The organism is Sporomusaceae bacterium (assembly GCA_031460455.1).
Lineage (GTDB): Bacteria > Bacillota > Negativicutes > Sporomusales > UBA7701 > Anaeroselena.
Genome location: JAVKTQ010000021.1, coordinates 1 through 49,497, shown reverse-complemented (window position 1 = coordinate 49,497; position 49,497 = coordinate 1). Strand labels below are relative to the sequence as shown.

Annotated in this window: 55 protein-coding genes, 1 tRNA gene and 1 pseudogene; 5 read left to right on the top strand and 52 right to left on the bottom strand. The window is 62.7% G+C overall.

From position 1 onward, the window contains the following. Positions 1-42: 42 nt before the first annotated feature. The 33 genes and pseudogenes from RIN56_19380 to RIN56_19220 all read right to left on the bottom strand — a co-directional run bounded on the left by RIN56_19380 (position 43) and on the right by RIN56_19220 (position 28,372). A tRNA-Ala gene (locus RIN56_19380) sits at positions 43-118 on the bottom strand. A 125-nt stretch (positions 119-243) separates the two neighbouring features. Continuing rightward, positions 244-855 carry a Fe-Mn family superoxide dismutase gene (locus tag RIN56_19375; GenBank protein ID MDR7868962.1) on the bottom strand — a complete coding sequence of 204 codons (612 nt, stop codon included), beginning with the start codon at positions 853-855 and terminating at the stop codon, positions 244-246. Further along, positions 812-1,747 (bottom strand): S1-like domain-containing RNA-binding protein, encoded by a 936-nt coding sequence (locus RIN56_19370; GenBank protein MDR7868961.1) that lies wholly within the window; start codon positions 1,745-1,747, stop codon positions 812-814. The genes RIN56_19375 and RIN56_19370 overlap by 44 nt, the downstream gene beginning before the upstream one ends. Before the next feature lie 4 nt (positions 1,748-1,751). Then, positions 1,752-2,096, bottom strand: a complete 345-nt coding sequence (rsfS, locus tag RIN56_19365) for a ribosome silencing factor (GenBank protein ID MDR7868960.1) — start codon at positions 2,094-2,096, stop codon at positions 1,752-1,754. 175 nt (positions 2,097-2,271) lie between these two features. After that, positions 2,272-3,273, bottom strand: a complete 1,002-nt coding sequence (locus RIN56_19360; protein MDR7868959.1) for an LCP family protein — start codon at positions 3,271-3,273, stop codon at positions 2,272-2,274. A 51-nt stretch (positions 3,274-3,324) separates the two neighbouring features. Then, positions 3,325-3,894 carry a bis(5'-nucleosyl)-tetraphosphatase (symmetrical) YqeK gene (yqeK, locus tag RIN56_19355; protein ID MDR7868958.1) on the bottom strand — a complete coding sequence of 190 codons (570 nt, stop codon included), beginning with the start codon at positions 3,892-3,894 and terminating at the stop codon, positions 3,325-3,327. A 145-nt stretch (positions 3,895-4,039) separates the two neighbouring features. Beyond that, positions 4,040-4,297: an RNA-binding protein gene (locus RIN56_19350; protein ID MDR7868957.1), complete on the bottom strand. Its 258-nt coding sequence runs from the start codon at positions 4,295-4,297 to the stop codon at positions 4,040-4,042. A gap of 444 nt (positions 4,298-4,741) precedes the next feature. Beyond that, positions 4,742-5,083: a hypothetical protein gene (locus RIN56_19345; GenBank protein ID MDR7868956.1), complete on the bottom strand. Its 342-nt coding sequence runs from the start codon at positions 5,081-5,083 to the stop codon at positions 4,742-4,744. Positions 5,084-5,209: 126 nt separating this feature from the next. Continuing rightward, positions 5,210-8,125, bottom strand: coding sequence for an ABC transporter substrate binding protein (locus RIN56_19340; protein MDR7868955.1), 2,916 nt, complete (start codon positions 8,123-8,125; stop codon positions 5,210-5,212). A 140-nt stretch (positions 8,126-8,265) separates the two neighbouring features. After that, a complete protein-coding gene (gene nadD / locus RIN56_19335; protein MDR7868954.1) occupies positions 8,266-8,880 on the bottom strand; it encodes a nicotinate-nucleotide adenylyltransferase in 615 nt (204 codons plus the stop codon). A 256-nt stretch (positions 8,881-9,136) separates the two neighbouring features. Continuing rightward, positions 9,137-9,280, bottom strand: a complete 144-nt coding sequence (locus RIN56_19330) for a hypothetical protein (protein MDR7868953.1) — start codon at positions 9,278-9,280, stop codon at positions 9,137-9,139. A gap of 52 nt (positions 9,281-9,332) precedes the next feature. Then, positions 9,333-10,547 carry an ABC transporter permease gene (locus RIN56_19325; GenBank protein MDR7868952.1) on the bottom strand — a complete coding sequence of 405 codons (1,215 nt, stop codon included), beginning with the start codon at positions 10,545-10,547 and terminating at the stop codon, positions 9,333-9,335. A gap of 12 nt (positions 10,548-10,559) precedes the next feature. Further along, entirely contained in the window at positions 10,560-11,237 is a 678-nt protein-coding gene (locus RIN56_19320; GenBank protein MDR7868951.1) for an ABC transporter ATP-binding protein, read from the bottom strand. Positions 11,238-11,250: 13 nt separating this feature from the next. Next, the gene (locus RIN56_19315; protein MDR7868950.1) at positions 11,251-12,339 is read right to left on the bottom strand and encodes an efflux RND transporter periplasmic adaptor subunit; all 1,089 of its coding nucleotides are present in this window, start codon (positions 12,337-12,339) and stop codon (positions 11,251-11,253) included. Between the two features lie 294 nt (positions 12,340-12,633). Beyond that, a complete protein-coding gene (locus RIN56_19310) occupies positions 12,634-13,887 on the bottom strand; it encodes a glutamate-5-semialdehyde dehydrogenase (GenBank protein ID MDR7868949.1) in 1,254 nt (417 codons plus the stop codon). 13 nt (positions 13,888-13,900) lie between these two features. Then, positions 13,901-15,025, bottom strand: coding sequence for a glutamate 5-kinase (gene proB / locus RIN56_19305; protein ID MDR7868948.1), 1,125 nt, complete (start codon positions 15,023-15,025; stop codon positions 13,901-13,903). Between the two features lie 370 nt (positions 15,026-15,395). After that, positions 15,396-15,677: pseudogene (locus RIN56_19300) on the bottom strand (YhbY family RNA-binding protein). A gap of 72 nt (positions 15,678-15,749) precedes the next feature. After that, positions 15,750-17,021, bottom strand: a complete 1,272-nt coding sequence (gene obgE / locus RIN56_19295) for a GTPase ObgE (GenBank protein ID MDR7868947.1) — start codon at positions 17,019-17,021, stop codon at positions 15,750-15,752. A 61-nt stretch (positions 17,022-17,082) separates the two neighbouring features. Further along, a complete protein-coding gene (locus RIN56_19290; protein ID MDR7868946.1) occupies positions 17,083-17,301 on the bottom strand; it encodes a Spo0B domain-containing protein in 219 nt (72 codons plus the stop codon). A 103-nt stretch (positions 17,302-17,404) separates the two neighbouring features. Then, entirely contained in the window at positions 17,405-17,698 is a 294-nt protein-coding gene (rpmA, locus tag RIN56_19285) for a 50S ribosomal protein L27 (protein ID MDR7868945.1), read from the bottom strand. 5 nt (positions 17,699-17,703) lie between these two features. Beyond that, complete coding sequence (locus RIN56_19280; protein ID MDR7868944.1) at positions 17,704-18,024, bottom strand: ribosomal-processing cysteine protease Prp; 321 nt, start codon at positions 18,022-18,024, stop codon at positions 17,704-17,706. Between the two features lies 1 nt (position 18,025). Beyond that, positions 18,026-18,340: a 50S ribosomal protein L21 gene (gene rplU / locus RIN56_19275; GenBank protein ID MDR7868943.1), complete on the bottom strand. Its 315-nt coding sequence runs from the start codon at positions 18,338-18,340 to the stop codon at positions 18,026-18,028. 166 nt (positions 18,341-18,506) lie between these two features. Continuing rightward, a complete protein-coding gene (locus RIN56_19270; protein MDR7868942.1) occupies positions 18,507-19,940 on the bottom strand; it encodes an Rne/Rng family ribonuclease in 1,434 nt (477 codons plus the stop codon). A gap of 25 nt (positions 19,941-19,965) precedes the next feature. Then, positions 19,966-20,664: a TIGR03936 family radical SAM-associated protein gene (locus tag RIN56_19265; protein ID MDR7868941.1), complete on the bottom strand. Its 699-nt coding sequence runs from the start codon at positions 20,662-20,664 to the stop codon at positions 19,966-19,968. Next, positions 20,661-22,514, bottom strand: coding sequence for a TIGR03960 family B12-binding radical SAM protein (locus RIN56_19260; protein MDR7868940.1), 1,854 nt, complete (start codon positions 22,512-22,514; stop codon positions 20,661-20,663). The genes RIN56_19265 and RIN56_19260 overlap by 4 nt, the downstream gene beginning before the upstream one ends. A gap of 195 nt (positions 22,515-22,709) precedes the next feature. After that, positions 22,710-23,582, bottom strand: coding sequence for a M50 family metallopeptidase (locus tag RIN56_19255; GenBank protein MDR7868939.1), 873 nt, complete (start codon positions 23,580-23,582; stop codon positions 22,710-22,712). A gap of 4 nt (positions 23,583-23,586) precedes the next feature. Beyond that, a complete protein-coding gene (locus RIN56_19250; protein ID MDR7868938.1) occupies positions 23,587-24,318 on the bottom strand; it encodes a M23 family metallopeptidase in 732 nt (243 codons plus the stop codon). A gap of 295 nt (positions 24,319-24,613) precedes the next feature. Then, positions 24,614-25,057: a DUF3795 domain-containing protein gene (locus RIN56_19245; GenBank protein MDR7868937.1), complete on the bottom strand. Its 444-nt coding sequence runs from the start codon at positions 25,055-25,057 to the stop codon at positions 24,614-24,616. Between the two features lie 11 nt (positions 25,058-25,068). Next, the gene (gene rodA, locus RIN56_19240) at positions 25,069-26,175 is read right to left on the bottom strand and encodes a rod shape-determining protein RodA (protein MDR7868936.1); all 1,107 of its coding nucleotides are present in this window, start codon (positions 26,173-26,175) and stop codon (positions 25,069-25,071) included. 164 nt (positions 26,176-26,339) lie between these two features. After that, positions 26,340-26,621 (bottom strand): cell division topological specificity factor MinE, encoded by a 282-nt coding sequence (gene minE / locus RIN56_19235; GenBank protein MDR7868935.1) that lies wholly within the window; start codon positions 26,619-26,621, stop codon positions 26,340-26,342. A gap of 2 nt (positions 26,622-26,623) precedes the next feature. Continuing rightward, positions 26,624-27,424: a septum site-determining protein MinD gene (gene minD / locus RIN56_19230; GenBank protein MDR7868934.1), complete on the bottom strand. Its 801-nt coding sequence runs from the start codon at positions 27,422-27,424 to the stop codon at positions 26,624-26,626. 16 nt (positions 27,425-27,440) lie between these two features. Further along, positions 27,441-28,070, bottom strand: coding sequence for a septum site-determining protein MinC (minC, locus tag RIN56_19225; GenBank protein MDR7868933.1), 630 nt, complete (start codon positions 28,068-28,070; stop codon positions 27,441-27,443). A 101-nt stretch (positions 28,071-28,171) separates the two neighbouring features. Then, positions 28,172-28,372, bottom strand: coding sequence for a KTSC domain-containing protein (locus RIN56_19220; protein ID MDR7868932.1), 201 nt, complete (start codon positions 28,370-28,372; stop codon positions 28,172-28,174). Positions 28,373-28,599: 227 nt separating this feature from the next. Between RIN56_19220 and RIN56_19215 the strand changes: the two genes are divergently transcribed. Further along, positions 28,600-30,603, top strand: a complete 2,004-nt coding sequence (locus tag RIN56_19215; protein ID MDR7868931.1) for a molybdopterin-dependent oxidoreductase — start codon at positions 28,600-28,602, stop codon at positions 30,601-30,603. A gap of 50 nt (positions 30,604-30,653) precedes the next feature. Here RIN56_19215 and mrdA read toward each other — a convergent pair whose 3' ends face one another. The 9 genes from mrdA to RIN56_19170 all read right to left on the bottom strand — a co-directional run bounded on the left by mrdA (position 30,654) and on the right by RIN56_19170 (position 37,691). After that, the gene (mrdA, locus tag RIN56_19210; protein MDR7868930.1) at positions 30,654-32,486 is read right to left on the bottom strand and encodes a penicillin-binding protein 2; all 1,833 of its coding nucleotides are present in this window, start codon (positions 32,484-32,486) and stop codon (positions 30,654-30,656) included. Positions 32,487-32,522: 36 nt separating this feature from the next. After that, positions 32,523-33,017: a rod shape-determining protein MreD gene (mreD, locus tag RIN56_19205; GenBank protein ID MDR7868929.1), complete on the bottom strand. Its 495-nt coding sequence runs from the start codon at positions 33,015-33,017 to the stop codon at positions 32,523-32,525. Further along, entirely contained in the window at positions 33,014-33,901 is an 888-nt protein-coding gene (mreC, locus tag RIN56_19200) for a rod shape-determining protein MreC (GenBank protein ID MDR7868928.1), read from the bottom strand. The genes mreD and mreC overlap by 4 nt, the downstream gene beginning before the upstream one ends. Positions 33,902-33,941: 40 nt before the next feature. Continuing rightward, positions 33,942-34,973 (bottom strand): rod shape-determining protein, encoded by a 1,032-nt coding sequence (locus RIN56_19195; GenBank protein MDR7868927.1) that lies wholly within the window; start codon positions 34,971-34,973, stop codon positions 33,942-33,944. Between the two features lie 40 nt (positions 34,974-35,013). Continuing rightward, on the bottom strand, positions 35,014-35,715 hold the full coding sequence (radC, locus tag RIN56_19190) for a DNA repair protein RadC (protein ID MDR7868926.1): 702 nt from the start codon (positions 35,713-35,715) through the stop codon (positions 35,014-35,016). Further along, entirely contained in the window at positions 35,712-36,281 is a 570-nt protein-coding gene (locus RIN56_19185; GenBank protein MDR7868925.1) for a Maf family protein, read from the bottom strand. The genes radC and RIN56_19185 overlap by 4 nt, the downstream gene beginning before the upstream one ends. 36 nt (positions 36,282-36,317) lie before the next feature. Beyond that, on the bottom strand, positions 36,318-36,587 hold the full coding sequence (locus RIN56_19180; protein ID MDR7868924.1) for a DUF4321 domain-containing protein: 270 nt from the start codon (positions 36,585-36,587) through the stop codon (positions 36,318-36,320). 97 nt (positions 36,588-36,684) lie between these two features. Further along, positions 36,685-37,194, bottom strand: a complete 510-nt coding sequence (locus RIN56_19175; protein ID MDR7868923.1) for a Gx transporter family protein — start codon at positions 37,192-37,194, stop codon at positions 36,685-36,687. 14 nt (positions 37,195-37,208) lie between these two features. After that, positions 37,209-37,691 (bottom strand): NusG domain II-containing protein, encoded by a 483-nt coding sequence (locus tag RIN56_19170; GenBank protein ID MDR7868922.1) that lies wholly within the window; start codon positions 37,689-37,691, stop codon positions 37,209-37,211. 105 nt (positions 37,692-37,796) lie between these two features. On the opposite strand from RIN56_19170, the gene RIN56_19165 reads away from it, so the two are divergent. The 4 genes from RIN56_19165 (at position 37,797) to RIN56_19150 (ending at position 41,411) form a co-directional block, all read left to right on the top strand. After that, the gene (locus tag RIN56_19165) at positions 37,797-38,552 is read left to right on the top strand and encodes an SGNH/GDSL hydrolase family protein (GenBank protein MDR7868921.1); all 756 of its coding nucleotides are present in this window, start codon (positions 37,797-37,799) and stop codon (positions 38,550-38,552) included. Positions 38,553-38,680: 128 nt separating this feature from the next. Further along, a complete protein-coding gene (locus tag RIN56_19160) occupies positions 38,681-39,607 on the top strand; it encodes an ABC transporter ATP-binding protein (protein ID MDR7868920.1) in 927 nt (308 codons plus the stop codon). Then, entirely contained in the window at positions 39,607-40,356 is a 750-nt protein-coding gene (locus tag RIN56_19155; GenBank protein ID MDR7868919.1) for an ABC transporter permease, read from the top strand. The genes RIN56_19160 and RIN56_19155 overlap by 1 nt, the downstream gene beginning before the upstream one ends. A gap of 56 nt (positions 40,357-40,412) precedes the next feature. Beyond that, on the top strand, positions 40,413-41,411 hold the full coding sequence (locus RIN56_19150) for an aldo/keto reductase (protein MDR7868918.1): 999 nt from the start codon (positions 40,413-40,415) through the stop codon (positions 41,409-41,411). Between the two features lie 69 nt (positions 41,412-41,480). On the opposite strand, the gene RIN56_19145 is transcribed toward RIN56_19150, so the two are convergent. The 10 genes from RIN56_19145 to RIN56_19100 all read right to left on the bottom strand — a co-directional run. Further along, positions 41,481-41,822, bottom strand: a complete 342-nt coding sequence (locus RIN56_19145; protein ID MDR7868917.1) for a hypothetical protein — start codon at positions 41,820-41,822, stop codon at positions 41,481-41,483. 225 nt (positions 41,823-42,047) lie between these two features. Next, positions 42,048-42,941, bottom strand: a complete 894-nt coding sequence (locus tag RIN56_19140; GenBank protein MDR7868916.1) for a Fe-S cluster domain-containing protein — start codon at positions 42,939-42,941, stop codon at positions 42,048-42,050. Positions 42,942-42,965: 24 nt separating this feature from the next. Continuing rightward, positions 42,966-43,547 (bottom strand): Rnf-Nqr domain containing protein, encoded by a 582-nt coding sequence (locus RIN56_19135; GenBank protein ID MDR7868915.1) that lies wholly within the window; start codon positions 43,545-43,547, stop codon positions 42,966-42,968. Then, positions 43,547-44,203 (bottom strand): electron transport complex subunit E, encoded by a 657-nt coding sequence (locus RIN56_19130; GenBank protein ID MDR7868914.1) that lies wholly within the window; start codon positions 44,201-44,203, stop codon positions 43,547-43,549. The genes RIN56_19135 and RIN56_19130 overlap by 1 nt, the downstream gene beginning before the upstream one ends. 10 nt (positions 44,204-44,213) lie before the next feature. Further along, the gene (locus RIN56_19125; GenBank protein MDR7868913.1) at positions 44,214-44,780 is read right to left on the bottom strand and encodes an RnfABCDGE type electron transport complex subunit G; all 567 of its coding nucleotides are present in this window, start codon (positions 44,778-44,780) and stop codon (positions 44,214-44,216) included. A 5-nt stretch (positions 44,781-44,785) separates the two neighbouring features. Then, positions 44,786-45,781 carry an RnfABCDGE type electron transport complex subunit D gene (locus RIN56_19120; GenBank protein ID MDR7868912.1) on the bottom strand — a complete coding sequence of 332 codons (996 nt, stop codon included), beginning with the start codon at positions 45,779-45,781 and terminating at the stop codon, positions 44,786-44,788. 12 nt (positions 45,782-45,793) lie between these two features. After that, positions 45,794-47,113 (bottom strand): electron transport complex subunit RsxC, encoded by a 1,320-nt coding sequence (gene rsxC, locus RIN56_19115; GenBank protein ID MDR7868911.1) that lies wholly within the window; start codon positions 47,111-47,113, stop codon positions 45,794-45,796. Positions 47,114-47,139: 26 nt separating this feature from the next. Next, the gene (locus tag RIN56_19110; GenBank protein MDR7868910.1) at positions 47,140-47,565 is read right to left on the bottom strand and encodes a SoxR reducing system RseC family protein; all 426 of its coding nucleotides are present in this window, start codon (positions 47,563-47,565) and stop codon (positions 47,140-47,142) included. Positions 47,566-47,823: 258 nt separating this feature from the next. Further along, positions 47,824-48,375, bottom strand: a complete 552-nt coding sequence (locus RIN56_19105) for a hypothetical protein (protein ID MDR7868909.1) — start codon at positions 48,373-48,375, stop codon at positions 47,824-47,826. A 102-nt stretch (positions 48,376-48,477) separates the two neighbouring features. Further along, on the bottom strand, positions 48,478-49,497 hold a 1,020-nt coding region (locus tag RIN56_19100; GenBank protein ID MDR7868908.1), incomplete at its 5' end, for an SLC13 family permease.

Here is a 49,497-nt window from a genome sequence, read left to right as displayed (position 1 = left end):
AAAAACAAAAGCTTCGCGTTTCCGCGAAGCTTTTGTCGTGACTGGTGGAGGTAAGCGGGATCGAACCGCTGACCTCTTGAATGCCATTCAAGCGCTCTCCCAGCTGAGCTATACCCCCATATTCACTTTCGGCGGTTGTCCTGCCGACATAGAGTATAATATCATAACTGGCGAATTACTGTCAACAGGTTTTCTGGTGGCAGTTTTTGGGGAGACACCTTCCGGTATCCCCCCTCCTGTTCACTAAAGCAGCCGGCCTTCGGCCGCTTCCCAGTTGATGTTGCGAAAGAAGGCTTCGATGTAGTCGGCGCGTTTGGCGGCGTAGTCGAGCATGTAGGCGTGCTCGAAGACGTCCATGACAAGGATGGGGTTGCAGCCTGCCGGGTGCCCGGTGTCGTGCTCGTTGATCCAGAAGTTGATGAGCCGCCCGTTGTTGACGTCCTGGTAGAGGACGACCCAGCCGATGCCGCGCATGGCGCCGGTGGCTTTGAAGTCTTTGGCCCATGCGTCCGGGCCGCCGAAGTCCTCAGTCATCTGGGCGGCCAGGGCGCCTTCGCGGCCGAGGACGCCGTCGCCGCCGAGGTTTTCGAAGTAGAGTTCGTGCAGGCGCATGCCGTTGAATTCCCACCCGAGACGCCGTTTGAGTTCGGCGTATTCGGGGGTGGCGGTTTTGCCGGTCAGCGCGGCGTCGCGGAGGGTGCCGAGGAGTTTGTTGGTGTTGGCGACATAGCCCTGATAGAGGCCGAAGTGGGTTTTGAGCAGGGTTTCGCTGAGTCCGGGCATGCCGATGAGGTGGGAGTAGTCGGTGGCGTTATAGAGGATCTCCGTGCCGGTCAGGTTGGCCTGTTGTCCCAAGAGGAATCCCTCCTTCGCTGTTGTCGGGTTGCTCGGTAAGGTATGTCCAGCCTTCGCGCTGTTCGGCCAGGCCGGCTTTCATCAGGCGGCCGAGGGCCCGTTTGAAGGCGGCTTTGCTGATGGCGAATTTCTGTTTGACGATGTCGGGCGGGGTGGCGTCGCTGTAGGGCATGCTGCCGCCGCGGGACCGGAGCATGGCGAGGATGGCTTCGGCGTCGATGTCCATGGCCGCTTCTTTGACCGGCCTGGTGGAGATGTTGATGCGGCCGTCGTCGCGGATATAGGTGGCGCGGGCGGCGATCTCCTCGCCGAGGCGGGGCCGCGCGGCGGTTTCGCTGTGGTGGAGGAAGGCGATGTGCCGGTCGGCGGTGAAGAGGAAGGCGCCTTCGTCGGTGATGTTGTAGACCGAGCCTGTTATCCGGTCGCCGAGTTTGACGCCGGCGGCCGGCCGCGACGCCTTCCTGAGTTCGTCTTCGACTTCCATGGTGACGGCCAGACGGCCGGATTTGTCGCGGTAGAGTTTTATCCAGACCTTGTCGCCCCGGCGCACCCTGCCTTTCATACCGGCGAAGGGCATGAAGATGCCGCGCTCGGCGCCGATGTCGACGAACGCCCCGTCTTTGGTGGTGTTGATGACGGCGGCTCTGGCTACCTGGCCTTCCCTCATCTGCGGCAGGCGCATGCTGGCGGTGAGGCGGCCTTTGGGGTCGAGGTAGAGGTAGACGGGCAGCTGTTCGCCCACGGCCACTTCGCGGGTCTGCTGGGCGCGGTGGAGGAGGATGTCGTCGGCGGTTTTGCCGGTGCCTGCGTCGAGGAAAGCGCCTAGTTCGCCCGTTCTTGCCACGGTGAGCGTGCGGACGGCGCCTGGCTTGAGTTCGCTGTCGGTTGTCATGGTATCAATCTTGGTAGGCGTGTGACTTGGCATCGCCCCATAGACGCTCCAGGCTGTAATACCGGCGGTCTTCCTCGACGAAGACGTGGACAACGCAGTCGCTGTAGTCCATTAGTATCCAGCGGGCCTCCCGGTAGCCCTCCTTGCGCAGCAGGGGTATCCCCTCTTTCTCGAGCCGCTCTTCGATATTGTCGGCGATCGCCTGCGCCTGGGTGGTGGAATTGGCGCTGCAGATGACAAAGTGGTCGGCGACGAGCGAAACCCCGTCCATGTCGAGGATGACGATGTCGCGGGCCTTTTTGTCGCTGGCCGCTGCTGCAACCAATTCGGGCAAGTTTGCTTCGGTCATGCTGTCCCTCCTGATATCGGTGCCTGCCTTTAGTAATCTCATTCCTATCATATTCTATTCTTGCTGTTTATGCCCGTTTCCTGCCATCGTCCCGCTGTGCCGGCGGCGACGGCGGAAAAGAAGAAAGCCCCTGCGGCGGAGTTTTCCGCGCTGCAGGAGCTGGCATGCTATGTTGTCAGTTGCTGCGCGCCTGGCCGGGCAGGGCGCCGCTGACCTTGGCGCCGCCTGATGAAAACAGCGTCTTGACGAGCGCTTTGGTGCCTTCTTTGTCTGCGACCCAGTAGCTGAGGCCGTCGATGGTGGCGAAGTTGCCGGGCAGCAGCTCGGCTTTTAGCCCGCCGTCCTTGAAGCCTTTGAGGGTGTTGGCAAGCTTGAGCATGGTGAGCGGCGGCATGTCGCTGGCGACGTACTGCCTGAGGGTGGCGGTGAGGGCCGGGAGCTTGAGCAGCGTGCCGACCTGGAGCATCTCGTCGCTCATGGCCTTCAGGAAGCGCTGCTGGCGGTGCACCCGCCCGATGTCGCCGAGTTCGTCGTGGCGGAAACGGATATACTGGCCGGCTTTTTCGCCGTCCAGGTGCTGATAGCCTTTTTTGAGGTGGATGCTCAGGTCGGCGTAGGGGTCGTCGTAGTTCATGTCCTGCTCGACGTACAGGTCGACCCCGCCGAGAATATCTACGACGCTTACGAAGCCCTTCCAGTCCATGGTGACGTAGTAGCTAATGGGGACGCCGAGGAAGGCTTCGACCGTTTTGGTGGCGAGCTGGGCGCCGCCGTAGGCGTAGGCGTGGGTGATTTTGTCGTAGCCGGTGCGGCCGGGGATGGCCACCCGCGTGTCGCGGGGGATGGAGAGCAGGCTCACCGACCCGTCCGCCGGGTCTACACTGGCGACAATCATTGTATCCGAGCGTTTCGGCGCGCCGGGGGTTTCGCTGTCCCCTTCGTCGATGCCGAGGATGAGGATGTTGACCCGATTGCCGAGCGCGGCGTCGGCCGCCTTCGGGGTCTCGGGCGCGGGGCTGCCGCCGGGGGCGGCGGCGGTGTCGAACACTTTAAGGTAGGCGTAGAGGGCGGCGCCGGCGAAAGCCGTCACAAATACGGCGAATACGGCGAGGACAAGAAACACGCGCGTCCAGCGAATCTTGCGGCGCGCACGGGTCGCGTCCAGGCGGCTGCGCATATTAACCCTCTCCTCTCTGGAGCTTTCCTAACAGCCTCCAATTAATAGTCGTTATTTCGTCTTCATCTTAACAAGCAGGGCGTTGCGCCCTTCGACCGTCGCCGGGTGGATAAGCCACCGCTCGGCGAGCAGATGGTGCATGGTCTGGTCGTAGGCGGCCAGCAGGGCCGCCTGGAGGTTTTCCCCGGCCAGCGCCCGCAGGCGGTCGACTCCGGGAAATGACCTTGTCGGCTCGATATAATCGGCGAGAAAGATAATTTCGTCAAGAAGCGCCATCGCCGGCCCTCCGGTGGTGTGCCAACGGATGGCGGCGAGCACCTCCGGATCGTCCACCCCGTAATCGCGGCGGGCGATCACCGCGCCTACCGGCGCATGCAGAAGCATGGGCTCCCGCTGTTCGACATCATTCACCACTATACCAGACGCCCCGGCGACCTGCAATAGGAGGTTGCTGGGCATGCCGCGGGCGCAGTCGTGCAGGAGGCCCGCCAGCCTTGCCTTGCCGATGTCGGCGCCGTACCTGGCGGCTAGAGACGCCGCCGTCTCGCTGACGCCCCGGCAATGCGCCAGGCGCTTGGGCGACAGGGTTTTCGCCAGTTGTCCGAGAAGTTTTTCGGTCATTTTCTTCACCTTGTGCTAAAATTCGCTATAATGCGACCGATTCCTGCGTCCCCTGTTCAAAGCGGCGGACAGAGGAAAGGACCTGGCTGATAGCCAAGTCCCGGGATAAATAAAATGCCTCCCCGAGAGGAGGCACTTGTTTCAACTAGAAATTGCCTTGCCGCGGCTTGGCTTCGTTTACGACAACCTGGCGGCCGCCAAATTCGGCGCCGTTCATCGCGGCTATCATGTTGTCCACATCAGCGTCCTCGACCTCGACAAAACCAAAGCCCCTTGATCTGCCCGTTTCTTTGTCAGTGATGATGCGACTGGATATCACCGAACCGTGCGGACGGAACGCGTCCGCGAGATCGGCCTCCGTAGTGCCCCAGGGCAAGTTACCGACATAGAGAGTTTTCGCCATTAAAGGAATCACCCCTCTTTCCAATGAACTCGACAATCGCTTACACCTTCAGTATCTGCCGATTCGCAGCCTTTATGCCTGCCTTATAATGGGAACATAAAGGGCGCGGTGTTCTTTCGTTCTTCCGGCCGGCAGCGCCGGGCGCTTCGCGCCTTGCTTGAAATACTCTTAGAATAGGCGTGTGCTACCGTATCAACGGTTGGCATGAGGATTCTATTGGTCAATTGCACAAACCGCTCCCCACTCTAGGATTATCCCCCCTTATATTACTTATTTTTGCTATATCAGGGCATATTTCCTTTAATTCCAGTCATAAAATTCGACACATTTTGTTTTGTATGTTGTTTTTTTCATTCGCGGCAGCAGTCGTCAAGGCCCCCCCGGCGGCGCACATACGAAAATAGGCCGCGCTATGCGCGGCTCTTCGTTATTTCCCGGCAATTTTCACCAGTTCCATGTTCCGTCGCGATTCCAGCGGCTCTGAAGGGGCGGCAGGAGGCCGAGGCTCTGTAGTATCCGCCCCGACATGCTGCGGCCGGGCTGCTGAAAATAGCCCCTGTTCCTGGCTCCGGGGTCGGGGCGGTATTTCATTTTTTTCGCTTCGCCGACGGTGGTCAGCAGCAGCCCGGCGGTGTCCCGCCCGCTGTCCCGGAGGTAGGTGGGCGCGTAGTAAGCCGCCTGGCCGAGGTCGACGTAAACCCAGGCGGCGTCAGGGACCGGAACGGTGTTTTCGAAGAAGAAGCCGGCGGCAAACATGCACAGGACAACGACGAGCAGCCTGGCCAAGCCCCGCGGGCGCCGTTTTGGCTCCCGGCCGGCGAGGCGCCTGTCCGTTATTTCCTGCCGCCGGCTTTCCCGGTCGCTGTGGTCCGGCCCTTTGGGGAAAAGGGCGCTCCCCGTTTTCACTGGCGATCACTTTCCCTCGCGCTGTCCAAGCCGCTGCAACAGGTCGGGCACGTCGCGCTCGGCGACCGGCCTGCTGTAGTAGTAGCCCTGAACGAAGTCGCACTTGAATTTTATCAGTTTCTCGAGCTGGCGTCCGGTCTCGACCCCCTCGGCGACAACCTGCTGGCGGGCGCGGTGGGCGAGGTTGATGATCGAGCCGATTATCTCCCGCTGGCCGTCGGCGTCGTCGAGGTCGTCGACGAACGATTTGTCGATCTTTATTATATCTACCGGCAGTTGACGGAGGTATTTAAGCGAGGAGTACCCTGTGCCGAAGTCGTCGAGGTATATCCTCACGCCGAGGCGCCTTACTTCGGCGAGTTTGTCGATGTTGGCCTCGAAGTTGTCCATCAGCACGCTTTCGGTGATTTCGAAGGCTATGGCCCGCGGGTCCGCGCCTGTCTCGTCGACGACCTCGCGCACCCAGCGGACGAAATCGCCGCGGATAAGCTGGACCACCGACAGGTTGACGCTGACGACGGGCTGGCCGGCGCCCTGACGGCGCAGGGCGGCCGCGAAGGAGCAGGCGCTGCGGAGGACCCAATCGCCGATCGGCACGATCAGGCCGGTTTCTTCCGCTACTTTGATAAATTCGCCCGGCATCACCATCCGGTCGGGGCGCTGCCAGCGGATCAATGCCTCGAGGCCGCATACGCGCCCGGTGGCCGTCTCGACATAGGGCTGGTACCACAGGCGCAGTTCCCCGTTGGGGATGGCCTCGCGCAGATCGTGCTCGATCTGCGTTTTCTGCCGCACCAGTTCGTCCATACCGCGGTCGAAGAAGGCGTAGCGGCTCTTGCCGAGATCCTTGGCCTTGTACATGGCCATGTCGGCGTTTTTGAACAGTTCTTCGGCCGATGTCCCGTCGTCGGGGAAGATGGTCAACCCGATGCTGACGGTGACGTACACGCTTTTGCCGTTGACGCTGAGCGGGTTGGCGAAGACGGCCAGCAGCCTGTCGGCGTACTCGGCCGCCTGGCTGCGGCCGGCGCCTTCGAGAAGCACTATGAACTCGTCGCCGCCGACCCGCGCGACGAAATGGCGGTCGTCGTCGATGCTCCGCAGCCGCTGGCTGACGACGACGAGCAGTTTGTCGCCGTAGGAGTGGCCGAAGGTGTCGTTGATGCCTTTGAAGTTGTCGAGGTCGATGAAAAGGAGCGCTCCCCCCTGGTCACCCTTAATCCCCGCGACGAGAGCTTTGAGTTCGCGGTTGAGCGCCGCCCGGTTGGCGATGCCGGTGAGCGCGTCATGGTAGGCCATGTGGCGGACAAGGTCATCTTTGGCTTTGCGTTCCGAGATGTCGGTTATCGACCCCGCCATCCGTACGGGGCGACCCGCCTCGTCCATAAGCGCCTTGCCCCTGGTCACGATCCATTTTACGCCGCCGGGGGTGTGTATCCTGTGCTCGTAGGAGAAATGAGGGGTCTTGCCCTGCAGGTGTCTGCGCAGGGCGGCGAGAACTTTGCGGCGTTCCCCGGCCGGCACCGATTTGGCGAGGAACCCGTCCAGACCACTGACCCGTTGCCTTTCAACGCCGACGAGTTCTGTGCAGCGCTCCGACAGGTACACCTCATTTGTGACGAAATCCCAGTCCCACAGGCCGTCGTTGGCCCCGGCCAGGGATAGTTTGTACCGTTCCTCGCTCTCCGCCAGCGCCTGTTTGGCGGCCTCCAGCGACTCGTACTGAGCCTGGAGTTCCTCCTGCGACGCGAGGATCTCCTCGTAGAGGCTGCCGAGTTCCTCGTTGCTTGTCCGCAAATTTTCCTCCGCCGTCCTGCGCCGACGAATGCTGCTTATCAGGACGAGGATGTACGCGGCCATCGCGCCGATGACCGTTGCGGCGGCGGCGATCACCTGGCCGTGTTGTTCGTAGAGAGTCTGCGGCTTGTTGACAAATACCGCGCCGTCCGGCACCCGCTCGGGGGGCAGATTGTATTTCGCAAGCTGCCGGTAATCGACGACGGTGCTGCTGTCCTGCGGGTCCACCGGTTTTATGGCGGACGCCCGCTCGCCGGCCAGGATCCTGTTGGCGAGCGCCGCCGCCGCCTGCCCCTGCCGGCGGCCGCTCAACACGCTGCCGCCGACCGCGCCGTAGCCTGTTTCGAAGTCGTAGAGGATGTAGACCGGCGCGCGGCTGTTTTCGGCGAAGAATTTTACGTACCGTTCGACCTCCATGACGTAATCGGCGGCGTCGCGGGAATAGGTCGAAACCAGCACCGCGGAGTCGTCGGGCAGGCTGCCGAGCGTGACGGCGATCTGGTCGCGGGTGAGGTAGTTGAGGGAAACCACCGACAGGTTCTCTTTGATGCGCGGAGCCGCCATTTCCACCGGCACCCAGGTGACGGCGCCGCTTTCGGTGTTGTCGAACAGCAGGTAGATATACTTGAGGTTGGGGTTGAGGCTGGCCATCAGCTTCATGGTCCCCGCGACGTCGGGTACTTCGTAAACCCCGGTGACATCGGGCTCGTAGGCCATCATGGTTTCGGCCGCGGCGGGGTAGACGCCGGAAAAGACGAGCGGGGCGTCCGAGAACAGCTCCCGGCGGTGCTGAAGGGTGAAGATTACGGCCATATCGTCGGTGGCCATCACGATGTCGATCTTTTTGTGGGCGTATTTGGTCTTGAGCAGTTCGTACGTGAGCCGGAGGTTCTCCGGGGTGGGGTTGTTCTTCCAGTCGATATATTCGACGTAAAATATCGGGTCGGCGCCGGAATCGCGCAGCACGGAAATTATTCCGTCCGTCTGCTCGTCCGTCCACGGCAGGCCCTTGTTGTACGAGTTGAGGATCAGCACTGTCGGCGGGGAGGGGGCCTGTTCGGCCGCTGCGGGCTGCAGGACGGCGAGGCAGGCGAAGACGGCGACGAGTAGCAGCTTCAAGGCCACGGCACGACACCCCTTAGCGAAGTTGACGCCGGACGATAACGGCGACAATCAACACTTTACCGCTACCCTGGGATTTTCCTGCAAAAAACGACATAAATTACATAATTATTTAATTTTTCCCTATAAAGGAAAAAGAGGGGTTAGCCGCGATATAACCCCTCTTTCAGTATATAGTTTTCCACGCTCTCCGGGACGATGTACTTGATCGACCGGCCCTTCTTGACCCGGTCGCGGATGTCGGTGGAGGAAATCTCCAGTTCGGGGGTGGTCAGGCGGTGGATGCGCTCCGCGCCTTTGGGCCCGAGGTTGCGGATGACGTCGTCGATGGCGCTGACGCAGCCGGGGCGGGTGGTGGCGACAAAGTCGCACAGGTCGAGGATATCTTCGATGTTGTTCCAGGTGGGTAGGTCACAGACGGCGTCGGCGCCGGTGATGAAGTAGAATTTCGCCCGGCCGGCGTATTGTCCGTGAAGGAGTCTGATGGTGTCGATGGTGTAGGATGGCCCCGGACGTTCCATCTCGATGGCGGATACGAAGAAATGGGGATTGGAGTAGGTGGCCATCGCGGTCATGATGTAGCGGTGCAGGGCGGGCGTGACCTGGGAGTCCTGCTTGTGGGGCGGATTGGCGGCCGGGATGAACAGCACTTTGTCGAGGCGGTATTCGATCCGCACCGCGTCCGCGGTGACGAGATGGCCGATATGGATTGGGTCGAAGGTCCCGCCCATTATGCCGATTTTCTGCGTCGTGTCCATTGTTTCTCCTCTGCGCACACTCTTTCGCGCACCATAATTATAACAGAGGCCTGTCCCGCTGGAAAGGATAATATAAGCCGGGTTGCCGATAAAACCCCATCTGCTGCGTTGCTCCTCAAAGCGCTTGCTTGCGTACGTTCCGAAGTACGCGGCGCGGCGCGCTTTTCCGGTGCGCCTTGCATCTAGGGCTTTCTCGGCAACCCGGAACTGATGACAGTATAAAAACCGCCCCGGCTGAGGCGGTTTGTACATTTTGTTAAAATGTGCTGATCATGTCGAGCATTATTCTCACCATCGCCATGACGGCGGCGATGATAACGGCGGCCCGCACGTAGTCCATGAAGTCGCGCCGCGTTTTGTCGGTTTTCAGCCAGTTCCAGAGGGCGTAGATATAACCCATGCGCTCCGCTCCCGCATCCTTTTCTTGTTATTATACCATAAAACCTGCCTTTTTATTCGTACCGCAGGGCGTCGATAGGGTCGAGCAGGGCGGCTTTGCGGGCGGGGTAGAGACCGAAGAACAGGCCGATCAGGACCGAGAAGACGAAGGCGACGATGATCGACAGCGGCGAAACGACGGTGTTCCAGCCGGCGAAGTAGGAGATGGCGTAGGAACCGGCCATGCCGACGCCGATGCCGATGAGGCCTCCGGTGACGCCGATGACGACCGCTTCGATAAGAAACTGGAGGAGAATGTTGTTGAAGGTGGCGCCAAGCGCTTTGCGGATGCCGATCTCCCGCGTCCTTTCCGTCACCGACACCAGCATGATGTTCATTATGCCGATGCCGCCTACGACCAGTGAGATGGCGGCGATGTTGCCGAGCAGGAGGGTGATGGTGCTGGTGGTCTCCTGGGCGGTGGCCATGACGGCCGCCAGGTTGCGGACGGTGAAGTTGTCGGGCACGCCGGGCGCCAGCCGGTGACGGGTGCGGAGCAGGGTGGTGATGTCTTCCTGAACTTTGTCGATTACTTCGGGGCTGTCCGCCTGGACGCTGATATTCTGCAGCCAGGTGACGCCCAGCAGGCGCTCCTGGGCGGTGGTAAGGGGCACGATGACGGTGTCGTCCTGGTCCTGCCCCATGGAGGACTGGCCTTTCGCCTCCAGGACGCCGATGACCCGGAAGGGAGCCTTGTTGATGCGGATGGTCTGGCCAAGGGGCGAAAACTCGCCGAAAAGGTTGGTCGCCACCGTCTGGCCGATGACGGCCACCCGCGAGCGGGTGTCGATGTCTTTGCTGGAGAAGATCGTCCCGGCGGCGATGGCGAAGTTGCGCACCTCGAGATACTCGGGGGTGGTGCCGAGGACGTTGGTCGTCCAGTTCTGGTTGCCGTACACCAGCTGGTAGGAGCGCTGGACACTGGGCGCCACCGCGCTGACGCCGGCTATCTCCCGGTTGATGGCCTGCGCGTCGGCGTTGGTGAGGGTGGTGCTGGAGCCGGCCGCCAGACGGACGCCGGAAGGGGTGGTCGCCCCTGGCATGACGATGATGAGGTTGGAACCGAGGCCGGCGATGGAGGTTTCGACCTTCTGCCTGACGCCCATGCCGATCGAAACCATCGCGATGACGGCGCCGACGCCGATGATGATGCCGAGCATGGTGAGGAAGGCGCGCAGTTTATTGGCCTTCAGGCCTTCGAGGGCGATGAGGACGCTTTCCCAAAACACGACGCCGCCTCCTTAATTCCGCTCGTCGCGGATTATTTTCCCGTCGCGGACGTGGACCACCCGTTTGGCGCAGGCGGCGATGTCCGGCTCGTGGGTTATGAGCACGACCGTCCGGCCCTGGGCGTTGAGGTCGTTGAAGATCGCCATGATCTCGGTGCCGGATTTGGTGTCGAGGTTGCCGGTGGGCTCGTCGGCCATGATGATGGCCGGGTCGTTGACAAGCGAGCGGGCGATGGCCACCCGCTGGCGCTGGCCGCCGGACAGCTCGTTGGGCCTGTGGTGCTGGCGGTCGCCCAGGCCGACGAGGCCCATAGCCCAGGCGGCCTTCTCAAGCCTGGCGTTTTTCTCCACCCCGGCGTAGACCATCGGCAGGGCGACGTTCTGGAGGGCCGACATGCGCGGCAGGAGGTTGAAGCTCTGGAATACGAAGCCGATCTTGCGGTTGCGGATTACGGCCAGGGCGTCGTCGCTCAGCGTGGCCACTTCTTCGCCGTCGAGGAGGTACGAGCCGCCGGTCGGCCGGTCAAGGCAGCCGAGGATATTCATCAGAGTGGACTTGCCGGAACCGGACGGCCCCATGATAGCGGTGAACTCGCCGGCGGCCACGTCGAGGCTGACGCCGGCCAGGGCGTGGACGGTGGTGTCGCCCATCTGATATATTTTGGTGATATCGCGCAGGGCGATGGTCATGATGCTCTCCCCCTTAACGGATGCCGCGCAGCGGGTTGCCGCCTCCCGGCGGGCCGCTCTGCGTCGTCTGGGGCTTGGTGGCCGACAGCAGTATCTGGTCGCCTTCCTTGAGGCCGCTGGCTACCTCCACCCTGTCGTCGCTGGCCAGGCCGAGCGTGATGTTCACGTTCTGCGTTTTGCCATCTTTCATGACCTGGACGTACTGCTGCCCTTTGGTTTGTTTGACCGCCGACAGCGGCACGATGAGGACGTTCTTGCTCTCGCCCACGTGGACGGAAACCCTGGCGGTCATCGTCGGCTTCAGCAGCCCTTCGGGGTTGTCGATGTCGACGGTAACCGGGTAATAGACGACGTTCTGGGTGATGGTCGCTTTGTTGGAAACGTTGGACACGACGCCGGTGAAAGTTTTGCCGGGGTAGGAGTCGACGGTGAAGCTGACCTTCTGGCCGTTCTTCACCCGGCCGACGTCCGACTCGTCGACCTGGACGGAGATCTGCATTTTGGACATGTCAGCGATGGTCATCAGCACCATCGGGCTGGATATGCCGGGCGCCACCGTCTGGCCGGCGGGTATGGGTTTGCCGATGACGATGCCGGCGATCGGCGCTTTGATGACGGTGTCCTCGAGCTGGGAGACGGCGTCGTCATGGGTGGCCTGCGCCACCTGATATTCCATGCGGGCCGCGTCAAGCTGCTGGGTGGACAGGGCGCCGATGGCCGCCAGGCGGCTGACGCGTTCGAAGTTGGCGGCGGCGTTGGCCAGCTTGGCTTCAGACTGGGATACGGTGGTCCGGTAGCGGGTGTCGTCGAGCAGGATGAGAACCTGATCGGCCTTGACGGTGTCGTTTTCGTTGACTTTGACCTCGACGATGCGGCCGGTTATTTTCGAGCTTACGTCGACGCTGTTGACCGGCGATATCGTGCCTGTGGCCGATACCAGCGACTGGATGTCGCCGCGTTCGACGGCCACAACGGTGCCGGTGAACGCCGGTTTGCTGCTCTTGGCGTAGTAGTCGCTGCCGAATTTGGCCGCCACCGCCAGGACGATCAGGGCGATGATCCACCACTTGTATTGCCGGATTTTCTGCCATATGGCCTGCATTGCAAGCACCCCCTGCGTCTTTCTACTTTCAGTGTACACACGACTGACTGACTAGTCAATCGGGTAACGAAGCGCCTTCTGCCCTGCCAATGCCGTCCAGGGCTTGTAATATAAGGTATTGCGGGTATTTGTGAAAAATGTGTGAAATATGGAAACGGCGGGAAATGCCGCGGAATCGGCGACAGCTGGCGGTTTCGCGCCTGCCTGCTTCATTTAATGATACATGTTCTTTGTGGTAAATATGTGACAACAGGAAAAAACACCCCCGGTATTCTTTCCGGGGGTGTTAGACGGTTATCTTATCTGCCCTGTGCCGTTGACGAGGTACTTGATGCTCGTCAGTTCGCGCAGACCCATGGGGCCGCGGGCGTGGAGCTTCTGGGTGCTGATGCCGATCTCCGCCCCGAAGCCGAACTCGAACCCGTCGGTGAAGCGGGTGGAGGCGTTGACATACACGGCGGCGGCGTCGACTTCGGCCTGGAAGCGGCGGGCGCTCTCAAGGTCGCTGGTGACGATGGCCTCCGAGTGGCGGGTGCCGTAGGCGGCGATGTGGTCGAGCGCCTCGGCGAGGCTGTTCACCACCCGTACGGAGACGATGAGGTCGTGGTACTCGGTGGCCCAGTCGGCCTCGACGGCTTTTTTGACGTCAGGGTGGTAGCAGACGGTTGCGGAGCAGCCGCGCACCTCCACCCCGGCCGCGCGATAGGCGGCCAGCATCGGCGGCAGGAAGTCCTCGGCGACCGCCCGGTGGACGAGGAGCGTCTCCATGGCGTTGCAGACGCCGGGACGGGATACTTTGGCGTTGAAGGCGATATCCCTGGCCATCGTCAGGTCGGCGCTGGCGTCGACGAAGACGTGGCAGACGCCGATGCCGGTTTCGATGACAGGCACGGTGCTGTTTTCCACGACCGTCTGGATGAGGCCGGCCCCGCCGCGGGGGATGATGACGTCGATGTATTCGTTGAGCTTGAGCATGGCGTTGACCGCCGCGCGGTCGGTGGTGGCGATGAGCTGGATGGTCCCGGCCGGCGCTCCGGCGGCTTCGGCCGCAGCGGACAGGATGCCGGCCACCGCCAGGTTGGAGTTGATGGCTTCCGAGCCGCCGCGCAGGATGACGGCGTTGCCGGCTTTCAGGCAGAGGCCGGCGGCGTCGGCGGTAACGTTGGGACGGGCTTCGTAGATGATGCCGATGACGCCGAGCGGCACCCGCACTTTGGCGATGGCAAGGCCGTTGGGCCGCTGCCAGCCTTCGATCGTCTCCCCGACGGGGTCGGGCAGGGCGGCGAGCTGCCTAAGGCCGGCGGCCATGTCGGCGATCCTCGCCGTGGTGAGCGCTAAACGGTCGAGCAACGCGGCGGACATGCCTTTGGCCCGCCCGGCGGCCATATCCTCGGCATTGGCGGCCAGGATGGCCGCTGCGCCCGCCTCTAGGCCGTCGGCCATGGCGAGCAGCGCTTTATTTTTGACCGTCGCCGGCGTTATGGCCAGCTTGGCGGCCGCTTTTTTGGCGATTGCGCCCTTCTCTGTAAGTTCGGCCAGATAATCCATGTAAAATCCCTCCTCAGACAAGCAAAACCATGTTGTCGCGGTGGATGACCTCGTCGTAGGGCTTGCCGCCCAGCAGCTCGGCGATCGCGTTTGTATGGACGCCCATTATCCGGCGGGTGTCGGCCGCGTTGTAGTTGGCGATGCCGCGGGCGATTTCGCGCCCTCCGGCGGTGAGGATGCGGATGGTGTTGCCATGTTCGAAGCCGCCGTCGACCGCCGTGATGCCGGCGGCCAGCAGGCTCGCGCCCCGCAGGATAGCCTGCTCGCAGCCCGCATCGACCGTGACCGCGCCGCGGATGCGGGCCCCGAACGCCAACCAACGCTTGCGGACCTGCAGGCGGTTGACCTTCGGCAGGAAGATGGTGCCGACAGGCGCGCCGCTCAGTATCTCCCGCACCACCCCGCCGCGCGCCCCGGAGGCGATGACCATTACGACCCCGGTGTTGACGGCGATCTTGGCGGCCTGGATCTTGGTGTACATGCCGCCGGTGCCCTTGTCGGTGCCGGGGCCGCCGGCCAGGGCTTCGAGCGCCGGCGTGATGTCGGCGACCTCGGGGATGAGCGTCGCTGCCGGGTCGGTCTGGGGGTTGGCGGTGTAGAGGCCCTCGATGTCGGACAGGATGATGAGCAGGTCGGCCTCGACGATGCTGGCGACCATCGCGGAGAGGGTGTCGTTGTCGCCGATCTTCAACTCGTCGATGGCGACGGCGTCGTTCTCGTTGATAACCGGCACGACCCCCATCGACAGCAGCGTCATAAGGGTGTTGCGGGAGTTGGCGTAGCGGCTGCGGTTGACCGAGTCCTCCCTCGTCAGCAGGACCTGGGCGACAACCTGGCCGTATTCGCCGAACAGTTTTTCGTAGGTATGCATGAGGATGCCCTGGCCCACGGCCGCGGCAGCCTGTTTCTCGGGGATGGTTTTAGGTTTTTCTTTTAGTCCCAGCCGGTCCATGCCCGCCACCACTGCGCCGGACGTGACCAGCAGTATTTGTCTGCCCTGGTTTGCCAGATCGGACAGTTCCCGCACCAGCTTTTCGATTCCCTGCAGATTGAGCTTGCCGGTGCTGTGGGTCAACGTACTTGTTCCCACTTTGACGACGATCCGCTTGGCCTCTCCCAGGCTCTGCCTGGTAAGCATAGTTCTCTCTCCCGTCTTTTTTCAGCCCCGGTACCGGCTTGCCCGCGCCCCGCGGCTTCGGTCCGAAGGCTTTTTCCGCGGCCGGTTTGCCTGTGGCGCGCGGTTTTGCTCCGAAGGCCCGTTCCCCGGCAGGCGTTGCCGCACCGCGCGGTTTTGGGCCGATGGCTTTTTCAGCGGCCGGTTTGGCCGTGCCCCGCGGCTTAGGCGCGAAAGCTCGTTCCCCGGCAGGCGTTGCCGCACCGCGCGGTTTTGGGCCGAAGGCTCTTGCGGCGGCCGGTTTGACCGCGCCCCGCGGCGTTGGTTTCGCCGGCCGCTCTGCCGGCGGCGGGGCGGCCTTGGCGGCCGGCGCGGCTGCACCGGCTACGGGAAACTCGATCTTCGGTTTTTCGGCGTTGCGCTTGAACAGCAGGCCGTTGCGGCCGATGACCTGCACGAGTTCGGCCTCCACGCCTTCGGCGAGTTGGACGATGGCGGCCTCCGGCTCCGCGGGGCTGTTTTTGAGCACCCGCACTTTGATAAGCTCCCGCCCGGCGATGACGCCGGCTGCGCCTGCTACCACCGACGGAGCGACGCCGGCCTTGCCGATCTGCACGACGGGCTCCAGCTTTGCGCCGAGCGCCTTGAGGTAGCGTTTTTCTTTGTTGGTCAGCATGAGCTCACCGCGCCTTCCCCTCCCCAGGCGCTGAAAAACTTCGTCGTTTTTCAGCGTCTGGGGTCTCTCTTATTATTCTTTGAATTCGAACTCCGCACCTCTGATGCGGACGGTGTCGCCTTCCTTGATGCCCCGCTCCTTGAGCTCGGTTTCGATGCCGATCCGCCGCCAGGCAAGCTGGAACCGGCGGAGGGCTTCGTCGTTGGCGAAGTTGGTCATGGCGACGATTTTCTCGATCTCTTTGCCCTCGACGACATAGGCGCCGTCGTCGTCGCGCCTGACGGTGAAAGGCTCTTCCGCTTTGGCGGTGTAGACGACGGTGTCGACAGTCGGGGCAGGCTCGTCCTTGTATTCGGCCAGCAGGGCAAAGGCTCTGTCCAGCAGCGCAGGCAGGCCGTCGCCGGTGGCGGCGGAGACGGGGAATATCTCCCGCCCTTCCTTGGCCATGTGCCCGGCTACCCGCGGGTAGTTCTCCCGCGCTTCCGGCAGGTCCATCTTGTTGGCGGCCACGATCTGCGGCCGCGATGCGAGGCGTTCGCTGTACAGCTTGAGCTCGTCGTTGATCTTGTTATAATCGTCGATCGGGTCGCGGCCTTCCTGGCCGGACACGTCGAGGACATGGATTATGATCCGCGTCCTTTCGACGTGGCGAAGGAAGTCGTGGCCGAGGCCCTTGCCCTCGTGGGCGCCCTCGATCAGGCCGGGGATGTCGGCCAGCACGAAGCTCTGGCCCTCCCGCACGCTGACCACGCCGAGCACCGGCGTGAGGGTGGTGAAATGGTAGGCGGCAATCTCGGGTTTGGCGGCGGAAACTCTTGCCAGGAGGCTGGACTTGCCGACGCTGGGGTAGCCAACCAGGCCGACGTCGGCCAGCACTTTGAGCTCAAGAAGCAGGCCGCGCTCGTCGCCCGGCTCGCCATGCTCGGCGAATGTGGGGGCGCGGTGGACGCTGGACACGAAGCGGGCGTTGCCCCGCCCGCCGCGTCCGCCCTTGGCGGCCACCAGTTCCTGGCCCTCTGCGGTCAGGTCGCCGAGAACCTCGCCGCTGGCTTCGTCGCGCACCACCGTTCCCGGCGGCACCTTGATATAGAGGTTGTCGGCCTGACGGCCGAACATGTTGCTGGTCTGGCCCTTGTCGCCCGAATCAGCCTTGAATTTGCGCTTGTAGCGGAAATCGATGAGGGTGTTGAGGCTGGAGTCGACGACAAGCACGACATCGCCGCCGCGGCCGCCGTCGCCGCCGCTGGGGCCGCCCTTGGGAACGAACTTCTCGCGGCGGAAGCTGGACATGCCGTCGCCGCCGTCGCCGGCTTTGACATGGATTTTTGCCCGGTCTATGAACATCGAATCACCTTTATTTCTTAAAACGTCGCATTGTATGTAATATATGCCAGCGGGCGCAATTTTATAAGCCTGCGGTGCGTCGGCAGTCAGGCTGCCTGGTGTGCTGGCGGAGCGGCCCGGCTACGAGCTCGGGGTCTTTGGCCAGGTCGTCGAGGTAGGCGAGGGCCCTTTCGGTCCGGCCGAGCTGGAGCAGTGCGTGGACTACCTGGATGTGGTTGATGAAATCGTGGCGCTGCGCCCTGAGCGCTTTTACCAGTTCCTCGCAAACGTCGTCAGCCATGGGCTCCACCTCCCGGCGAAACAGTATGTTACCCTTCGCGCCGTCAAGGCAAAAATCCTGCAAAATTACAGTGCCCGCGGCTTTACCGCGGGCACTCAGGTTACTACATTACTGCTTCTTCTACCGGGTAAACGCTGATCTGCCGGTTATCGCGGCCTTTGCGCTCGAAGGCCACCTTGCCGGAGACTGTCGCGAACAGGGTGTCGTCCCTGCCGATGCCGACGTTCTTGCCGGGGTGGAAGTGGGTGCCGCGCTGGCGGACGAGGATGCTGCCGGCGGTCACTACCTGGCCGTCGTGGCGTTTCACGCCAAGGCGTTTGGACTCGCTGTCGCGGCCGTTGCGCGAGCTGCCGACGCCTTTTTTATGGGCAAACAGTTGAAGATCGAATTTGAACATTGCCTTCACCTCCTGTGTTCGGTTATGCGAACACTCTGCGGACTTTGTTTCGCGATCTCGGCCAGGCCGAGGAGCATTGTTTCCAGGATGGCGTCCGTCGACGCGTCGGCGGCGCCTTTGAGTTTAAGTATCAGTTTGCCGGAACCGATGTCCAGGTCGATATCCCGTCTGAGGTGCCTTTCCAGCCCCAGCACCGCTGTCTGGGTGAGGGCCGCCACGCCTGCGCAGACGATATCCTGTCCGTGCGGGGCGGTGCCGGCGTGCCCGTTGACCGCAAAAGCGGCGATGGCGCCGGCGGCGTCGCGGTAGATGTCGATCCTGACCATGTTAGGCTTTGATTTTTTCGATGACAACCTTGGTGAACGGTTGGCGATGGCCCTGACGGCGGCGATAGTTGGACTTGGCTTTGTACTTGAAGACGAGAATCTTCTTGCCTTTGCCGTGCTCGACTACCTTGCCGGTGACTTTGGCGCCGGAAACTACCGGCGTGCCTACGACCAGTTCGCCTTTTTTGACGACGGCCAGAACGCGGTCGAAGGTCACGGAGTCGCCTTCGCCAATTTCCAGCTTCTCGACGAGCACCTCGTCGCCTTCGCTGACGCGATACTGTTTACCGCCGGTCTCAATGATTGCGTATACCACATTTACACCTCCCAGCATTAGTTGGACTCGCCATCGAAGGCACTCTACGGCTTTTGATAACCAGCCTAAGAGATTTCTAGAGCCTTTTCCGAGCGGTTTCGGGAACCATTGGCGGGCTTAGCCGCCTACGGAATAAAATTTTATCATAGTACGGAAAGATTGTCAATTAATCCTTGTTAATGACCGAGTATGCCTCCATGTCCATGTCGGCAACCGCTTCGACGGTGATCCTGCGGGCCGTTTCCTGGGACAGGCGCTCGACTTCCCCCGGCCGCTGCAGCTCTTCGGCGACGCGGGGATGCACCTGGACGACGACGCGGCCGTGGGCGGCCGGCTGGGCTTTGCCTATCTGGCGGAGCTGGCGCCTTACGGCGGCGGCCACCGTATCCGGCGAGCGGACGAAGCCGCGGCCCTCGCAGCACGGACACTGGCTGTTAAGGACGGTGGTTATGTCCTGGCGGACCTTTTTGCGGGTCATCTCGACCAGGCCGAGGCCGGTGAGACCGACGACGTTGGTGCGGGTGCGGTCCTTGCGGAGGTTTTCGTTGAGGGCGGTGAGCACGGCCTGCTTGTGCTGTTCGCGGTCCATATCGATGAAGTCGCAGACGATGATGCCGCCGATGTCGCGGAGACGCAGCTGGCGGGCGATTTCGGCGGCGGCCTCCATGTTGACCGCGAAGACGGTGTCGGCCAGCCTGGTTTTGCCGACGAACTTGCCGGTGTTGACGTCGATGACGGTCAGGGCCTCGGTGCGGTCGATGACGATGTAGCCGCCGCATTTGAGGTCGACCCGCCGCATGCTGAGCTTCTCCACCTCCCCCTCCAGGCGGTAGCGGGCGAATATGTCCTCGTCGCCCTCGTAAAGCTCCAGGCGGGGCAGCAGTTCGGGGGAGACGGCCCGCAGCAGCTCGGCCACGCGGGTGTGGGCCTCGCGGTTGTCGAGGACGAATTTTTCGACATCGTCGCTGAAGTAATCGCGGACGATGCGGATGAGGAGGTCGACGTCGCGGTAGAGGAGGGCCGGCGCTTTGACCATCTTGCTGCGCGCCGCCAGGGATTTCCACAGGTTGACGAGATATTCGCAGTCCTTGCGCAGGTCGTCCTCGCTGCGGCCTTCGGCGACGGTGCGCACCACCAGGCCCATGCCTTTCGGCCGTACCTTGGCGGCCAGGTCTTTGAGGCGCTTGCGCTCGTCGGCCGTGCCGATGCGCCGCGATACGCCGACAAAGTCGACGGTGGGCATGAGCACAACGTAGCGTCCCGGCAGGGTGAGGTGGGTGGTGAGGCGCGGCCCTTTGCTGCCGATTGCCTCCTTGGCCACCTGGACGACGAGCTCCCGGCCGGTGGTGTAGGTCTCGCCCTTGCGGCGGGTCTTGCCGCCGAGGTCGCCGACGTACAGGAAGGCGTTGCGTTCGCGGCCGATGTCGACGAACACCGCCTGCATGCCGGGCAGGACGTTCTGGATTTTTCCCTTGTAGATGCTGCCGACGATGTGGCCGCTCTGGGTCCTCTCGATCGCGACCTCGGCCAGTTCGCCGTCCTCGATAAGGGCCATCCTGGTCTCCTCGGGCACGGCGTTGACGATAATTGTCTTGGCCATTTTCCCTTTCTCCCTTGGCTTCCCGCTAAATATCCAGTGGTGAAATGCGGCTGTTCCCGTCGGCGACGAAAAGGCCGGTGCGGGTGACGAGCGCGGTGTCCGGATCGGCGGGCAGGCCAAATTTTTCTACAAGCACCTTTATCACTTCGGTCGGCTTTATGCTGCCGGTCGGGGTAATTCTGACCTCGACGGCGAGCTCCAGGCCGTCCGCGACGGGAGTCGCCGCGACTTCACGGACATAGGTCTTGACGTCGATCTCCTTTTTGCCCTTGGGATTCTCCTTGATATAAGTCACGACAGCCGCGGCGTTGAAGCGTCCAATAGCCTCTATGGCGTCGCCGGCCGTCCCGGCGGGCAGCGGCAGTCTGATGCGGTAGGCGGCGAGGTTGACGACCGCCATGAGGGCGGGGTATCCGGTGGCGGGTATCTGCCTGAAACGCCCCACGGCGATGCCGGGAGGCAGCTGGCTCGCCAGGGCTTCGCCCATGGCGGCCGGATCCACGTCGCCCGTCAGCTCGATATCCATGTATTCCGCTTCGCTGGCCACGCCGACCGACAGGGCCGAGGCGAAGGCGATCTTCATATGGGGGTTGAAACCTTCCGAATAGGCGGCCGGCAGTTTGGTCCGCCTGACGGCCCGCTCGATGGAGCGCATGTAGTCGAGGTGGGATACATAGCGGACCGCTTCGCCTTTGGTGATCGCCAGCCGGTATTTGACGCTCATGACGATGCCCCCCAGTCGATGATGTCGACGCCCAGCCCCTGGCAGACGCCGCACACACTGCAGTCGCCCCGCCGGCAGTCGGCGGTCGGGGCTGCATCTAGGGCCTGGCGGTATTCGCGCTCAAGGAAGGCTTTGTCCACGCCGGCGCTGAGGTGGTCCCAGGGCAGAACTTCGTCGGCGGTCCGTTCGCGCCCGGCGTAGAAATGCGGGTCGACGCCCGCCTCGCGGAAGGCCTCCTGCCACAGAGCGAATTTGAAGTACTCGGACCAGCCGTCGAATTTCGCCCCCTGCCGCCAGGCGGCGAGCAGCACCTCGCCCAGGCGGCGGTCGCCGCGGGCGAAGACGGCTTCGAGGAAGCTGACGTGGGCGTCGTGCCAGCTGAAGGAGACGCTGCGGTCTTTGAAAAGCGTTTTCAGCAGTTGCTGCTTGCGTTCCAGCTCGGCCATGTCGTTTTGGCCGTACCACTGAAACGGGGTATGGGGCTTGGGCACGAAGGAGGAAACGCTGACCGATACCTTGGCGCCCCGTTTTCCCTTCACCTCGCGGTAGATATCGGTCACGCGGCGGGCGAGGGCGGCGATGCCTTTGATGTCGTCGTCGGTTTCGGTGGGCAGGCCGATCATGAAATAGAGTTTGACCCCCGACCAGCCGGCCCTGAAGGCCGCGCCGACCGCTTCTTCGAGGTCTTTTTCGGTGACGCCTTTGTTGATGACGTCGCGCAGGCGCTGAGTGCCGGCCTCGGGGGCGAAGGTGAGGCCGCTCTTGCGGACCTTCTGCACCTCCTGGGCGAGCTCGATGGAGAAGCTGTCGATCCTGAGCGAGGGCAGCGACACGCTCACGCCCTGGTCCTTGAACTGGTCGATAAGGCGGCCGACGATGTCTTTGAGGCAGGAGTAGTCGGCCGAGCTGAGCGAGGTAAGGGATATTTCGCTGTAGCCGGTGTTGTCGACAAGCTCCTGCGCCAGCCGGAGGAGCGTTTCGGGTTTGCGCTCGCGCACCGGGCGGTAGAGGACGCCGGCCTGGCAGAAGCGGCAGCCGCGCGTGCAGCCGCGGAAAAGCTCGAGCATGATGCGGTCGTGGATAATTTCGAGGAAAGGCAGCACCGGTTTGGTCGGATAGGCGACCTGCTCTAGATCGGCGACAACGCGTTTGGTGACGACCGGGGGAGCGGCGGGGTGGTTGGCGGTTACGGCGGCCAGGGTGCCGTCGGCGTTATAGGCGGCGTCGTAGAAAGCCGGGACGTAGACGCCGGGGATGGCGGCCGCCCTGGCGAGGAAACCGCGCCGGCCGCCGGGCTTGCCGGCCTTCTTCCAGTCCGCGACGGCCGCGGCCACGTCGTCGACCGCCTCTTCCGACTCGCCGAGCACGAAGAAGTCGATGAAGTCGGCCAGCGGTTCGGCGTTGAAGGCGCACGGCCCGCCGGCGATGATAAGCGGGTGGCCCTCGCCGCGGTCGGCGCTCTTCAGCGGGATGCCGGCCAGGTCGAGCATGTTGAGGATATTGGTGTAGCTGAGCTCGTACTGGAGGGTGAAACCGACGACGTCGAACTCGCCCACCGGCCGGAAGCTCTCTAAGGTGTGGAGCGGGATGCCGGCTGCGCGCATCTCGGCCTCCATGTCCGGCCACGGGGCGTACACCCTTTCCGCCGCGGCGTCGGGGCGGCGGTTGATGATATGGTAGAGGATCTTCAGGCCCAGGTGGGACATGCCCACCTCGTAGACGTCGGGGAAGGCCAGGGCAAAGGCGGCGTCGACCCCGGCGGGGTCCTTGACGACGCTGTTATGCTCATGGCCGGTGTAGCGGGCCGGCTTGGCGACCCGGCTCAAAACGGCGGGGGGAATTGTTATCATCGTATCCTCCGCGGGCAGGTTGTCCAAAAGCAGCCTGCCGTGTGTCGTTGTCCAGTTACAGCTATTATTCCCATATCGCGCTTTTCCCATAGGGGAACGCTCACCGTGCGGGCAATCTTGCCGGCAAGCGCTGGAATACTTAGGGAAAGGCGTCTTTTGTTGTTCTCCCGCCGCAGGGGAAAATCCTGCATCGGCTCATAAAAAATCCCCGATACGGGACGAGAAGCCGCGGCCGGGCCATCCCTCCCAGACCTCGGTTTCGGTCAGGGCGCCCCGGAGGCGGCAATCGCCGTCCACCACCAGGACGACGTGGTACTGCTCGGGGCCGAACAGCCGCACGACCTCGCTTACCTTGACGGTGGCCAGGGCGGTGAGGTGGACGGTCGGCATGACGCCGCGGGCGGTCAGTTCGGCTTTCTTGCGGGCCAGGATGCGCATGGCCCGGAAACCGGCGGCCGCCGTTTCGGCGCGGGCGGCAAAGAACAGCCACACGGCGGCGACAAGGAAGGTCAGGTTTACGGTGGCCGTCTGCCACAGCCCCACCCCTGTGGCGACCGACAGGATTACGGCCAGGAGCTTGCCGAGGCCGGCCACCGCCGTCGTGGCTTCGCCCCAGTCCCAGCGCAGCGCGAGCAGGGCGCGCAGGATGCGGCCGCCGTCAAGAGGCAGGGCAGGCAGGAGGTTGAAGTACGCCAGCATGAGGTTGGCCTGGCAATAGAAATCTAGCCACAGGGCATGGGCCGGGAAAGCGGGTCGCGACAAATAGACGGCGGCCGCCAGGACCAGGCTGGCAAGTGGTCCGGCAGCCGCCATTATGATTTCGCTCGCCGCCCCCGCCGTATCCGCCTGTTCGATGCGGGCAACGCCCCCGAAGGGCAGGAGCTCGATTTCCCGCACCCGGTAGCCGAGCGCGGCGGCGGCAGCGGCGTGCGCCGCTTCGTGCCACAGCACCGCGGCAAATACGGCCAGGGCTTTCCCGGCCAGTCCGGCAAAAGCGAACAGGGCGATGAGGGCCAGAAACCAGTTGTTGAATATCAGCTGAACGCCTGCAACCTTACCGGCCCGCAAGCTTTCACTTCCCTTCCCGTCTGTCGGCCCCGCCCGTTATCCTCGGCAGCGGATCGACCGCCACGCCCTTCTCCCGCACCTCGAAGTACAGGAGCGGCGCCGCCGTCATCCCGGTCTTGCCCACTCTGGCCACCAGTTGGCCCTGGCTGACCGTCTCCCCTTCCCTGACGAGAACTTCGCCCAGGTGTCCGTAAACGGTCTCGATATCCCGGCCGTGTTCGACGACCAGCACCTTGCCGTAACGGGCGCTGTCGGCGACCGCCTTGACCCGCCCGGCGGCGGCGGCCCTGACCGGCGACCCCAGCGCGGCTTCCAGGCCGACCCCCTCCTGCATCACTTCCTGCTTAAGCACGGGGTGGATCTGCCAGCCGAACGGGGCGACAACCTTGCCGTCGACCGGTTTGGTCATGTACAGGTAAGGGTCGGCCGGCTTGGTTACGTTTCCACCCAGGCGCTTGAAGACCGATATATCCATGTTGACCGGCGCGTAGCCCGCTATTTTGTCCGCCAGATAGGTGAAATCGGTCTCGGTTGTCAGTGTGTATTTCACCGCGTCGGTGACCGTGCGGCCCACCGCCGTATCCGATACCTGGGCGGCGTAGACGACGGCGAACAGCAGGAGCGCGGCCACGGTGCGCCGCAGCCAGCCGTAGCTGCCCCCGTCCTCCCGCTGCTGCCAGGGATCCCTGGGCTCCCGGCGATGGTTTCCCCAGTTGGCGTTCCAGTGTTTGGCCATGATTCTTCAGCCGCCCCCCACCAAGACGTCGCGTTCTCTACTTGCATGTATATGACGGAAGGCAGAAAAACATAACAAAAAAGTGCACAAGCTTAAAGGCCGTTGATAACCGCCCATCTGCGGCGTTGCTCCTCAAAGCGCTTGCTTGCGTACGTCCCGAAGTACGCGGCGCGGCGCGCTTTTCCGGTGCGCCTTGCATCTGGACGCTTCTGAACGGCCTTAGCCTGTACTTAGAAAGTACGGGAGCAGAGATGCAAAAAAAAACGAGGTGCATCTTTGCACCCCGGTTCGTCTTTCAATATCTCGGCAGCTTGCCCTGTTCCTCGCAGTAGGCGGCGGGGCCGATCTCCCGCATACGGTCGTTGATCGTCTGCCAGCGGTCGCGGAGCTTGCCGTCGAACTGCTTGTCGCAGGGGTACTGGCCGCACTGGAAGCAGAAATCCACCCCTTTGTCCTTGTGGCAGGTCTTGGCGGTGCAGTCCAGCGGGCAGGTTACGTTGTCGCCCCGGCAACCGCTGCAGGCTGCGGCTGCGAACGAATCGAGCACGGCGGCGAACTGGTCGTAGCCGGCGAATTCGGGCCGGCCGGCGGCCTTCATGGCGGCAAGCCGCCGATAGTTGCCGAGCAGCTCTTTCAGCCGCGCGCTCAGAGCCTGGATCTCGCCGCGCCGGAAATCGGCGCAGCGGTTGCAGTCCAGGCCGCATGGGGCGAGGCGGGCTACTGCGTCCCGGTATTCCACGCGATCACTCCCTAAAAGAGTATCTTCTGCCTGCGCATGTATATGTTGAGCAGGATGCCGATGCTGACGAGGTTGGTGGTGAGCGAGCTGACTCCGTAGCTCATGAGGGGCAGCGGGATGCCCGTGACCGGCATGATGCCTGCGGTCATGCCGATGTTGACCAGCACGTGGAAGGCGAGCATCGAGGTGATGCCGGTGGCGAGCAGCATGCCGAAGCTGTCGCGGGCCTCGCCGGCGACCTTGACCCCCCGGTAGAGGAGGATGAGGTAGAGGGTGAGGATGACGAACGACCCCGCGAATCCGAACTCCTCGCCGATGACGGCGAAGATGAAGTCGGTGTGGTTCTCGGGCAGGAAGTTGAGCTGGCTCTGCGTGCCGGCGAACAGCCCCTTGCCGAACAGCATCCCCGAGCCGATGGCGATTTTCGACTGGATGATATGGTAGCCTGATCCGAGCGGGTCGACGTTGGGGTCGAGGAAGACGGTCAGCCGCATCTTCTGATAGTCTTTGAGAAAGTGCCAGAAGACCGGCATGAAAGCGAGGCCGGCGCCGATGATGGTGAAGAGGTGCTTCATCTTGATGCCGGCGATAAAGAGCATCCCGAACAGGATGGCGATAAAAACGAGCGAGGTGCCGAGGTCGGGCTGTTTGAGCACCAGGAGGAAGGGGATGCCGACGAAGACGAAGATGGGCGCCAGGTCTTTGTAGGTATTGAGCCGGCCCTGCCGTTTCTCCAGCAGGTGGGCCAGCGAGATTATCATTATCAGTTTGGCGAATTCGGACGGCTGGAGGCTGATGGGCCCGATCTGGATCCAGCGCTGCGCGCCGAGGGCCGACTGGCCGACGAACATGACCGCCAGCAGCATTACAAGGTTGACGGCGTACAGGATGTTGGCGTACTTGCCGAGCGCTTTGTAGTCGAAATGCAGCAGGATAAAGATGACTGCCAGGTTGGCGAGGGCGAACAGTCCCTGGCGCTGTACGAACCAGTAGCGGTCTTCGCCGGAGGTGTTTATATGGGTGGCGCTGCCGATGATGACGAGGCTGATAAGAACAAGAAGAACCGTCACGGTGATGACGGTGAAATCCAGGTTTTTCAGGAGGCGGCGGCTGAGCATGGGTTTACCCTAACCTTCCGAGTGTATTCCTATATATTATAGCCGTTAATATCCGCCCAGTCCAGTTGGAAAGAATGCGCAGAAAATCGAAAGCTGTTTAGAGAGTCCGCCTGCCGGGGCGCCATCGCTATGCGACGCATTTGGACTCAATAAACAGCTTTGCGTTATTCCGCGGGGAACGCGCCCCGCTTCATCCTGTTGACGGGGATGTTGGCCACCAGCGCGACCTGCGAGGTGTTGGTCTGGGTGAGGGTGACCTCCATATCCTTTTCGTTGATCTCCATGTAGTTGGAGATGGCCTTGATCATGTCTTCCTTGAGCACTTCCATGAACTGCGGCGACACGTTGACCCTGTCGTGGACGAGGACGAGGCGCAGCCTCTCCTTGGCTATATCCTTGGACTTGGACGTTTCCTTGCCGAACAGCTTCTGCAAAAGGTCGAACACCCTTATCCCTCCTTGAAGCCGAAGATTTTTTTCAGTTTGCCGAAGAACCCGCTGGCCGCCTCCAGCGACATCAGCGGCACGTTCTCGCCCATCATCCGCCTGACGATATTCTTGTAGGCGGTGCTGGCCGCCGAGGCCGGGTTGACCACAGCCGGCTCGCCCCGGTTGGTGGAGATGACGATGTACTCGTCCTCGGGGATGATGCCCAAAAGGTCGACGGCCAGGATCTCGATGATGTCGTCGATGTCCATCATGTCGCCCTTCTTGACCATATGCGGCCGGATGCGGTTGACGATCAGCTTGGGGTTGCTCTTGCCCTCGGCCTCCAGCAGCCCGATGATGCGGTCGGCATCGCGCACCGCCGAGACCTCGGGAGTTGTGACGATAACGGCGCGATCGGCGCCGGCGATAGCGTTCTTGAAGCCCTGCTCAATGCCGGCCGGGCAGTCGATGAGCACATAGTCGAAGTCCTGGGCCAGATCCTTGCAGAGTTTCTGCATCTGGTCGGGGCTGACGGCGTTCTTGTCGCGCGTCTGGGCCGCCGGCAGCAGGTACAGCGTCTCGTAGCGCTTGTCGCGGATGAGGGCCTGCTTGAGGCGGCAGTTGCCTTCGGTGACGTCGACAAGGTCGTAGACGATTCTGTTTTCCAGCCCCATGACGACGTCGAGGTTCCTGAGGCCGATGTCGGCGTCGATAAGGACGACTTTCTTGCCCATCAGGGCAAACCCGGTGCCGAGGTTGGCGGTGGTTGTCGTCTTGCCTACCCCGCCCTTGCCGGAGGTGATTACGATTACTTCGCCCATAAACCAAGATTCCTCCCTATCTGTTGGCTGGCTCGATGACAACATTGCCTTCCTTTATGCGGGCCGTCTCGATGCAAGACGGTTTGTCCGGTTCATCGGGCGCCCTGGCGATCAGCCCGGCGATCCTTAGCTGGGTGGCGACGATCTTGCCCGCGGTGATGGTGGCTGTCTCGTCGCCGTACGCGCCGGCGTGGGCCACTCCCCGGCAGGCGCCGAGAATGATTATGTCCCGGCCGGCGATCACCTGGGCGCCATGGTTGACATCGCCGATGACCACCACCGAGCCGGGATGGACGACCTTCTGGCCGCTCCTCACCGTTCTGGCGACGACAAGGGCGTTTATCTCGTACCTTTCCCGCTCCGCGGCAGCCGGGGCGTCCTCCGCCTCCTCGCGGTCCGCGGGCATTTCCGGCGCGCAGGCCAGTCCGAACTCGCCCAGCACGGCGGCGAGCCGGCGCTTTTCGTCGGCGGTCAGCCTGGGGGCGGACGGCAGTTTCACCAGCGTGCCGCGCGGGAAAAACTCGTCGGCGGCGGCCAGTTTGGCGGCCAACTTTTCCAAGGCGGCGGCGAAGTCGTCCGTATTGAGGACAAGCTGCACCTCGCCGTTTACTCCTTTGAAGGCTACATCTTCGCCCTTTGCGGCCACAAAACCACCCTCGTATATAACATAACACTGCTACCTTTCAGTAAATTCGCGCCGCCCGCCGATAATCCTGCCAATTATTCACATGGCGGCCGAAAACGCCGCTAAATCTTGAAGATGTGGCGGTGGCGGAAGCGGAACCTGATGTGCTTTTCGAAATACTCGTCGCGGGAGACGGCGGTTATGAGCGACTCGTACACCACGAGGGGAACATCGTGGTACTCGCACAGGCCGCCGGCGTGGAACTCCACTTCCAGAACCCTGGTTTCGGCATCGTAGCGGACAGAACGCAGGTTAGACTTCACTGTTGTTCCGCGCATGGGCATGCCGCCTTTCATTTGTCGTCCGGCCCCGCAACGGGCCTTGATATGATTTTTCTCGTCAAATGCCGTTTCTCCTGCCAATAACTCCCACGGGGGGCAAATAATCCGCGAAAATCCCGCCCCGCCGGCCCGTCGGCGCGATTGTCCCCCCCGCCGCGCCGTGGTAAGATAAGAGTATAAATAATAACAAGCCAGAGGGAGAAGATAGCATGGCAAGCGAAAGCAAACGCTCCGTCTGTCCCTACGACTGCCCCGACACGTGCAGCCTGCTGGTTACGGCGGAAAACGGCCGGGCGACCGCCGTGGCCGGCGACCCCGCCCATCCTTTCACCCGCGGCGCGCTCTGCCCGAAGATGGCCCATTACGAGCGAACCGTCCACTCGCCGGACCGCCTTACCCGGCCCCTGCTGCGCACCGGCCCCAAGGGAGCCGGCGAGTTCCGGCCGATTTCCTGGCCGGAAGCCATCGACCGCATCGCCGGGCGCTGGCGGGAGATCATCGCCGCCCACGGCGCCGAGGCCGTCCTCCCCTACTCCTACGCCGGCACCATGGGCCTCGTCCAGCGCAACGTCGGCCACGCCTTCTTCCACCGCCTGGGCGCCTCGCGGCTGGAGCGGACCATCTGCTCCTCTTCCAAGGACGTCGGCTGGAAAACGGTGATGGGCAACACCCTTGCCATGCACCCCGACGAGGCGATGGACAGCGACCTCATCATTCTCTGGAGCCTCAACGCCGTCGCCACCAACATCCATTTTCTCCACAGCGTGCGCGAGGCCAAAAAGCGCGGCGCTCGCGTGTGGCTGATCGACACATACGAAACGCCCACCGCTCGGCTCGCCGACCGCGTCTTCCTCACCCGGCCGGGCGCCGACGCCGCTCTCGCCCTGGGGATGATGCATGTCATGGCCCGCGACGGCTTAGTCGACAAAGATTTTATCGCCAAACACGTCCACGGGTACGACGAGTTCGCCGCCGGCATCCTGCCCGCCTACCCGCCCGCGGCCGTCAGCGCCCTCACGGGGCTGTCGGCGGCAACAATCGAAGAGTTGGCCCGCGCTTACGCCACCGCCAAAGCGCCGTTTATCCGCCTCGGCAGCGGCCTGTGCCGCTACGGAAACGGCGCGATGACAGTGCGGACCGTGACCTGCCTGCCCGCCCTGGCGGGCGCGTGGGCCAAGCGGGGCGGCGGCCTGCTCGGCAACCTGGCCACCGGCGGCGCGATCGATACGGCGGGCGTGACCAGGGAAGACCTCATCACCGCGCCGACCCGCATCGTCAATATGAACAAACTGGGCGAAGCCCTGACGGAGCTTGCCGCGCCGCCGGTCATGAGCCTGTACGTGTACCATTCCAACCCGGCCGCCATTACCCCCGACCAGAACAAGGTGCTGGCCGGCCTGGCCCGCGAGGATCTGTTCACCGTCGTCCACGAGCGGTTCATGACCGATACCGCCCGCTATGCCGATATCGTTCTGCCGGCCACCACCTCGCTCGAACACAGCGACATCTACCGCGCCTACGGGCACTACTGCGTCCAGCGCGCCTACCCGGTCATCGAGCCGGTCGGCGAGGCGAAGGCCAACTGGGACGTCTTCCGCCTGCTGGCCGCGGCCATGGGCTTCACCGACGAAGTCTTCGCCCGCAGCGCCGACGATCTCATCGACGACATGCTGGCCAAGCCCACCCCGTGGCTGGCGCAGACCGACCTGACCAGCCTCAACGCCGGCGAAGCCGTCGAGCTGCCGCTGCCGGCGGACGCCAAGCTCGCCTTCAAAACCGCCTCAGGCAAAATCGAGCTTTTGAGCGCCACCGACCCCGAGCCGCTGCCGCGCTATCTCCCGCCCCACGGCGACGATGCCCCCCTGTGGCTGATGACCGCTCCTACCCCGATAATGCTCAATTCCTCGTTCTGCGAACGCGCCGATCTCCTGGCCGGCCAGGCCATGACCCTCAAGCTGAGCCCGGCGGACGCCGCAGAGCGCGGCCTCTCTGACGGCCAGCGGGTGATTGCCTTCAACAGCCGCGGCGAGGTCGCCTTCATCCTCGGCGTGACGCCCGGCGTCCCGGCCGGGGTCGCGGTGGCCGAAGGCGTGTGGTGGCTCAAGGACGCCCCCGGCGACCGCACCGTCAATGCCCTCACCTCGCAGCGCCTCACCGACCGCGCGGCGGGCAGCACGTTCTACGACACGAAGGTCAATGTGCGAGCAGGGTAAATAATGAAATGGCCGGCCCGAGATATCTCGGGCCGGCTTTCTTATTGTTGTTACAAAGCGGTTTTCGGCTTATAGATCTTTCCGCTCTCATCCGGTTTCTGGTTGAGATTGAAGGCCGCTTCGAAGATCTTCCTGGCGATCGGGGCAGCGGCGTCCGAGCCGAAGCCGCCCTGTTCGACGATGACCGCGACGACGACGCGCGGATCCTCGAACGGGGCGTAGGCCACGAACCAGCCGTGGTCGTCGCCGTGGGAGTTCTCGGCCGTACCTGTCTTACTGGCCATCGAGATGGGGAAGTCGGTGAAGATGTAGCCGGCGGTGCCGCCTTCGCGGCCGACGTCGTGCAGCGCCTCGCGGATCAGATTGAGGGTGCCGTCGGAGATCTTGATGCTGCCCGTCTCTTCCGGGGTGAACTGCTTAACGGCATCGCCGTTGGGAGCTGCGATCTTGCTGACAAGGTAAGGGCGGTAACGGTGGCCGCCGTTGGCTATCTGACTCATAACCACGGCCATCTGCAACGGCGTGGCCAGTTGGAAGCCCTGGCCGATGGCGGCGTCGAACGTTTCCGATAAGTACCAGTCCTCGCCGTAGACTTTCTCTTTGTAGCGGCGATTGGCAACCAGGCCGTCGGACTCGCCCGGCAGGTTGATGCCGGTGAAGGCGCCGAGGCCGAACATGCGGGCATATTTCTCCAGGTTGTCGATACCCAGGCGGTTGCCCATCTCGTAGAAATAAACGTTGTCCGACTTGGTCAGCGCTTCCTTGAAGTCGATCCAGCCCAGCGCCTCGCCCATGGCGTTGGACTTGGGGATGATCCAGTGGGTGCCGGAGTCGAATATTTTTTCCTCGGGCGTCACCTTGCCGAGCTCCAGCGCGGCCGTGCCGGTGACGATCTTGAAGGTCGACCCGGGGGAGTATTCGCCGGAGATGGCCCGGTTGTCCATGGGGTGGAAGGGATTGTCGTTGAGCACCTTCCAGTCCTTGGAGGAGATGCCGCCGTTGAAGAGGTTGGGGTTGAAGGCCGGCCGGCTGACCATGGCCAGGATCTCGCCTGTCCGAGGGTTCATGACGACCGCGGCCGCGGCCTTGGCATTGGGGTTGCCCAGTTTGGTCTGCAGGAAGACGAGATGTTCGTCGATGGCTTTTTCGGCTGCTTTCTGGATGCGGTAGTCGATGGTCATCACGAGGTTATTGCCGGGGACAGCCTCTTTCTTGCCCAGTACCTGGACGGCCCGGCCGTTGACATCGACCTCCACCTGGCCGCCGCCGGCGGCGCCGCGAATCTCCTTGTCGTAGACCTTCTCCAGGCCGAACTTGCCGATGATGTCGCCGGTCTTGTAGCCGTCGGTCTTGCGTTTTTCGAGTTCGGTGTCGCTTATCTCGCTCACATAGCCGAAGACATGGGCGCCAAGCTCGTTGTTGATGTAGTTGCGGACGGGCTGGATCTCGATGACGACGCCGGGCATCTCCCGGCGGCGCTCCTCGATACGGGTGACGACGTCGGGACCGATGTCGGACTTGACGCGGACGGGTTCGAACGAGCCCTTCTGGGCATCTACCTTGGCCTTGATCTCCGCCGCGTCCATGCCGAGGATGCCGGCGAGCTTGACGATGACCTCGTCGGGGATGGGGCCGGAAAGCGGCACGAGGGTGACGGTGAACCCCGGCCGGTTAGAAACAAGCGGCACCCCGTTCCGGTCGTAAAACGTACCGCGGGGAGCCATTATCGGGATAAGCTTGATGCGGTTGCCGTCAGCCAGTCGTCCGTAGTAGCTGCCTTGCACCACCTGCAGATAGCCCAGCCGGGTGACCAGCGCGACGAAGACGAGGATGACGATCAGGCCGAGAACATCGAGCCGGTGGGCAAAGCGTTTGGCTAGCAAAGCGGAACCCTCTCCCTCTGGAAAAAACTTTTCTCTCTAGCCGTTCGGGTCGGGAAGCTCACTCTTGGCCAGGCGGTACACCAACTGATGGACCGGGATGGCCAGCACGGCGTTGTAGCCGAGCACAAAGAGGGTGTTGTCCACGGCGGTGCGGACATCCACCTTGAACCCGAAGAAAACGAGCAGAACGATCATGACCGCGTTGTTGAAAACGGTGGCGACCAATACGGCCAGCAGCGGCAGGAGAACCTTCTCCTTGAAGACCTTGCGCTCCATATGGCCGGCGATGTAACCGACAGCCGTCTTGGACAGGACGCTGACGCCGAAGATGTTGCCTGACGCCAGGTCCTGGAGGAGGCCGGCGAAGAAGCCCATCCCCACCCCCTGCTCGCGGCCGAGCAGCAGCCCGGCGGATACGACGACGAGCAGCAGCAGGTCGGGGCGAACGCCGCCAACGGTGATGAGCGGCAACAAGGTGGCCTGGATGACGAGCGTTATTACGATGACAAGCGCCCAGACAAACGGCCTCATTGGCCTGCCCCCCTGGGCGCGGGCTGGACCGGAGCGGAACCCGGCGGCGCCGGAACCGGCTCGCGCGAGCGTACGATCACGGCTACCTCTTCTAGTCTATCAAAATCGGCAGCCGGCTTCAAGACAGCATATTTTAGCAACCCGCCCTCCTCGTTGACGACGTCGGTGACCTCGCCGACGAGAATCCCTTTGGGATAGATGCCGCCAAAGCCGGAGGTGATGACCTTGTCGCCCTTGATGATGTCGGCGTCGCGCGCGAGGTTGATCATCTTCGGCGCGAGCGGCTTGGCGGGGTTGCCCTCGACGATCGCCGCCACCCGCGATTCGGGCCGCTGCACGATGGCGCCTACGGCGCTGCGGGGGTCGAGGAGGAGCTGCACTTTGGCGGAGTTGTTGTAGGCCTGCACCACGTTGCCCACCAGCCCCTGGGGGGTGACGACGGCCATATCCTTGGCCACGCCTTGGGCGGTGCCGCGGTTGATGATGATGATGTTTGTCCAGGCGGCCGGGTCGCGGGCGACGACGGTGGCCACGACGGTGTCGAACTGCGGCGCGGCCCGGCGGTAATCCAGCAGCGCCTTCAGACGGACATTCTCGGCCACGATCTCGGTGTTGTTGATGCTCTCCCGGCGGAGGTTCTCGATCTCCTCCCGGAGCGCCTGGTTATCGCGGTAGACGGTCAACAGGTCGCCGGCGGCCGTGCCGGTATGGCGGACGGTATAGCCGAACTTGGAAATGACGAATTCCACCGGCGCCAAGACGACGGTGACGATGCGTTCGCTCCAGTAAAAATTGTATTTGCCGCGGGCCGCGGAAAGCGCAAGCAAAAAGACGGTTAGCACCGCAACCGCAAGAATGACCGCCTTTTTGTTCAAACGACGCAATAGCTTCCTCTCCTAATCACAACAAATCAAGGCGTGTTTATCAGCCGAACTTCTTCGGCATCATCAGCACGCGTTTCAAAAGATCGATGCTCTCCAGCGCCTTGCCCGTGCCGACGCCCACGCAGATCAGCGGGTCCTCGGCGATGTTTACGGGCATGCCCGTCTCCTTGCTGAGCAGCCGGTCGAGGCCGCGAAGCAGCGAGCCGCCGCCGGTCATGATGATGCCGCGGTCCATGATGTCGGCCGCCAGTTCGGGCGGGGTTTTCTCCAGCGTCACCTTCACCGCCTCAAGGATGCCGAATACAGGCTCGCTCAGGGCGCGCTGCACCTCGTGGGCCCTGATGGTGAGGGTTTTTGGCAGCCCGGTGACAAGATCGCGGCCGCGGATATCGTACGACTCGTCCTCCGCGGGAGGCACGGCCGAGCCGATCTTGATTTTGACCTCTTCGGCGGTCCGTTCGCCAATCATAAGGTTGTAAGTACGCTTGATATACTGGACGATCGCTTCGTCCATCTCGTCGCCGCCGATGCGGATGGACCGGCTGGCCACGATGCCGCCGAGGGAAATGACGGCCACCTCGGTGGTGCCGCCGCCGATGTCGACGACCATGTTGCCGGTCGGCTCGTGGACGGGCAGGCCTGCGCCGATGGCGGCGGCCATGGGCTCCTCGATGAGGTAGGCCTCGCGGGCGCCGGCCTGGATGGTGGCGTCGATGACGGCCCGCTTCTCAACCTCGGTGACGCCCGAAGGCACGCCGACGATGACCCGTGGTCGGATCATCGACTGGGAGGACATCGCCTTGCGGATGAAATATTTGAGCATTGCCTGGGTGACGTCGAAGTCGGCGATAACGCCGTCTTTGAGCGGCCTGATAGCCACGATGTTGCCGGGCGTCCGCCCGATCATCATCTTGGCCTCTTCGCCGACAGCCAAAACCTCGCCGGTATCGCGCTGGATCGCCACGACCGACGGCTCGTTGAGCACGATACCTTTGCCTTTGACATGCACCAGGGTATTGGCGGTGCCGAGGTCGATCCCCATGTCGCGGGAAAGTGATCCGAATATATTCATCTGAATGATAACTCCTTTCGTTGGCAATGGAACAAAGCTGTTATAGTATTCCCTTTTCTTTCAGGCTTACATACTTGCCATCGCCGATAATCAAATGGTCGAGAACGGAAATGTCAAGCAGCTGGCCGGCCGCGGACATTTTACGGGTGAGGGCTACGTCTTCCGGGCTGGGGGTGGGATCGCCGCTGGGATGGTTGTGAACGAGGACGACGGAGGCGGCGTTATGGTTGATAGCCTCGCGGAAAAGCTCCCGTGGGTCGACCACCGAGGCGCTCAGCGTGCCGACCGCCAGGGTCGGCGACGCCAAAACGTGGTTTTTCGTCGACAGGAGCAACGCGATGAACAGTTCCTTTTTCTCGTACCGCAGCCTGGGCAGCATCAGCTCGGCGGCGTCCTGGGGCGAACGCACCACCGGCCGCTCGCCGGCGGTCATGGCGGCCATCCTTTTGCCCAGTTCCACCGCGGCCGCCACCGTGACCGCCTTGGCCGGCCCGATGCCTTTCAGCCGGCTCATCTCCTGGGGGGCGAGGCTTCCCAGGCCGCTCAGGCCGCCGTGCTTGGCAAGCAGCTGTTCGGCCAGACGGAGCACCGACTCCCGGCTGGTGCCGGTGCGGAGCAGGATGGCGAGCAGGCCGGCGTTCGACAGGGCCGCCGGCCCCTTGGCCAGCAGCAGTTCGCGGGGCCGCTCGGCCGCCGGCAGTTCCTTGATCGTCAGCGGCCCGGCGGTCTCTTTGGCTTTCATGACAAACCAACTCCCACCGCGCGGCGTAAGAGTTTGTCGAGCGTCACCAGCGGCAGCCCCACCACGTTGGCATAGCAGCCGACGATACCCTCGACCAAAAGCGCGCCCGCGCCTTGGATGGCATAGGCTCCAGCCTTGCCCAGCGGTTCGCCGCCGGACAGGTAGCGCTCGATCGTCTCCGGGCCGAAGGCGCGGAAGCGGACGGCGGTGACGGCGAAATCGGTCCAGGCCTCGTCACCCTTCACCACTGCAACGCCGGTGATCACCTGATGCTCCCTGCCGGCCAGCTCGGCCAGCATGCGGCGGGCGTCGGCGATATCGCAGGGCTTGCCGTACACCCGGTCGCCCAAGACGACGATGGTGTCAGCGCCGACGACGATGTCGTCGGGCGCCTTTGCCGCCACGTCGCGGGCTTTGGCCAGCGCGTGGGCGACAGCCAGTTCGACCGGGGGCAGCCCCCGGTCGTTGTCTTCCTCAACCTCACTGGTGATGATGGTGAACGCGCAGCCCACCTGCCGCAGCAGTTCTTCCCGCCGTGGCGAGGCGGAGGCGAGAATAATCGCCATGTAATCCTCCTCTTGGATTAGCTACGGGACTGATACCTAAAACCGCCGGACGAGGAAATACGCCCCGAGCATGCCGAGCAGGCTGACGAGGTTGGGGTGGAAAGACAGTCCGACGACGAATTTGGCGACATACAGATTGACCGTCACTGGCGCCAGATCGAAGATAGGATAGGTTTTCACAAGGAACGGAGTGACCCCGCCGAGGGGAAAACCGGCGATGAGTTCGCCGATAATGCCGCCGATTATCGCACCGAGAACGAGGAAAAGGGCGATCAGCCCAATACTTTTGCCGGCTCCGTTTCTCACGATACGACCTCCCGTGACAGATGAAGCATTTCATTTTTAGTATCCAGTATATCTTCTACAAGCTATGTGTCAACTCCTTGCGGCAGGACGAAGTTTTCTAGCCGCCGGCGCGGGGCAGCCTCGCCAGGAAATAGGCGGCGGTGAGGCCGGTCGCCAGGCCGGTCGGCAGCGCGAACAGCGCAAGGTAAGGCAGGTACCAGAAAATGGCGGCGCTGGCCACCAGCAGGGCGGCGACGGCGATCTGGGCGAGGTTGTGGACGGCGGCGCCGAGCACGCTCACCCCGACCAGCGACAGCGCCGGCCGCCAGCGGGCATGGGCGTAGGCCATCGCCAGGGTGCTGGCCGCCGCGCCGCTGAGGCCGAGGGCGAATGACGGCCCCAGCAAGGCGCCGCTCAGCAGCGAGCCGAGAACGACCCGCGCCACGGCCACGGCGAGCGCTTGCCGCCAGCCGTAAAGCTCGATGACGACCAACGACACGATGTTGGCGAGGCCGAGCTTCACCCCGGGAACGGGCACCGGCAGCGGCAGCCACGCCTCGACGGCGTGCAGCACGCCGGCGACGGCGACGAACAGACCAAGTACTATGAGGCGACGTGTATCAGTCATAGTCGGCCGCCCTCTCATTTCGTGATATCGTCCACATCGGACGGGGTAGCCGAAACCACCTTAATGACCACCCGGTACGGCAGGCAGACGATCTGCTGCGGAGCGGCGCTTACCCAGCCGGTGCGCACGCACAGCTGGTCCGGGCAGTCGGCTTCGGAAATCCTCACCCGGCCGTCGTCGGCCACGATGAGATTGTAGCGCTCCGCCCCGCCCAGCCTGAGCTCCTCATGGTAACCGGACCGCAGCCTGATCGACTGCACCAGCTTACCTTCCCGGTAAACCTGAGCTTCCTGGGCGCCGGCGGGCGACAGCAGCGCCAGATTGAGTCCGATGCCGCCCGCCGAGGCCGCCAGCAGCGCACCGATAAGCCATTTGTCAGCCTTCGTCAGCAGCATCTTACCCACCCTGTCCCGTCTTTCTTCCAATATTGTATAGTAAATCGCCCCAGGCTGCAAATAGTCGGGCTGGTCGCCGCACACCGCAAATATCCGCCGCATATAAATGGGACGGGGAGGAATGTCGGTCGCAACGGCGAAATACGACATAATTCGCGTTTTTGGGCCTGCTTTGTCCGGGCAGCCAATATGCAAGGAGGCGAGCCGATGAAAAGAATTGTCTTTCCCGTAATCTTCGTCACCCTGGTGGTGATGGCCCTTTCCCTCTGGATGCCGCTGGACGCCGTGGCGAAACAGAGCGCGACGGCGATCACCGCCTGGGCCGACGACCTGGTGCGCCAGCCCGACGACCCGCCCTACATGAGCATCCACTACCGGCTCCGCGAACTGTACTTTTCCGTCGATCCCTCGCCGGCCCGCCCGGTCGTCTTCCTCGGCGACAGCATCACCTACGGCGGCGACTGGGGCAAGCTCTTCCCCGATTCGCCGGTGGAAAACCGCGGCATCGGCGGCGACTCGACCCGCGGTCTGCTAAGGCGGCTTGATCAGGTCATCGCCCTAAAGCCGTCGCAGATCTTCCTGATGATCGGCACCAACGACCTCTGCTATAACCGGCAGATACCCGACATCGTCGCCAACTACCGCCTTATCCTCGGCCGCTTCCGCAGCGAACTGCCCGACACCCGCGTCTACATCCAGAGCGTGCTGCCCTTCAACGACGAAATCTTCCCGGCCCGCGCCCTGCGCAGCAACGCCAACATCGCCGCCCTCAACGCCGAAATCCGCAAGCTGGCCGCCGAGCAGAAACTCCCCTACCTCGACCTCGCCCCGGCCTTCACCGGCCCCGACGGTCGCCTGCCGGCCAAATACACCGACGACGGCCTCCATCTCTCCGAAGCCGCCTACTATGTGTGGCGGGACCAGATAAAACACCTTGTCGGCACGCCGGCGAAAAAGATATGAAGCAAAGCCTGCACCCCGCGTGCAGGCTTTTTATTCCCGCAACCAAATTTTTGCATTTCCCGGCCGGCGGTGGTATAATGCTCTCGAAACCGGCCGGCGACCCACCGGCCCCCCAACGGAGGATCCCTGTGAACAACGTCGTCACCGCCGACAACCTCGGCAAATGCTACGGCGACTTCAGAGCGCTCAAAGGCATATCGTTCGCCATCCGCGAAGGCGAATGCTGCGGCTTTCTCGGCCATAACGGCGCCGGCAAATCGACCACCATGCGGATGATCTACGGCCTGTCCACCGTCGACGAAGGCCGGCTGACCGTCTTCGGCCGCCCTGTCCGCCTCACGCCCCCCGCCATCAAGAGCCTCATCGGCGTCGTCCCCCAGGAGGACAATCTCGACCCCGACCTGACTGTCGTCGAAAATCTCGAAGTTTACGGCGGCCTGTTCGGCCTGCGCCGCCGCGAGGCCGGGGAGCGGGCCCGCGAGCTGCTCGCCTTCATGGGCCTCGAAGATAAAACGAACGCCCGCGTGGAAGAGCTGTCCGGCGGCCTAAAACGGCGCCTGGTAATTGCCCGCGCCCTCATCAACCGCCCCCGGCTGGTGGTCCTCGACGAGCCGACCACCGGCCTCGACCCGCAGGCCCGCCATCTTGTCTGGCAGAAGCTCCGCACCCTCAAAGCCGAAGGCGTGACCCTCATCCTCACCACTCACTACATGGAAGAAGCCGCCCAACTGTGCGACCGCCTGCTCGTCATGCACGAAGGCGCCATCCTCGCCGAAGGCAGCCCGCGTCAGCTCATCGAACGCCACACCCTGCCCTGGGCCATCGAAGTGCTCGTGCCTCTGGAGCAGGTACCGCCGGGACTGGCCGACAAGGTTACGGCCGGCGGCGGGGCAGTCCTCCAGGTCGTCGACGGCCTCTTCCTTTACGCCGCCGATGGCGAGGAACTGTGGGGCCGTCTGGGCGGCTGGGGACTGCCTCCCCAGGCCTGCTTGCTGCGGCCGGCCAACCTCGAGGACGTGTTCCTCAAACTCACCGGCAAAGGAGAAGACGATTGATGGGCGCGCTGAAAGTATTGAACCGCCATCTGCGGGTTTTCGGCCGCACGTGGCAGCACAGCGCGATGTTCAACGTCATCGAGCCGCTGCTCTACCTGGCGGCGTTCGGGTTCGGCATGGGCGCCCTCGTCCAGGAAATCGAAGGCATGAGCTACCTCGAATTCCTCGCCCCCGGCATGGTGGCCCTGTCGGCCATGTATGCGGCCACCTTTGAGTGCTCCTACGGCACCTTCGTCCGCCTCCACTACCAGAAAACCTTTCTGGCGATGCTGTCCGGGCCGGTCACCGCCCGCGACGTCATCCTCGGCGAACTGCTCTACGGCACGCTGAAAAGCGCCCTGTTCGGCACCGTCATCCTCGCCGTCGTCGCCGCCCTCGGCCTGATCCGCTCGCCGCAGGCCCTGGCCGTCCCCTTGCTGCTTGCCTTGCAGGGAGCTGTCTTCGCCGCCCTGGCGATGTGGTACACCGCCTACATCAGCAACATCGACTACCTCAACTACTATGTAACCCTGGCCGTCCTCCCCTTCTTCCTCTTCGGCGGCCTGTACTTTCCGGTCAGCGCCCTGCCGGCCTGGGTGCAGGCGGCCAACTACCTCAACCCCCTCTACCACAGCGTCGAGATCTGCCGGGCCCTCGCCCTCGGCCAGGCAACGGCCGGCCTGTGGCTCCACGTCGGCTTCCTCGCCGCCATCGGCGTCCTCGTACTGCCGGCGCCGCTCCGGCTGATGGAAAAACGGCTGATAAACTGAAGGCAACCGGCTCCCGCAAGAGCTTGTCCGTCATATAAACAAAAGGAGGTATCGCTGTGAAATACAAACTCCTGGGAAGAACGGGCGTCCTCGTATCCGAACTGTGCTTCGGCACGATGTCCTTCGGGACGGAAACCGACGAGACGGAAGCGGCGCTGATGTTCAAAGCCTGCCGCGACGCCGGCGTCAACTTCTTCGACTGCTCCAACAACTACGGCGGCGGCCGGGCGGAGGAAATCCTCGGCAGACTCTGCCGCGAGTGCCGCAACGACATCGTCATAACCAGCAAAGTGTCGCAGCGGACCGGCAAGGACGTCAACGAGCTCGGGGCGTCCCGGCGGCACATCATGCAGGCGGTCGAGCGCAGCCTCGCCCGCCTCGGCACCGACCGGATCGACATTTACTTCATCCACCACTTCGATCCGTTCACTCCTATGGACGAGACGCTGCGGGCGTTCGACGACCTCGTCCGTCAGGGTAAGGTCGTCTATCTCGGCGTGAGCAACTGGGCCGCCTGGCAAATCGCCAAAGCGCTGGGCATCTCGGAAAATAAGGGCCTGGCGCGGTTCGAATGCATCGAGCCGATGTACAACCTCGTGAAAAGGCAGGCTGAGGTGGAAATCCTGCCGCTGGCCGCTGCCGAGCAGCTGGGGGTCATCGTCTACAGCCCGCTGGCCGCCGGCCTGCTTACCGGCAAGTATTCGCAGGGTCCGCAGCCCGCCGCGGGGCGCATCCTCGATAAAAAGCAGTACAGCCGGCGCTACAGCGACCCGCAGTACTTCGCGACCGCCGAAAAGTTCGCCGCCTTTGCCAGGGAAATAGGTGAATCCCCCATCAAGCTCGCCCTCGCCTGGGTGAAATCGCACCCGGCGGTCACCGCCCCGATCGTCGGCGCCCGCAACCTGGAGCAGCTCAAGGCTTCGCTGGCCGCGGCCGACTTCGCGATGACCCCCGAGCTGCGCGAACAAGTATCCCGCCTGTCCGTCAGTCCCCCCAGAGCCACCGACCGGCTGGAAGAGGATCTTGACGAGGCTTTCAGCCTTAGAAACAGATAGACAATAAGGAGGAGACATATGTCTCCTCCTTCGGCTATGTTGCAGATCGTCTTGCCAGGCGTTCCGCGGTCAATCGGCGGGGCTGCAGGTCCGCGGGCTGCAGCTGCGCGGGCTGCACTCGCGCGGGTTGCACACCCGCGGGTTGCAGCCGTATGGACGGCAGTCGGAGCCTCCGGGGCTGCACCCGGTGGCTTGTTTGGGGAAGTAGTAAGCGGCGTTGTATTTGCTGTTGGGGTTGGGGCAACAGGTGGCATAGTTGGCGCTCGGCTCGCAGTAACGGGGATAGCAATAGGGGTTGGGGCAGCACGAAGGGTAACACGCACCGACGAAGATCTGCCGCTCGTCGCCAAAGTACTCGTCGTCGTACCAATCCACGATTTCCGGCGGATAGAACCGATTGCGATATCTCATGGCGATACCTCCTTTTGAATAAAGTCCTCATCAGTAACATAATATGTAAAATCCGTCCAATTGGTTCGGGCCGGGAACATAGATTCATAAAATTGCGCACATAAAAAGGAGGAGACTGCCGTCTCCTCCTTTCAGGCTTGCGATAAAGGCCCATCTGCGGCGTTGCTCCTCAGAGCGCCTTGCATCTGGACCTTTCTCACAAGCCTGACTGGTCTTATCTTAATTTTACCCGGCGACGGTATTGGTCTTGACGCACGACGGGCAGGCGCGCTCGACGGCGGCCTGGTCCTCGGTGCCGGGGACGATGCCAAGGACCGCCGGCCGGATGGCCTTGGTCGGGCACTTGGCGAGGCATTTGGCGTCGACGCAGTTGTTGGCGACACACACGGCGGTGTCGACAACCGCCAGGTTGTTATCCACCTTGACGGCCTGGTAGGGGCACTCGCGGACGCACAGCGTACAGGCGATGCAGGCCGCGCTGCAAGCCTTGCGGGCCACCTGGCCCTTGTCGCGCGAGTTGCAGTTGACCCGCACATGGGCGGTCAGCGGCATCATGGCGATGACCTTCTTGGGGCACACCGTCTCGCACTTGCCGCAGCCGGTGCATTTCTCGGCGTCGATGACCGGCAGGCCGGCCTCGCTCATGGACATGGCGTCGAACGGGCAGCCCTTCACACAGGTGCCGAGGCCGAGGCAGCCGAATTTGCAGGTTTTGGCGCCGCCGAACAGCAGGTTGGCGGCCACACAATCGTCGACCCCCGCGTATTCGAAGCTGCGGACGGCTTTTTCGTTCGAACCGGCGCACTTGACCTGGGCGATGCGCGGCTCGACCGCCTCCGCCGCTTTGCCGGTCAGATCGGCGACCAGCTTGGCGACGGTATCCTTGCCGGGGATGCAAAGGTTCGGGGGCACTTCGGGTTTTGTCACCACCGCCTCGGCGTAAGCCATACAGCCGGCATAGCCGCAGGCGCCGCACTGCCCTTTGGGCAGAACGTCTTCGACCACGTGGATCAGCGGGTTGACCTCGAGCGCCAGCTTCTTGTTGGCGTAGGCCAGAATCAGCCCGAAAATCGCCCCCAGACAGGTCAGTATCAGTACAATAATTATCGCATGTTCCATTTTAATCCGTCCTTTCCCGCTCGCCTACAGCGGTATCATGCCCGAGAAGCCCAGGAAAGAGAGGGCGAGCATCCCGGCCAGTATGAAGGCGATGCCCAATCCCTGGAGAGACTTGGGAACGTCGGCATACTGGAGTTTTTCCCGCAGGCTGGCCATCAGGATGATCGCGACCGCAAAGCCTACGCCGGACCCGAAGGCGTTGACGACGCTCTTCATGAAATTGAAGCCTTCGGCGGCGTTGATGAGCGGCACCCCGAGGACGACGCAGTTGGTGGCGATCAGCACGAGGTAGATGCCCCACATATCGTACAGGGCCGGCGAGAAGCGCTTGATGACGATCTCGAGAAACTGCACGAAGCCGGCGATAAGGATGACGAAGACGACGATTTTCAGGAAAACGAGGTTATAGGGGATGAGCACGAAGTTGTAGACTACCCAGGCCAGGGCCGAGGAAACGGTCAGGATGGAGGAGACGGCCATGCCCATGCCGACCGAGGCGCTCAGGCTCTTGGAAACCCCGAAGAATATACACAGCCCCAGAAAGCGGGTCAACACGAAGTTGTTGACGATGACCGCCCCCATGAACAGGGTAAAATACTCCGCCATTAGGCTTCACTCCTTTGCACGGCGAGCCCGGCCATAGCCGTTTTGCGTTTGAGCTCCGCCTGTTTCGCCTGGTGTTCGCCGATGACGTTGAACATGCCGATCATCAGCCCGATGACAAGGAAGGCTCCCGGGGCCAGGATCATGATCAGCGGGCCGTTGTAAGCGGCGGGCAGCACCGGATAGCCAAGGAAAGCGCCCGTGCCGAGGATTTCGCGGATAGCGCCGATGGCGACCATCGCCACGGCGAAACCGGCGCCCATGCCGAGGCCGTCGAAGAAGGACGGCACCACGGTGTGCTTCATCGCGAATACTTCCGCCCGCGCCAGGATGATGGCGAACACGACGATCAGTTCCAGGTAGAGGCCCAGTTCCTTGTTAATCGCCGGGAAGTAGCCTTCGAGGATGAGCTGTATGAGGGTGACGATGGTGGCGATGATGGTGATGAACACCGGCACGCGCACCTTGGGGTTGACGTAGTCCCGCACCAGCGAGACGACGACGTTGTTGGCGGTGATTACGAACAGCACCGACAACCCCATGCCGAGGGCGTTGAAAACGTTGGAGGTGACCGCCAGGGCCGGACAGAGGCTCAGCGCGAGGCGGAAGATAGGGTTCATCTCAAAGATGCCTTTTTTGAATATCTCCCAATAATTCATTCCGCTCACCTCACTTCTTCTGGCCGGCTGAGTAGGCGGCGACAGCTTCCGCTGCTTCCCGGACGCCGTTCGTCACGGCCCGGGAGGTTATTGTCGCGCCGGTCAGGGCCTGGATATTCTTATCGGTGGGAACCTTGACCACTTCCATGTCCTTGGCGGTTTTGCCGGCGAACTGGTTGCGGAACTTCGGCTCGGTCATCTTGTCGCCGAGGCCGGGAGTCTCGGCGTGTTTGAGCACTTTGTAATCGAGAATCTTGCCGTCGGGCGCCACTGCGGCCAGCATCTGGATGACGCCGGCGTAGCCCTTGCCCTGGGCTGGCACCACATAAGCGATCGCCTTGCCGCCCTTGATGCCGGCATACCAGCCGTCCTTGCCGTCGATAGGCTTGAAGCTCTCGGCGTCCTTCACCAGTTCCTTCATGGCGTCGTTTTTCGCCTTGACGCGCTGGGCTTCGGCCGCCGGCTCGGTGATGGCAAAGGTGCCGGCGATGATAACGCCCGATATGAAGCAGGTGACGGCCAAATTCATGGCAATCCTGGTTACGCTGTTGTTTTTGTCGTCATGTCCGTGCGCCATGCTGTCTACCTCCTTGCCCCGAATTTGGCGGGTTTTAGCCAGCGGTCGATGAGCGGCGTCACTGAGTTCATCAGCAGGATGGCGTAGCAGACGCCTTCGGGGTAGCCGCCCAATAGCCGGATGAGCACGGTAAGGCAGCCGGCGCCGACGGCGAACACGATCTGCCCGTTACTCGTGATGGGAATAGTGACCATGTCGGTGGCCATGTAGAAGGCGCCGAGGATGAGGCCGCCCGACAGCATATTGAGGATGGGGTCGCCGCTGAACAGGCCGGCGGGGCCGCCCACCGCCCAGGTGAGGGTGCCGACGGTGCCGATCATGAACACGGGGACCCGCCAGTTGATATAGCCGCGGTAGATTAGATAGGCGCCGCCGAGAATGAGCAATAAGGCCGAGGTTTCACCCATACTGCCGCTGCGGGTGCCGATGAAAAGGGATTTGTACATCTCCATCTTGTCGCCGAACACCGCCACCAGCTTCTCGTAGCCCTGGAGCTTGAGAATGCCGAGCGGGGTGGCCGAAGTTACGCCGTCGATCTTGCTGGCCATCTCCGGCCAGGTAGTCATGGCCACCGGCCAGGATGCGAGCAGAACGGCGCGTCCGACCAGCGCCGGGTTGAAGATATTGTAGCCGAGGCCGCCCATGGTGTGCTTGGCGACGGCGATGGCCACGACCGAGCCGAACAGCGGCATATACCAGGGAACGGTGGCCGGGATGTTCATGGCCAGCAGCAGGCCGGTGAGGAAGGCGCTGCCGTCATTGACCGTGACAGGCTTGTTCTGCCACTTCTGGATGAGGTACTCGGTGATCACGGCGGCCACGATACAGATTATCATTGTTACGAGGGCTTTGAAGCCGAACCGGTAGACGGAGAAGAGGGCGGCCGGGGCCAGCGTGGCGTTGACCGTCCACATGATCTTGCTGATCGACTCGTCGCAGCGGATATGCGGCGACGCGGAAACGGTCAGTTGGCCGATTTCCATTTTAGCTTCAGCGCTCATACCGCATACCTCCTATTTCTTCGCGGCTGCCGCCGCGTTCTGGGCTTTCAGGTATTTGACGTAGTGGACGATGTTGCGCTTGGCCGGGCAGGCGTACACGCACGACCCGCATTCCACGCAGTCCAGCAGGTCGTACTCTTCCTTGGCGACCTGGTAGAGGCCCCGCTGGCCGAGGATGCTGAGCATGCTGGGCACCAGCCCCATCGGGCAGGCGTCGACGCAGCGTCCGCAGCGGATGCACGGCTGCTCCTCGCCGGCGTTGACGTCGTCGGCGGACAGGGCCAAGATGCCCGAAGTGCCTTTGATTACCGGGACATCGAGCCGGCACTGGGCCATGCCCATCATCGGGCCGCCCATGATGAGTTTGGCCGGCGCCGCGGCAAAGCCGCCGCACAGCTCGACCGCCTGAGCGAAGGTCGTCCCGATGCGCAGCAGCAGATTCTTCGGCTCGGCGATCGCGCCGCCGGTAACGGTTGCCACCCGTTCGACAAGCGGCAGGCCGCTGACGACCGCGTCGGCCACGGCCACCATCGTGCCCACGTTCTGGACGACGGCCCCCACATCCATCGGCAGGCCGCCGGACGGAACCTCGCGGTCCAATATCACTTTAATGAGCGTTTTCTCCGCTCCCTGCGGGTACTTGGTCTTGAGCGGCGCCACTGTAATGCCGGTGCCTTTGGTGGCGGCGACCAGCGCCGTTATCGCATCAGGCTTGTTCTCCTCGATGCCGATGTACCCTTTTGTGACCCCCAGCACCTTCATAACGATGCGCATGCCGGTCACGACCTTCTCGGTCGCCTCCAGCATCACCCGGTGATCGGCGGTGAGATAGGGCTCGCACTCGGCGCCGTTGAGGATAAAGGCGTCGATGGGCTTCTCGGGCGGCGGCGCCAGCTTGACATGGGTCGGGAATGTCGCGCCGCCCATGCCGACGATGCCGGCCTGGCGAATGATGTCCTTGAGGGCGGCGGCGTCGAGCGCCTGCCAGTCGCGGCTGAGCGGCAATCCCTCCACCCATTCGTCCGCACCGTCGCTCTCGATGACGACCGCCTGGCAGAACCCGAACACAGGATGCGGATAATCGGCTACCTCCACCACCTTGCCGGAGATGGAAGCGTGCACCGGGCTGGAAACGAATGCCTGGGCCTCGGCTATCACCTGGCCCTTCTTGACAAGGTCGCCCGCCTTCACCAGCGCCGCGCAGGGGGCGCCGATGTGCTGCCTGGTGGGAATGACCACCTTGTCTGGCAGCGGCGCCGTTTCGATGGGTTTGGCCGCCGTGAACCGCTTGCGGTCGTCGGGATGGACGCCACCCCGAAAGCTTTTTGCCATACTTTCACCCCTTCACTGCCGGCGGTCTATGACAGGATCCGCGTAATCACCGGCTGCATATTTTTGTTCGAGCTGGCACTCTTATCGAAATACCTTATATACAACACCGCTGCGGCAAAACCCGCCGCGGCGCCGGCCACCTGAAACCATAGAGCCTCCTGAACCACCCGCTCGGCAGCATAGCCGCCGGCCATCGCCCCCAGGGCCATGGCGATCAGCGGCAGCATATAAACGATAAAGGCCGACTTGAGAAAGCCGACTTCCTGCACCTCAAGCAGCACCGACTGCCCCGGCTTTGCCCCGAGCGGATTGCGGGCGTCGAGCACGATGGCCGAGTTGCCGGGGCACGCGCCGCAGTTTTCGCAGTCGTTGTGCCGGCTGGTCCTCACTCTGGCCATATCGCCGGCGGCGCTGATGACGATTCCCTCTTGCTGCATATTCACGGTCGTCACCTATTTCCCTTCCGGTCTAATGGTCATACCGCCAGATAGCAAGACTATTTGTATGCAAATTACTTTTCCCGGTCCAATATATTCTGTATTTCCCGGAAAATACCTGTCGCGGATTCACGATATTTTCCGCCCTCTTTCCTTATTTAGCGACTATTCTTTGTCTTCACCTTTTTCAATAATAGCAAATTATCGTCTTCTCTGCCACCCATTTGTGGCGAAAAGAAAAAATCCCAGCCTGAGCTGCCGGGAACTGAAGTTTTATTGCCCTTTCTCCTTGGCAACCTTCTGGGCGAAAATATCTTCCTCGGTCACCTTCACCTTGGAGGGCATCTTCTCGTGGAGCAGCCCGAGCATCGCATCGCTGGGCTTGAAGTAGATGCGCCGGTTCTCGGTTTTGCCGCCGCGCCCCTGCGCCTCGTAGGCGATAACCCAGACCGGGCGTCCGTCGAGAGCCGAGTGCAGCCGGTAGGTATGGCGAAACTTGATGATGCTCATCAGCTTGGGCTCGTAGTAGTAGATGCCGTCGATGTCGCGGTACGGGATCTCAAACGTCTTCGCGCCGCCGAACATGCCGGTCTTGATTATCTTCAGCGCCTTCTTGTCCGCCTCGTAGGTAAACTTGCTCGCCGCCCGCGAGATCACCCAGCCGGCGATGAGGATAGGGGTGAACAGCCGGTAAGGATCGACGGTGTGGCGCGTCGCCCAGAAATAGGCGGACAGGGCAGCCATCCCGAGCAGGAAGCCCAGAACAACCCCGATGACGATGCGGTTTTTGCGATGAATCTGTGATTGTTCGATCAGCTTTTCCATTCTTCCTCCCGGTCTAAATCAGGTGTTAATATTATATCACATCGACGCCATACGGCAAGGAAAAACCGGCGGCCATGCGGCCGCCGGTTTGGCTTCGAACTCTTATAGGCCGAGGACGCCGAAGAACAGCCAGCAGGCAAACGCGCCGACCACCGACATGGAGAGACCCCAGATCAGCAGGTTGCGGAACAGCTTGGCTTTGTCCTCGTGGTCGCCCGCGCAGGCGATGCAGAGGGCGCCGAGGGTCGAAAGCGGCGAGCTGTCGACAAGGTGGGCGCCGACGTTGATGGACGAGATGAGCGCCACCGGGTCGCCGCCGCCGATTTCCTTGATCAGGCCGGGCACCATCGGCAGGAACATCGGCACAACCACGCCCGAGGAGCTGGAGTAGGCCGAGATGACGCCGGTGATGAGGCCGAGCCAGGCGTTGACGGTGACCGGACCGGAGATGGCGCCGATCATCTTGACGAGGGCGTTGAGGCCGCCCGATTTGTCCATGACTTCGATCAGCACGGTGACGCCGCAGACCATCATGATAACGCCCCAGGGCATGACCTTGATGGCCTTTTTGCTGTCACCCGAGCCGGTCAGCATCAGCACGCCAGCGAGGATGAAGGCGATCGTGCCGACATTGGTGATCATGTTGGCCAGCCACTTGTTAGCCTTGAAGAAGGGCTTCAGCGGGGCGAGGCCGGGCAGTACTACCAGGAGGATGAGCACAAAGACCATCGCCAGGGTGAGCAACTGGTGCTTGTCGAACGGCTCGGGCTTGGGGGCGAATTCGTCGATGTCGATCTTTTCGCCGCGCTGCTTGCTGATCCAGGCCCAGCCGCCGAGCAACATGAAGCCGGCGAAGTTGATGACGCCCTGGGCAACCTCGGAGTTGAAGTGGATCTTCCAGGCGAGGCCGCTGAGGTCGGTGAGGTTGAGCTGGGTGGCCATCTTGGCGATAAGGCCGTTGGAGATGATTCCCGTGGGGGCGAAAGGCGAGAAGGCCGCGCCGTTGGCCGCGCCGACGACGACGAGTGTCATCAGGAAGGCGGACATGCCGATGCGGGTGGCGATCGCCATGGCCACCGGGGCCATGAGGGCGGTGCCGGCGATGTTGCCGGGGCCGATGGT

Bases quoted from the DNA above. Each gene is read 5' to 3' on its own strand.
- RIN56_19370 (MDR7868961.1), bottom strand. From the start codon at position 1,747: ATGACAACCGACAGCGAACTCAAGCCAGGCGCCGTCCGCACGCTCACC.
- rsfS (MDR7868960.1), bottom strand. From the start codon at position 2,096: ATGACCGAAGCAAACTTGCCCGAATTGGTTGCAGCAGCGGCCAGCGAC.
- RIN56_19360 (MDR7868959.1), bottom strand. From the start codon at position 3,273: ATGCGCAGCCGCCTGGACGCGACCCGTGCGCGCCGCAAGATTCGCTGG.
- yqeK (MDR7868958.1), bottom strand. From the start codon at position 3,894: ATGACCGAAAAACTTCTCGGACAACTGGCGAAAACCCTGTCGCCCAAG.
- RIN56_19350 (MDR7868957.1), bottom strand. From the start codon at position 4,297: ATGGCGAAAACTCTCTATGTCGGTAACTTGCCCTGGGGCACTACGGAG.
- nadD (MDR7868954.1), bottom strand. From the start codon at position 8,880: ATGGACACGACGCAGAAAATCGGCATAATGGGCGGGACCTTCGACCCA.
- RIN56_19330 (MDR7868953.1), bottom strand. From the start codon at position 9,280: ATGGGTTATATCTACGCCCTCTGGAACTGGCTGAAAACCGACAAAACG.
- RIN56_19320 (MDR7868951.1), bottom strand. From the start codon at position 11,237: ATGACCATCGCCCTGCGCGATATCACCAAAATATATCAGATGGGCGAC.
- RIN56_19315 (MDR7868950.1), bottom strand. From the start codon at position 12,339: ATGCAGGCCATATGGCAGAAAATCCGGCAATACAAGTGGTGGATCATC.
- RIN56_19310 (MDR7868949.1), bottom strand. From the start codon at position 13,887: ATGGATTATCTGGCCGAACTTACAGAGAAGGGCGCAATCGCCAAAAAA.
- proB (MDR7868948.1), bottom strand. From the start codon at position 15,025: ATGCTTACCAGGCAGAGCCTGGGAGAGGCCAAGCGGATCGTCGTCAAA.
- obgE (MDR7868947.1), bottom strand. From the start codon at position 17,021: ATGTTCATAGACCGGGCAAAAATCCATGTCAAAGCCGGCGACGGCGGC.
- RIN56_19290 (MDR7868946.1), bottom strand. From the start codon at position 17,301: ATGGCTGACGACGTTTGCGAGGAACTGGTAAAAGCGCTCAGGGCGCAG.
- rpmA (MDR7868945.1), bottom strand. From the start codon at position 17,698: ATGTTCAAATTCGATCTTCAACTGTTTGCCCATAAAAAAGGCGTCGGC.
- RIN56_19280 (MDR7868944.1), bottom strand. From the start codon at position 18,024: ATGGTCAGGATCGACATCTACCGCGACGCCGCCGGCGCCATCGCCGCT.
- RIN56_19270 (MDR7868942.1), bottom strand. From the start codon at position 19,940: ATGGCCAAGACAATTATCGTCAACGCCGTGCCCGAGGAGACCAGGATG.
- RIN56_19265 (MDR7868941.1), bottom strand. From the start codon at position 20,664: ATGAGCGTCAAATACCGGCTGGCGATCACCAAAGGCGAAGCGGTCCGC.
- RIN56_19260 (MDR7868940.1), bottom strand. From the start codon at position 22,514: ATGATAACAATTCCCCCCGCCGTTTTGAGCCGGGTCGCCAAGCCGGCC.
- RIN56_19250 (MDR7868938.1), bottom strand. From the start codon at position 24,318: ATGGCCAAACACTGGAACGCCAACTGGGGAAACCATCGCCGGGAGCCC.
- rodA (MDR7868936.1), bottom strand. From the start codon at position 26,175: ATGCTCAGCCGCCGCCTCCTGAAAAACCTGGATTTCACCGTCATCACC.
- minD (MDR7868934.1), bottom strand. From the start codon at position 27,424: ATGGGCGAAGTAATCGTAATCACCTCCGGCAAGGGCGGGGTAGGCAAG.
- RIN56_19215 (MDR7868931.1), top strand. From the start codon at position 28,600: ATGGCAAGCGAAAGCAAACGCTCCGTCTGTCCCTACGACTGCCCCGAC.
- mreD (MDR7868929.1), bottom strand. From the start codon at position 33,017: ATGAGGCCGTTTGTCTGGGCGCTTGTCATCGTAATAACGCTCGTCATC.
- RIN56_19195 (MDR7868927.1), bottom strand. From the start codon at position 34,973: ATGAATATATTCGGATCACTTTCCCGCGACATGGGGATCGACCTCGGC.
- radC (MDR7868926.1), bottom strand. From the start codon at position 35,715: ATGAAAGCCAAAGAGACCGCCGGGCCGCTGACGATCAAGGAACTGCCG.
- RIN56_19185 (MDR7868925.1), bottom strand. From the start codon at position 36,281: ATGGCGATTATTCTCGCCTCCGCCTCGCCACGGCGGGAAGAACTGCTG.
- RIN56_19175 (MDR7868923.1), bottom strand. From the start codon at position 37,194: ATGACTGATACACGTCGCCTCATAGTACTTGGTCTGTTCGTCGCCGTC.
- RIN56_19170 (MDR7868922.1), bottom strand. From the start codon at position 37,691: ATGCGGCGGATATTTGCGGTGTGCGGCGACCAGCCCGACTATTTGCAG.
- RIN56_19165 (MDR7868921.1), top strand. From the start codon at position 37,797: ATGAAAAGAATTGTCTTTCCCGTAATCTTCGTCACCCTGGTGGTGATG.
- RIN56_19155 (MDR7868919.1), top strand. From the start codon at position 39,607: ATGGGCGCGCTGAAAGTATTGAACCGCCATCTGCGGGTTTTCGGCCGC.
- RIN56_19145 (MDR7868917.1), bottom strand. From the start codon at position 41,822: ATGAGATATCGCAATCGGTTCTATCCGCCGGAAATCGTGGATTGGTAC.
- RIN56_19140 (MDR7868916.1), bottom strand. From the start codon at position 42,941: ATGGAACATGCGATAATTATTGTACTGATACTGACCTGTCTGGGGGCG.
- RIN56_19135 (MDR7868915.1), bottom strand. From the start codon at position 43,547: ATGGCGGAGTATTTTACCCTGTTCATGGGGGCGGTCATCGTCAACAAC.
- RIN56_19130 (MDR7868914.1), bottom strand. From the start codon at position 44,203: ATGAATTATTGGGAGATATTCAAAAAAGGCATCTTTGAGATGAACCCT.
- RIN56_19125 (MDR7868913.1), bottom strand. From the start codon at position 44,780: ATGGCGCACGGACATGACGACAAAAACAACAGCGTAACCAGGATTGCC.
- RIN56_19120 (MDR7868912.1), bottom strand. From the start codon at position 45,781: ATGAGCGCTGAAGCTAAAATGGAAATCGGCCAACTGACCGTTTCCGCG.
- rsxC (MDR7868911.1), bottom strand. From the start codon at position 47,113: ATGGCAAAAAGCTTTCGGGGTGGCGTCCATCCCGACGACCGCAAGCGG.
- RIN56_19105 (MDR7868909.1), bottom strand. From the start codon at position 48,375: ATGGAAAAGCTGATCGAACAATCACAGATTCATCGCAAAAACCGCATC.